The 55,955-nt window shown below is 71.8% G+C and carries 53 protein-coding genes and 1 pseudogene; 33 read left to right on the top strand and 21 right to left on the bottom strand.

Annotated features, from left to right (window positions below; all coding sequences use genetic code 11):
• The first annotated feature begins 35 nt into the window (after positions 1 to 35).
• Both M8H82_RS32190 and M8H82_RS32185 read left to right on the top strand, forming a co-directional pair.
• Positions 36 to 2,246 (top strand): glycoside hydrolase family 6 protein, encoded by a 2,211-nt coding sequence (locus M8H82_RS32190; protein WP_250078636.1) that lies wholly within the window; start codon positions 36 to 38, stop codon positions 2,244 to 2,246.
• Between the two features lie 100 nt (positions 2,247 to 2,346).
• Entirely contained in the window at positions 2,347 to 3,435 is a 1,089-nt protein-coding gene (locus tag M8H82_RS32185; protein ID WP_250078635.1) for a lytic polysaccharide monooxygenase, read from the top strand.
• 63 nt (positions 3,436 to 3,498) lie between these two features.
• Here M8H82_RS32185 and M8H82_RS32180 read toward each other — a convergent pair whose 3' ends face one another.
• Positions 3,499 to 4,206, bottom strand: a complete 708-nt coding sequence (locus M8H82_RS32180; protein WP_250078634.1) for a hypothetical protein — start codon at positions 4,204 to 4,206, stop codon at positions 3,499 to 3,501.
• Between the two features lie 158 nt (positions 4,207 to 4,364).
• Here M8H82_RS32180 and gcl point away from each other — a divergent pair, with 158 nt between their 5' ends.
• Positions 4,365 to 6,149: a glyoxylate carboligase gene (gene gcl / locus M8H82_RS32175; protein ID WP_250078633.1), complete on the top strand. Its 1,785-nt coding sequence runs from the start codon at positions 4,365 to 4,367 to the stop codon at positions 6,147 to 6,149.
• 341 nt (positions 6,150 to 6,490) lie between these two features.
• Here the strand turns inward: gcl and M8H82_RS32170 are convergent, their stop codons facing one another.
• The 4 genes from M8H82_RS32170 to M8H82_RS32155 all read right to left on the bottom strand — a co-directional run bounded on the left by M8H82_RS32170 (position 6,491) and on the right by M8H82_RS32155 (position 10,432).
• On the bottom strand, positions 6,491 to 6,745 hold the full coding sequence (locus M8H82_RS32170; protein WP_250078632.1) for a hypothetical protein: 255 nt from the start codon (positions 6,743 to 6,745) through the stop codon (positions 6,491 to 6,493).
• A 295-nt stretch (positions 6,746 to 7,040) separates the two neighbouring features.
• On the bottom strand, positions 7,041 to 8,498 hold the full coding sequence (locus tag M8H82_RS32165) for a catalase (protein ID WP_250078631.1): 1,458 nt from the start codon (positions 8,496 to 8,498) through the stop codon (positions 7,041 to 7,043).
• Between the two features lie 192 nt (positions 8,499 to 8,690).
• Entirely contained in the window at positions 8,691 to 9,584 is an 894-nt protein-coding gene (locus tag M8H82_RS32160; protein ID WP_250078630.1) for a 2-hydroxy-3-oxopropionate reductase, read from the bottom strand.
• Between the two features lie 26 nt (positions 9,585 to 9,610).
• Positions 9,611 to 10,432 (bottom strand): TIM barrel protein, encoded by an 822-nt coding sequence (locus tag M8H82_RS32155; protein ID WP_250078629.1) that lies wholly within the window; start codon positions 10,430 to 10,432, stop codon positions 9,611 to 9,613.
• A 137-nt stretch (positions 10,433 to 10,569) separates the two neighbouring features.
• On the opposite strand from M8H82_RS32155, the gene M8H82_RS32150 reads away from it, so the two are divergent.
• The 7 genes from M8H82_RS32150 (at position 10,570) to M8H82_RS32120 (ending at position 16,252) form a co-directional block, all read left to right on the top strand.
• Positions 10,570 to 10,821, top strand: a complete 252-nt coding sequence (locus tag M8H82_RS32150; RefSeq protein WP_250078628.1) for a thiamine-binding protein — start codon at positions 10,570 to 10,572, stop codon at positions 10,819 to 10,821.
• A 44-nt stretch (positions 10,822 to 10,865) separates the two neighbouring features.
• Positions 10,866 to 11,177, top strand: a complete 312-nt coding sequence (locus M8H82_RS32145) for a helix-turn-helix domain-containing protein (protein WP_250078648.1) — start codon at positions 10,866 to 10,868, stop codon at positions 11,175 to 11,177.
• A gap of 110 nt (positions 11,178 to 11,287) precedes the next feature.
• Positions 11,288 to 11,797 (top strand): 2-oxo-4-hydroxy-4-carboxy-5-ureidoimidazoline decarboxylase, encoded by a 510-nt coding sequence (gene uraD, locus M8H82_RS32140; RefSeq protein WP_250078627.1) that lies wholly within the window; start codon positions 11,288 to 11,290, stop codon positions 11,795 to 11,797.
• 4 nt (positions 11,798 to 11,801) lie between these two features.
• On the top strand, positions 11,802 to 12,215 hold the full coding sequence (gene uraH, locus M8H82_RS32135) for a hydroxyisourate hydrolase (RefSeq protein ID WP_250078626.1): 414 nt from the start codon (positions 11,802 to 11,804) through the stop codon (positions 12,213 to 12,215).
• A gap of 4 nt (positions 12,216 to 12,219) precedes the next feature.
• Positions 12,220 to 13,143 carry a factor-independent urate hydroxylase gene (pucL, locus tag M8H82_RS32130; protein ID WP_250078625.1) on the top strand — a complete coding sequence of 308 codons (924 nt, stop codon included), beginning with the start codon at positions 12,220 to 12,222 and terminating at the stop codon, positions 13,141 to 13,143.
• Positions 13,144 to 13,248: 105 nt separating this feature from the next.
• Entirely contained in the window at positions 13,249 to 14,628 is a 1,380-nt protein-coding gene (locus M8H82_RS32125; RefSeq protein ID WP_250078624.1) for an 8-oxoguanine deaminase, read from the top strand.
• A gap of 235 nt (positions 14,629 to 14,863) precedes the next feature.
• On the top strand, positions 14,864 to 16,252 hold the full coding sequence (locus M8H82_RS32120) for a nucleobase:cation symporter-2 family protein (protein WP_250078623.1): 1,389 nt from the start codon (positions 14,864 to 14,866) through the stop codon (positions 16,250 to 16,252).
• A gap of 126 nt (positions 16,253 to 16,378) precedes the next feature.
• Here M8H82_RS32120 and M8H82_RS32115 read toward each other — a convergent pair whose 3' ends face one another.
• Positions 16,379 to 17,803, bottom strand: coding sequence for an MFS transporter (locus M8H82_RS32115; protein ID WP_250078622.1), 1,425 nt, complete (start codon positions 17,801 to 17,803; stop codon positions 16,379 to 16,381).
• A 101-nt stretch (positions 17,804 to 17,904) separates the two neighbouring features.
• On the opposite strand from M8H82_RS32115, the gene M8H82_RS32110 reads away from it, so the two are divergent.
• Positions 17,905 to 18,306 carry a helix-turn-helix domain-containing protein gene (locus M8H82_RS32110; protein ID WP_250078621.1) on the top strand — a complete coding sequence of 134 codons (402 nt, stop codon included), beginning with the start codon at positions 17,905 to 17,907 and terminating at the stop codon, positions 18,304 to 18,306.
• Positions 18,307 to 18,367: 61 nt separating this feature from the next.
• Here the strand turns inward: M8H82_RS32110 and M8H82_RS32105 are convergent, their stop codons facing one another.
• From M8H82_RS32105 to M8H82_RS32090, 4 genes are read right to left on the bottom strand one after another with little or no spacing between them, the layout of a single operon-like run.
• The gene (locus M8H82_RS32105) at positions 18,368 to 18,790 is read right to left on the bottom strand and encodes an acyl-CoA thioesterase (RefSeq protein ID WP_250078620.1); all 423 of its coding nucleotides are present in this window, start codon (positions 18,788 to 18,790) and stop codon (positions 18,368 to 18,370) included.
• A gap of 52 nt (positions 18,791 to 18,842) precedes the next feature.
• Positions 18,843 to 19,481, bottom strand: a complete 639-nt coding sequence (locus M8H82_RS32100) for a hypothetical protein (protein ID WP_250078619.1) — start codon at positions 19,479 to 19,481, stop codon at positions 18,843 to 18,845.
• Between the two features lie 40 nt (positions 19,482 to 19,521).
• Entirely contained in the window at positions 19,522 to 20,121 is a 600-nt protein-coding gene (locus tag M8H82_RS32095) for a histidine phosphatase family protein (RefSeq protein WP_250078618.1), read from the bottom strand.
• A 10-nt stretch (positions 20,122 to 20,131) separates the two neighbouring features.
• Positions 20,132 to 21,340 carry a pyridoxal phosphate-dependent aminotransferase gene (locus M8H82_RS32090; protein ID WP_250078617.1) on the bottom strand — a complete coding sequence of 403 codons (1,209 nt, stop codon included), beginning with the start codon at positions 21,338 to 21,340 and terminating at the stop codon, positions 20,132 to 20,134.
• An 85-nt stretch (positions 21,341 to 21,425) separates the two neighbouring features.
• On the opposite strand from M8H82_RS32090, the gene M8H82_RS32085 reads away from it, so the two are divergent.
• A complete protein-coding gene (locus M8H82_RS32085; protein WP_250078616.1) occupies positions 21,426 to 22,052 on the top strand; it encodes a helix-turn-helix domain-containing protein in 627 nt (208 codons plus the stop codon).
• Positions 22,053 to 22,096: 44 nt separating this feature from the next.
• Here M8H82_RS32085 and M8H82_RS32080 read toward each other — a convergent pair whose 3' ends face one another.
• From M8H82_RS32080 to M8H82_RS32070, 3 genes are read right to left on the bottom strand one after another with little or no spacing between them, the layout of a single operon-like run.
• Positions 22,097 to 22,846 carry a hypothetical protein gene (locus M8H82_RS32080; RefSeq protein WP_250078615.1) on the bottom strand — a complete coding sequence of 250 codons (750 nt, stop codon included), beginning with the start codon at positions 22,844 to 22,846 and terminating at the stop codon, positions 22,097 to 22,099.
• The gene (locus M8H82_RS32075) at positions 22,846 to 24,105 is read right to left on the bottom strand and encodes a VWA domain-containing protein (protein ID WP_250078614.1); all 1,260 of its coding nucleotides are present in this window, start codon (positions 24,103 to 24,105) and stop codon (positions 22,846 to 22,848) included. Before M8H82_RS32075 ends, M8H82_RS32080 begins: the two co-directional genes overlap by 1 nt.
• A gap of 45 nt (positions 24,106 to 24,150) precedes the next feature.
• The gene (locus M8H82_RS32070; protein ID WP_250078613.1) at positions 24,151 to 25,647 is read right to left on the bottom strand and encodes an IucA/IucC family siderophore biosynthesis protein; all 1,497 of its coding nucleotides are present in this window, start codon (positions 25,645 to 25,647) and stop codon (positions 24,151 to 24,153) included.
• A 110-nt stretch (positions 25,648 to 25,757) separates the two neighbouring features.
• On the opposite strand from M8H82_RS32070, the gene M8H82_RS32065 reads away from it, so the two are divergent.
• Positions 25,758 to 27,215, top strand: coding sequence for an IucA/IucC family siderophore biosynthesis protein (locus M8H82_RS32065; protein WP_250078647.1), 1,458 nt, complete (start codon positions 25,758 to 25,760; stop codon positions 27,213 to 27,215).
• A gap of 71 nt (positions 27,216 to 27,286) precedes the next feature.
• On the opposite strand, the gene M8H82_RS32060 is transcribed toward M8H82_RS32065, so the two are convergent.
• Positions 27,287 to 27,889, bottom strand: a complete 603-nt coding sequence (locus M8H82_RS32060) for a TetR/AcrR family transcriptional regulator (RefSeq protein ID WP_250078612.1) — start codon at positions 27,887 to 27,889, stop codon at positions 27,287 to 27,289.
• A gap of 190 nt (positions 27,890 to 28,079) precedes the next feature.
• Here M8H82_RS32060 and M8H82_RS32055 point away from each other — a divergent pair, with 190 nt between their 5' ends.
• The 4 genes from M8H82_RS32055 to M8H82_RS32040 are packed head-to-tail and all read left to right on the top strand — an operon-like array spanning position 28,080 to position 32,456.
• Positions 28,080 to 29,513, top strand: coding sequence for a cytosine permease (locus M8H82_RS32055; RefSeq protein WP_250078611.1), 1,434 nt, complete (start codon positions 28,080 to 28,082; stop codon positions 29,511 to 29,513).
• A 40-nt stretch (positions 29,514 to 29,553) separates the two neighbouring features.
• The gene (locus tag M8H82_RS32050; protein WP_250078610.1) at positions 29,554 to 31,263 is read left to right on the top strand and encodes an amidohydrolase; all 1,710 of its coding nucleotides are present in this window, start codon (positions 29,554 to 29,556) and stop codon (positions 31,261 to 31,263) included.
• Between the two features lie 9 nt (positions 31,264 to 31,272).
• Positions 31,273 to 32,178, top strand: a complete 906-nt coding sequence (locus M8H82_RS32045) for a HipA family kinase (protein ID WP_250078609.1) — start codon at positions 31,273 to 31,275, stop codon at positions 32,176 to 32,178.
• Complete coding sequence (locus M8H82_RS32040; protein ID WP_250078608.1) at positions 32,175 to 32,456, top strand: SelT/SelW/SelH family protein; 282 nt, start codon at positions 32,175 to 32,177, stop codon at positions 32,454 to 32,456. Before M8H82_RS32045 ends, M8H82_RS32040 begins: the two co-directional genes overlap by 4 nt.
• 1 nt (position 32,457) lies before the next feature.
• Here M8H82_RS32040 and aceB read toward each other — a convergent pair whose 3' ends face one another.
• Both aceB and M8H82_RS32030 read right to left on the bottom strand, forming a co-directional pair.
• Positions 32,458 to 34,080, bottom strand: a complete 1,623-nt coding sequence (gene aceB, locus M8H82_RS32035) for a malate synthase A (protein ID WP_250078607.1) — start codon at positions 34,078 to 34,080, stop codon at positions 32,458 to 32,460.
• Between the two features lie 184 nt (positions 34,081 to 34,264).
• The gene (locus tag M8H82_RS32030) at positions 34,265 to 34,864 is read right to left on the bottom strand and encodes an NTP transferase domain-containing protein (RefSeq protein ID WP_250078606.1); all 600 of its coding nucleotides are present in this window, start codon (positions 34,862 to 34,864) and stop codon (positions 34,265 to 34,267) included.
• A 189-nt stretch (positions 34,865 to 35,053) separates the two neighbouring features.
• Here M8H82_RS32030 and M8H82_RS32025 point away from each other — a divergent pair, with 189 nt between their 5' ends.
• Positions 35,054 to 35,365, top strand: a complete 312-nt coding sequence (locus tag M8H82_RS32025) for a DUF5955 family protein (protein ID WP_250078605.1) — start codon at positions 35,054 to 35,056, stop codon at positions 35,363 to 35,365.
• Here M8H82_RS32025 and M8H82_RS32020 read toward each other — a convergent pair.
• Positions 35,362 to 36,036: a DUF6304 family protein gene (locus M8H82_RS32020; protein ID WP_250078604.1), complete on the bottom strand. Its 675-nt coding sequence runs from the start codon at positions 36,034 to 36,036 to the stop codon at positions 35,362 to 35,364. The two genes, M8H82_RS32025 and M8H82_RS32020, sit on opposite strands and share 4 nt — an antisense overlap.
• Entirely contained in the window at positions 36,033 to 36,827 is a 795-nt protein-coding gene (locus M8H82_RS32015) for an IclR family transcriptional regulator (protein WP_250078603.1), read from the bottom strand. The genes M8H82_RS32020 and M8H82_RS32015 overlap by 4 nt, the downstream gene beginning before the upstream one ends.
• A 273-nt stretch (positions 36,828 to 37,100) precedes the next feature.
• Between M8H82_RS32015 and allB the strand changes: the two genes are divergently transcribed.
• Positions 37,101 to 38,438, top strand: coding sequence for an allantoinase AllB (gene allB / locus M8H82_RS32010; RefSeq protein WP_250078602.1), 1,338 nt, complete (start codon positions 37,101 to 37,103; stop codon positions 38,436 to 38,438).
• A 38-nt stretch (positions 38,439 to 38,476) separates the two neighbouring features.
• Positions 38,477 to 39,592 (top strand): allantoicase, encoded by a 1,116-nt coding sequence (gene alc / locus M8H82_RS32005; RefSeq protein WP_250078601.1) that lies wholly within the window; start codon positions 38,477 to 38,479, stop codon positions 39,590 to 39,592.
• Between the two features lie 72 nt (positions 39,593 to 39,664).
• On the opposite strand, the gene M8H82_RS32000 is transcribed toward alc, so the two are convergent.
• Positions 39,665 to 40,411, bottom strand: coding sequence for an SDR family oxidoreductase (locus tag M8H82_RS32000; protein WP_250078600.1), 747 nt, complete (start codon positions 40,409 to 40,411; stop codon positions 39,665 to 39,667).
• Positions 40,412 to 40,564: 153 nt separating this feature from the next.
• On the opposite strand from M8H82_RS32000, the gene M8H82_RS31995 reads away from it, so the two are divergent.
• Both M8H82_RS31995 and M8H82_RS31990 read left to right on the top strand, forming a co-directional pair.
• Positions 40,565 to 41,191 (top strand): dihydrofolate reductase family protein, encoded by a 627-nt coding sequence (locus tag M8H82_RS31995; RefSeq protein ID WP_250078599.1) that lies wholly within the window; start codon positions 40,565 to 40,567, stop codon positions 41,189 to 41,191.
• 98 nt (positions 41,192 to 41,289) lie between these two features.
• Entirely contained in the window at positions 41,290 to 41,676 is a 387-nt protein-coding gene (locus M8H82_RS31990; RefSeq protein ID WP_250078598.1) for a ribonuclease domain-containing protein, read from the top strand.
• A 42-nt stretch (positions 41,677 to 41,718) separates the two neighbouring features.
• Here M8H82_RS31990 and M8H82_RS31985 read toward each other — a convergent pair whose 3' ends face one another.
• A complete protein-coding gene (locus M8H82_RS31985) occupies positions 41,719 to 41,919 on the bottom strand; it encodes a hypothetical protein (protein WP_250078597.1) in 201 nt (66 codons plus the stop codon).
• Between the two features lie 191 nt (positions 41,920 to 42,110).
• On the opposite strand from M8H82_RS31985, the gene M8H82_RS31980 reads away from it, so the two are divergent.
• The 3 genes from M8H82_RS31980 (at position 42,111) to M8H82_RS31970 (ending at position 45,401) form a co-directional block, all read left to right on the top strand.
• The gene (locus M8H82_RS31980) at positions 42,111 to 43,346 is read left to right on the top strand and encodes a sensor histidine kinase (RefSeq protein WP_250078646.1); all 1,236 of its coding nucleotides are present in this window, start codon (positions 42,111 to 42,113) and stop codon (positions 43,344 to 43,346) included.
• 125 nt (positions 43,347 to 43,471) lie between these two features.
• Complete coding sequence (locus tag M8H82_RS31975) at positions 43,472 to 44,146, top strand: response regulator transcription factor (protein ID WP_250078596.1); 675 nt, start codon at positions 43,472 to 43,474, stop codon at positions 44,144 to 44,146.
• Between the two features lie 76 nt (positions 44,147 to 44,222).
• On the top strand, positions 44,223 to 45,401 hold the full coding sequence (locus tag M8H82_RS31970) for a cytochrome P450 (protein WP_250078595.1): 1,179 nt from the start codon (positions 44,223 to 44,225) through the stop codon (positions 45,399 to 45,401).
• Positions 45,402 to 45,425: 24 nt separating this feature from the next.
• Here the strand turns inward: M8H82_RS31970 and M8H82_RS31965 are convergent, their stop codons facing one another.
• Positions 45,426 to 46,445: a Gfo/Idh/MocA family oxidoreductase gene (locus M8H82_RS31965; RefSeq protein ID WP_250078594.1), complete on the bottom strand. Its 1,020-nt coding sequence runs from the start codon at positions 46,443 to 46,445 to the stop codon at positions 45,426 to 45,428.
• Between the two features lie 129 nt (positions 46,446 to 46,574).
• Between M8H82_RS31965 and M8H82_RS31960 the strand changes: the two genes are divergently transcribed.
• The 8 genes and pseudogenes from M8H82_RS31960 to M8H82_RS31925 form a co-directional block, all read left to right on the top strand.
• Positions 46,575 to 47,312 (top strand): GntR family transcriptional regulator, encoded by a 738-nt coding sequence (locus tag M8H82_RS31960; RefSeq protein ID WP_250078645.1) that lies wholly within the window; start codon positions 46,575 to 46,577, stop codon positions 47,310 to 47,312.
• 168 nt (positions 47,313 to 47,480) lie between these two features.
• A complete protein-coding gene (locus M8H82_RS31955) occupies positions 47,481 to 48,485 on the top strand; it encodes a sugar ABC transporter substrate-binding protein (RefSeq protein ID WP_250078593.1) in 1,005 nt (334 codons plus the stop codon).
• The gene (locus M8H82_RS31950; protein ID WP_250078592.1) at positions 48,482 to 49,513 is read left to right on the top strand and encodes an ABC transporter permease; all 1,032 of its coding nucleotides are present in this window, start codon (positions 48,482 to 48,484) and stop codon (positions 49,511 to 49,513) included. The genes M8H82_RS31955 and M8H82_RS31950 overlap by 4 nt, the downstream gene beginning before the upstream one ends.
• Positions 49,510 to 50,280 (top strand): ATP-binding cassette domain-containing protein, encoded by a 771-nt coding sequence (locus M8H82_RS31945; protein WP_250078591.1) that lies wholly within the window; start codon positions 49,510 to 49,512, stop codon positions 50,278 to 50,280. Before M8H82_RS31950 ends, M8H82_RS31945 begins: the two co-directional genes overlap by 4 nt.
• 116 nt (positions 50,281 to 50,396) lie before the next feature.
• A complete protein-coding gene (locus tag M8H82_RS31940; protein WP_250078590.1) occupies positions 50,397 to 51,545 on the top strand; it encodes an ROK family glucokinase in 1,149 nt (382 codons plus the stop codon).
• Entirely contained in the window at positions 51,542 to 52,135 is a 594-nt protein-coding gene (locus M8H82_RS31935) for a sugar kinase (RefSeq protein ID WP_250078589.1), read from the top strand. The genes M8H82_RS31940 and M8H82_RS31935 overlap by 4 nt, the downstream gene beginning before the upstream one ends.
• A 102-nt stretch (positions 52,136 to 52,237) precedes the next feature.
• Complete coding sequence (locus M8H82_RS31930) at positions 52,238 to 55,072, top strand: DEAD/DEAH box helicase (RefSeq protein WP_250078588.1); 2,835 nt, start codon at positions 52,238 to 52,240, stop codon at positions 55,070 to 55,072.
• Positions 55,069 to 55,955 (top strand): annotated as a pseudogene (locus M8H82_RS31925) (hypothetical protein); the annotation flags it as partial. The gene M8H82_RS31930 and the pseudogene M8H82_RS31925, both read left to right, overlap by 4 nt.

The following is a 55,955-nucleotide window of genomic DNA, read 5'->3' as shown; positions in this document are numbered from 1 at the left end:
CCGGCACACCCGCACGTACCACCGAGGAGGGCACGATGACCAATCCGACCAGAGCCGACGGCGCCTCGCTGCCGCGCAAGCGCCGACGACGGTCGGCAGCCCTGGCCACCGCCCTGGCCACCCTGATGCTCGGGGTGGCCGGCCAGATCGCGGGACAGCCCGCGGCAGCGGCGGAAGCACACGTCGACAACCCCTTCGCCGGGGCCACCTTCTACATCAACCCCGACTACGCCGAGCACGTCGACTCGTCCATCGCCCAGACGTCCGACGCCACGCTCAAGGCGAAGATGGAGAAGGTCAAGACCTATCCGACCGCCGTCTGGCTGGACCGGATAGCGGCCATCCACGGCGGTGCCGCCAACGCCGGACGCAAGAGCCTCGCCGACCATCTCGACCTGGCGCTCGCCCAGAAGAAGCCCGGACAGCCGATCACCGCCACCATCGTGGTGTACGACCTGCCCGGACGGGACTGCGCCGCCCTCGCCTCCAACGGTGAACTCCCGGCCACCCAGGCGGGTCTGGACCGGTACAAGACCGAGTACATCGACGTCATCGCCAACGTCTTCAAGAACCCCAAGTACCAGGACATCCGCATCACCACGGTCATCGAGCCCGACAGCCTGCCCAACCTGGTCACCAACGGCTCCGACCCCGAGTGCGCCCAGCTCAAGAGCAGCGGCCTGTACGTCAAGGGCATCCAGTACGCCCTGGACAAGCTGCACGCGATACCGAACGTGTACACGTACCTGGACTACGCGCACTCCGGCTGGCTCGGCTGGGACAACAACCTCACCCAGACCGTGCAGCAGTACACCGAGGTGGCCAGGGGCACCGCGGCCGGTCTGAGCAGCGTCGACGGCCTGATCACCAACGTCGCCAACTACACGCCGCTGGAGGAGCCCTTCCTGACCAACCCCGACAAGACGGTCGGCGGCAACATGGTCAAGTCGAGCAAGTACTACGAGTGGAACCCGAACTTCGACGAGGTGGACTTCACCAAGAACGTGCACCGGGCGCTGGTCGCGGCGGGCTGGCCCGCCTCCACCGGCATGGTGATCGACACCTCCCGCAACGGCTGGGGCGGCGCCGCACGGCCCACCGCGGAGAGCACCAGCACCACGCTCGACACCTACGTCACCGAGTCCAAGGCCGACCGCCGCACCCACCGCGGCCTGTGGTGCAACGTGAGCGGAGCCGGCATCGGGCAGCCGCCGCAGGCCGCGCCCGCGGGATACCCCGACTCGCACCTCGACGCCTACCTGTGGGTCAAGCCGCCCGGGGAGTCGGACGGCGCCAGCAAGGACATCCCCAACGACGAGGGCAAGCGCCAGGACCCGATGTGCAACCCCGACTACACGGCGCCCAACGCCGGTAACAACAAGACGGGGGCGCTGCCCGACGCGCCACTGGCCGGGCACTGGTTCCACAACCAGTTCTCCATGCTGGTGCGCAACGCCTACCCTGCCATCCCGACGGGCGACACCGGTCCGGGTGACACCACCGCCCCGACCGCCCCGACCGGACTGCGGGCCACCGCCAAGACCGCGAGCAGCGTCTCCCTGGCCTGGACCGCGGCCACCGACGACGTGGGCGTGACCGGGTACGACGTGTACCGCAACGGCACCCGGGTCGGCTCGCCGGCCTCCGGCACCACGTACACGGACACCGGACTGAGCGCCGCCACGGCCTACAGCTACACCGTGCGCGCCCGTGACGCGGCCGGGAACGCCTCACCCGCCTCCGCGGCGCTGAGCGTCACCACCGAGACGGGCGGCGGCGGCCCCGACCCGACGGGCGGCCTCAAGGTCGCCTACAAGAACAACGACTCCTCGGCCACCGACAACGCCATCCGCCCCGGGCTGCGGATCCACAACACCGGCACCGCCGCTCTCGACCTGACCGGGGTGACCGCCCGCTACTACTTCACCCGGGACGGCGGCTCGTCCACCGTGAACGCCTATTGCGACTACGCCGCGGTCGGCTGCTCCAACCTCAAGCTCAGGGTCGTTCCGCTGAGCACCCCGGTCGCGGGCGCGGACGCCTACCTGGAGGTCGGCTTCACGGCCGGCTCGCTGGCCGCGGGCCGGGACACCGGTGACCTGCAGCTGCGCATGGCCAAGTCCGACTGGTCCGCGTTCAACGAGGTCGGCGACCACAGCCGCACCACCGCCACGTCCTACACCGACGCCCCGGCGATCCCCGGCTACCTCGGTACCACCCTGGCCTGGGGCGCACCGCCCGCCTGATCCGCTTACCTCCCCACACTCCCTCGCCCGCCCGGAGCGACCTATTCCCCGGGCGGGCGGGGGCTCCACAGCGGACAGCGAAGGAACGACAGGAGGCACCATGGATCGACGCAGAAACCGGCTCCTCTCCTGGGCGGCGGTGCTCGCCACCCTGCTGAGCGGCCTCGGTCTTGCCCTGCTCAGCCACGGCAGCGCGCAGGCCCACGGGGTGGCGATGATGCCCGGCTCGCGGACGTACCTGTGCTACCAGGACGCCAAGACCGGCTCCGGCGCCCTGGACCCGACGAACCCGGCGTGCAAGGCAGCGCTGGCCGAGAGCGGATCGACGGCGCTGTACAACTGGTTCGCCGTGCTCGACTCCAACGCGGGCGGGCGCGGCCCCGGTTACGTACCGGACGGCAAGCTGTGCAGCGCCGGTGACCGCTCCCCGTACAACTTCACCGGCTACAACGCCGCCCGCGCCGACTGGCCCCGCACGCATCTGACCTCCGGGAAGAGCATGCAGGTCCGGTACAGCAACTGGGCGGCGCACCCGGGTGACTTCCGGGTGTACCTGTCCAAGCCCGGCTACTCGCCCAGCTCCCCGCTGGGCTGGGGCGATCTGGAGCTCATCCAGACCGTCACCAACCCCGCCCAGTCGGGTTCGGTGGGCAGCGATTCCGGTCACTACCTCTGGAACCTGAACCTGCCCGCGGGCCGCTCGGGCGACGCGGTGCTGTTCATCCAGTGGGTGCGCTCGGACAGCCAGGAGAACTTCTTCTCCTGTTCCGACGTCGTCTTCGACGGCGGGAACGGCGAGGTGACCGGCATCCGCGGCTCGGGCGGCACCCCGACGCCCACGCCGACTCCCACTCCCACTCCCACCCCGACCGACCCGCACACCGGCTGCATGGCCGTCTACTCGGTGACGAACGCCTGGAACGGCGGCTTCCAGGGCTCCGTCCAGGTGATGAACCACAACACGGCACCGATGAACGGCTGGGCGGTGCGCTGGCAGCTCGGCACCGGCACCCGGCTCAGCCAGGTCTGGAACGGCACGCTCGGTACAGGGTCCGACGGCACGGTCACGGTCAGAAACGTCGACCACAACCGCACCGTCGGGCCGGACGGCAGTGTGAGCTTCGGCTTCACCGCCACCTCCACCGGCAACAACCATCCGGTCGGCTCGATCGGCTGCGTCACCCCGTAACAGGTTCCGCCGAGGCGCCGGCCCCCGCACCGCGGGGAGCCGGCGTTCTCGTGTGCGCGCGGGTCAGCGGGCGGGGGAGCCCAGCGCGTCGGCGTGGTCGTTGACCGGCTGCGGGGTGCCCGCGAGGTCCAGGACGAACAGGGGGACGCCGAGCGAGTCGGCGCGGACGCGGCCCTCGTCGGCGTACCCGGCGAGGGAGAAGTAGACGCAGCGCACCGACTCGGTCATGGCGGTCAGCCACAGGCACTCCACGTCCCGCACGGAGGCCGGGCGCACGGTGGGGTCCACCTGGGCGAGCAGGCCCTGGGCGGCGAGTCCGATGCCGGCGGGGGGCCGCTGGTCGGCGCGGCGGATGTCCCGGTAGCCGAGCCAGCGCAGGTAGAGGGCGGCGGCCGTGACGGCGTCCCGGGCGGTGCGGATCGGCACCGGCGCGAAGGGGGCCCGGCGCCGGGGCTCCCGTGCGGTGCGGGCGCCGGGGGCGGCGGGGGAGGCCGCGGAGCGTGTCCCGGTCACCGGGATCCGCAGGACCGTCCCGCACGGGCAGCCCAGCTCGGGATGGGGCCACTGGCCGCTCCGGTCGCAGGAGGCGCACCTGACGGTCACCCACTCCTCGGCCCAGGCCCGGTGCCGGACGGCGGCCGGGGCCCCGCACGGATCCAGCGGCGGGGCCACCGGGGCGCCACAGGCGCACGGATAGGACACGGCCGCGTACTGGTGCTCACGACTGCAGGCCGGGCAGCGCACCGCGACGCTCTGGGGCATGGCACCCATGGTGCTCCAGCGCGCCCCCGCTTGTCCGTCTCTTGACGGGCTTCGTCCCCCCACTTACATTGCTTCCAGATAGTAGAAAATACTTTCCGCAATACGGAAGAGCTCAACCGCGGGGCGCGACGGGGATGCGAATCCGACAGCCGAAGCAGGAGTACTCGATGGCTCGAATGACCGCTGCCCGAGCGGCAGTTGAGATCCTCAAGCGCGAGGGCGTCAGCAACGCGTTCGGTGTGCCGGGCGCGGCGATCAACCCGTTCTACGCGGCGCTCAAGGCGTCCGGCGGTATCCAGCACACCCTCGCCCGGCATGTCGAGGGTGCCTCGCACATGGCCGAGGGCTACACCCGCACCCACGCGGGCAACATCGGGGTGTGCATCGGCACGTCCGGACCGGCCGGCACCGACATGATCACCGGCCTGTACTCCGCGATCGGTGACTCCATCCCGATCCTGTGCATCACGGGCCAGGCGCCGACCGCCGTGATCCACAAAGAGGACTTCCAGGCCGTCGACATCGCCTCGATCGCCAAGCCGGTGACGAAGATGGCGGTGACCGTCCTGGAGGCCGCGCAGGTCCCCGGCGTCTTCCAGCAGGCCTTCCACCTGATGCGCTCCGGCCGTCCCGGCCCGGTCCTGATCGACCTGCCGATCGACGTCCAGCTCACCGAGATCGAGTTCGACCCTGACACCTACGAGCCGCTCCCGGTCTACAAGCCGGCCGCGAGCCGCGCCCAGATCGAGAAGGCGCTCGGGATGCTGAACGCCGCCGAGCGGCCGCTGATCGTCGCGGGCGGCGGTGTCATCAACGCCGACGCCGCCGACCTGCTGGTGGAGTTCGCCGAGCTGACCGGCACCCCGGTCGTCCCGACCCTGATGGGCTGGGGCCTGCTGCCCGACGACCACGAGCTGAACGCCGGCATGGTGGGCCTGCAGACCTCGCACCGCTACGGCAACGCGACCTTCCTGGAGTCCGACTTCGTCCTCGGCATCGGCAACCGCTGGGCCAACCGCCACACCGGCAAGCTGGACGTCTACACCGCCGGCCGCACCTTCGTGCACGTCGACGTCGAGCCCACCCAGATCGGCAAGATCTTCGCCCCGGACTACGGCATCGCCTCCGACGCGAAGGCGGCGCTGCGGCTGTTCGTCGAGGTGGCACGGGAGCTGAAGGCGGCCGGCAAGCTGCCCGACCGCTCGGCGTGGGCGGCCTCCGCGCAGGAGCGGAAGGCGACGCTGCAGCGCCGTACCCACTTCGACGACATCCCGATCAAGCCGCAGCGCGTCTACGAGGAGATGAACAAGGCCTTCGGCCCGGAGACCCGGTACGTCTCCACCATCGGCCTCTCCCAGATCGCCGGCGCCCAGATGCTGCACGTCTTCCGGCCGCGCCACTGGATCAACTGCGGCCAGGCCGGCCCCCTCGGCTGGACGATCCCGGCCGCGCTGGGTGTCGCCAAGGCCGACCCCGAGGCGTCCGTGGTCGCGCTCTCCGGCGACTACGACTTCCAGTTCATGATCGAGGAGCTGGCGGTCGGGGCGCAGCACCGGATCCCGTACGTCCATGTCCTGGTGAACAACTCCTACCTCGGCCTGATCCGCCAGGCGCAGCGGGCCTTCGACATCGACTTCCAGGTCAAGCTGGAGTTCGAGAACATCAACTCGCCCGAGCTGGGCGTCTACGGCGTCGACCACGTCAAGGTCGCCGAGGGCCTCGGCTGCAAGGCGATCCGGGTGACCGACCCGGCGGAGCTCGGCGCGGCCTTCGAGCAGGCCAAGAAGCTCGCCGCCGAGTTCCGGGTGCCGGTCGTCGTGGAGGCCATCCTGGAGCGCGTCACCAACATCTCGATGTCGACCACCAACGACATCAGCAACGTCGTGGAGTTCGAGGAGATCGCGACCGAGCCGGGTCACGCGCCGACCGCGCTCAGGACGCTGAAGGTCTGATCCACCGACCGGCTCCGCCAGGGGCAGCCACCCGCCAGGGGGCTGCCCCTTCGTCGTTCCCGGCTTCGTCGCCCGGTGTTGTTGCTCCCCGTGCCGTCGTTCTCGGCCTGAGGCCCGCCGCACACCCCCGTACCGGCGGGCCTCAGGTCGCCCCCGTGACTGCGGGCCGCCCGGACACCCCTGACCGGTGTGTGGCCCGCCGGAGCCCGCCACCCCCGTGCCGGCGGGCCCCGTGTTCCGAGAATGTGCCCGTACCCGGGGGCGGTTGAAGCCTCCGGGCACGGGTTCAGAGGTTGATTTGAGGGTTGCGTAGCCGGACTACGGACGGCGGCGTAGGCGATTCACGCCTCCTGCGTCCCGTGTGTCCCGTGATGCTCCGGGAGACCCGGCCACGCGTCGGGGCCGCCGCCCTGCCACTCGACGAGGTCGCTCTCCGCGACGTCGGTGACGTACAGGTCGGCCAGCCGCAGGAACTCGGCCACGTCGTCGACGTGCGAGGCGATGCCCAGGGTCTCGTCCCCCGCGGTGACCCGCCGGGAGCCGTCCAGGGCGGGGGAGTGGACCACGATGTGCGGGTGCTGCGCCGGTTGTGCCATGTCTCCAGCCTGCTGCGCGAGGGGCCGTTCCGCACCCCGGGAACGCCGAGAGCGCCGGATACGGGACCGTCCGTATCCGGCGCTGCTCGGCCGGTGGGGCAATGAGGGTTTTTCGGGACCGCGGCGGTCGCGACGGAGCCTGAAACGCCCTTCCCTCAGGTCGAGAAGAGGTTCCGGTCCTTCACCACCGCACTGGCTCGCACACCGCCGCGGTCCTCACCCTGACCCGCGCCCGCAGCCGATCGACCACCCCTCATCCGGGTCTCTCGGCAGGCGAACGCCGTCAGGGAGCCTTTTAGTCCTCGCGCAGGGCGCGGACCGCCTCCTCCACGCGCTTGCCGTACTCCGGGTCGGCGGCGTGGAAGTGGGCCAGGTTCTTCTCGATCACGTCGTCGCGGGAGACCTGGGAGAGTCCACCGGCGATGTTCGCGACCAGCCGGGACTTCTCCTCGGCGGACATCAGCCGGTACAGCTCGCCGGCCTGGAAGAAGTCGTCGTCCTTGGTGTGCTGCGGGGCCTCGTGCGTGCCGGTGTAGCCGGACACCGGGAGCGGGGCGGACAGCGGGCGGCCGGTCTCGGCCGGGCCGTCGTAGGAGTTCGGCTCGTAGTTCTTGGCGTACCGGCCCTGGGAGTTGGACGCCATGAGACCGTCGCGGCCGTAGTTGTGCGCGCTCGTCGCCCGGGGGGCGTTCACCGCGAGCTGGGTGTGGTTGACCCCCAGGCGGTAGCGGTGCGCGTCGGCGTAGGCGAACAGGCGGCCCTGGAGCATCTTGTCCGGCGACGGGCCGATGCCCGGGACGAAGTTGTTCGGGGAGAACGCGGCCTGCTCGACCTCGGCGAAGACGTTGTCGGGGTTGCGGTCCAGGACCAGCCGGCCCACGCGCTGCAGCGGGTAGTCGGCGTGCGGCCAGACCTTCGTCAGGTCGAACGGGTTGAAGCGGTACTCCGCCGCCTCGGCGGCCGGCATCAGCTGCACGTACAGCGTCCAGGACGGGTTGACGCCCCGCTCGATGGCCTGGAGCAGGTCCGTCTGGTGCGAGTTGGGGTCCTTGCCCGCGGTCTCGGCGGCCTGCTCGGACGACAGGCAGCGGATGCCCTGGTTCGTCTTGAAGTGGTACTTGACGAAGAAGGCCTCGCCCTCGGCGTTCGTCCACTGGTAGGTGTGCGAGCCGTAGCCGTTCATGTGGCGGTATGACGCCGGGATGCCGCGGTCGCCCATCAGCCAGGTCACCTGGTGCGTCGCCTCGGGGGAGTGCGCCCAGAAGTCCCAGACGTTGTCCGGCTCCTGCCGGCCGGTGAACGGGTCGCGCTTCTGCGAGTGGATGAAGTCGGGGAACTTGATCGGGTCCTTGATGAAGAACACCGGGGTGTTGTTCCCGACCAGGTCGTAATTGCCCTCTTCGGTGTAGAACTTGACCGCGAAACCCCGGGGGTCGCGGACCGCGTCCGCCCCGCCGAGGCTGTCCGCCACGGTCGAGAAGCGCAGGAAGACCTCGGTGCGCCTGCCGACGGCGTTCAGGAAGTCGGCGTGGGTGAAGCCGGTGACGTCGTCGGTCACCTCGAAGTAGCCGTAGGCGCCGCTGCCGCGGGCGTGCACCACGCGCTCCGGGATGCGCTCACGGTTGAACCGGGCGAGCTTCTCCAGGAGGTGCTGGTCCTGCAGGAGCAGCGGACCGCCGACGCCGGCGGAGGCGGAGTTCTGGTTGTCGGCGACCGGGGCGCCGGACTCGGTGGTGAGCACGCGCTTCGACATCGTGGACCTTCCGTGCGGGAGTCAGCGGAAACCTGTTTCCGCTTCGTGGAGCCTAGGAGGGGGCAAACAAGGCGTCAACAGTTTGTTGAAGATGCTCAACGGTTTGTTGAAGTGGATTCCGGGCGGCGCCGCCGCTTGGGCGCGACAGGACAGGTGTCAGCGGCGGCGCCGCCCGGAGTTCTCGGCAGGTCCTCAGACCTGGGCGCCGGAGAGGCGCTCGACCGCGCGCAGCAGCGCGGAGTGGTCCAGGCCGCCGTCGCCCTGCGCACGCAGGGAGGCGACGAGCTGGGCGACCACGGCACCGACGGGCAGGGCCGCGCCGACGTTGCGGGCGGCGTCGGTGACGATGCCCATGTCCTTGTGGTGCAGGTCGATCCGGAAGCCCGGCTTGAAGTCGCGCTGGAGGAAGTTGTCCTTCTTGCGCGTCAGCACGGTGGAGCCGGCCAGGCCGCCGTTGAGGACGTCCAGCGCCGCCTTCAGGTCCACGCCCGACTTCTCCAGGAAGACCACGGCCTCGGCGCACGCCTGGATGTTCACGGCGACGATCAGCTGGTTGGCGGCCTTCACCGTCTGGCCCGAGCCGTGCGGACCGCACAGCACGATGGTCTTGCCGAGGGCCTCCAGTACCGGCTTGGCCTCGTCGAAGTCGGCACGCTCACCGCCGACCATGATCGACAGTACGGCCTCGATGGCGCCGGCCTCGCCGCCGGACACCGGGGCGTCCAGGACGCGGATGCCCTTGTCCTTCGCGGCCTTGGCCAGGTCGACGGAGGTCTGCGGGGTGATCGAGGACATGTCGATCAGCAGGGCGCCGGAGCGGGCGTTCTCCAGGATGCCGTCGGGGCCGTAGGAGATGGCCTCGACCTGGGGGGAGGCGGGGACCATCGTGATGATCACGTCCGCGTCCCTGACGGCCTCGGCGATCGAACCGGCGGCCGTGCCGCCGGCCTTGGCCAGCCGGTCCAGCTTGTCCTGCTCCAGCGTGAACCCGGTGACGTCGTAGCCCGCCTTGATCAGGTTCTCGGACATGGGCGAGCCCATGATGCCGAGGCCGATCCAGGCGATCTTGGGGAGTGCGTTGCTCATGAGGGTGTGCCTTTCGGTCAGAGGGGTCAGCGGGGCAGCCAGTCGAAGGCCTCGGCGCTCGGGCGGTCGCCCGGCTTGTACTCGAGGCCGACCCAGCCGTCGTAACCCGCCTTCTGCAGCTGGTCGAGGAGGTCTTCGAGGGGGAGCGAACCGGTGCCCGGGGCGCCGCGGCCGGGGTTGTCGGCGATCTGCACGTGGCCGGTCCGCGCGGCGTACTGCTCGATCACCGCCGGCAGGTCCTCGCCGTTCATGGACAGGTGGTAGAGGTCCATGAGGAACTTGGCGTTGCCGAGGCCCGTCGCGGCGTTGACCTTGTCGACGACGCCGATCGCGGCCGGGGCCGACACCAGCGGGTAGCGGGGCGACTCGGGCCGGTTCAGCGCCTCGATCAGCAGGATCGCGCCGATCCGGTCGGCGGCCCGGGCCGCGAGGACCAGGTTCTCCAGCGCCAGCGCGTCCTGCTCGGCCGGGTCCACGCCCTCGACGCGGTTGCCGTACAGCGCGTTGAGCGCCGTGCAGCCGAGGGAGGCGGCGAAGTCGGCGGCCACGTCGATGTTGGCGCGGAACCGCTCCGACTCCTCGCCGGGCACCGACAGGGCGCCGCGGTCCGGGCCGGGGAGCTGTCCGGCGTAGAAGTTCAGGCCCGTGAGCCGCACGCCCGCGTCCTCGATCGCCTTCTTCAGGGCGTCGAGCTCGGACTGCTCGGGGGTGGGGGAGTCGATCCAGGGCCACCACAGCTCGACCGCGGTGAAGCCGGCCGCGGCGGCGGCCGCGGGGCGCTCCAGGAGCGGGAGTTCCGTGAAGAGGATCGACAGGTTGACGTTGAAGCGCTGCTCTGCGAATCCCATGGGGTCCGGCGCTCCCTTCCGTTGTCGAGATTCCGTATTACGGAAGTTCTTTTCTGCTTACTGGAAGATTGCCGTCGGGTGTTCGAGCTTGTCAAGGGGGCTCGGCGGAAAGCGGCGGCGCGCGTTAGGTTGAGCGCGTGCGACTGAGAGTGGAATTCACGACCGAGCCCTTCGACCTCGACGAAGCCCCCGCTCACGCGGTCGTGGCCCGCGAGGTCATCGAGGCGGCCGAGCTGGACGCGGTGGACGTCGGCCCGTTCGGCAACACCGCCGAGGGCAGCGCCGACGCCGTCCTCACCGCCGTGGACGCGCTGCTGCGCAAGAGCCTGGAGTCCGGCGCCACCCGGGTGTCGCTCCAGGTCAACGTGGTCGAGGAGGGGGAGCGGTGAACGTCGAGCCCTTCATCACGGCCGTGAAACCGCTGGTCGACGCCATGGGCGGCGAGATGCTGCCACCGGACGAGGCCGGCCCCGAGGACGTGGTGCTCGCCTGGGAGGGCGTCGACGTCGTCGCCGTACGCCTGCCCCAGCTCGCGGACTCGCTGGACCACATCCTGGCCGCCATGGAGCGCAAGCAGGGCAAGCCCCTTGCCGACCTGGACCGCAAGGCCAAGCAGGAGGTCGTGCGGATACTCGAGGCGCGCGGCGCCTTCTCCGTACGGCACGGCGTGGAGACCGTGGCCGGCGCCCTGGGCGTCAGCCGCTTCACCGTCTACAACTACCTGAACCGCGAGAAAGGGGCCTGACGGGGGGCTCCGGGTTTCGTTACCCGGAATTTTCAACAAAGTGTTGACGTGGTGTCGCGCAGGGCGTTAGCTATCGGCAGCCCGTTCAGCACAAGGCCACGGAGGCTCCCGTGACGTCCACATCCACGCCGGGCCTGGTCCGGTTCAACGCCCTGGAGGAGCACGCGGCCCTCGCCGCGCTCCACGAGGCGTGCGCCTCCCGGGCGTGGGCCGAGCGGCTTCTCGCCGCCCGCCCGTACGCCACCGTGGAGGACCTGTACTCCGCCAGTGACGCCGCCATGGCCGAGCTGACCACCGCCGACCTGGAAGAGGCGATGGCCGGCCACCCGCCGATCGGCCGCCCCAAGCCCGGCGACCCGACGTCCGCCCGCGAACAGCGCGGCATGGCCGGCGCCGGGGAGGAACTCAAGGCCGAGATGCTCGAACTGAACCTGGCCTACCAGGAGAAGTTCGGCCATGTCTTCCTCATCTGCGCCACCGGCCGGACCGGCGAGCAGATGCGCGACGCGGTCAAGGAGCGGATCGGCAACGCCCCCGAGCAGGAGCGCGAGATCGTCCGCACCGAGCTGGGGAAGATCAACCGCATCCGACTGGCCCGACTCGTCGAAGAGGAAGCCTGACACCATGAGCACCAGCACCACCGCTTCCGTGTCCACGCACATCCTGGACACCAGCGCCGGCCGCCCCGCCGAGGGCGTCGCCGTCGAGCTCTCGGCCCGCGGCGGCCGGTCCGCCCAGTACGGGCACGGAGGCGACTGGCGGACGCTCGGCGGCTCCGCGACCGACGCGGACGGCCGGTGCAAGGACCTCCCCGCCCTGCCGGAGGGGACCACCCACGTACGGCTCGGCTTCGCCGTGGAGCCGTACTTCGAGAAGAAGCAAGCCGATGCGCAGCAGGACGCCCCCGCGAATCGGGACAGCGGTGCCGCCGTGTTCTTCCCGGAGGTGGCGATCACGTTCGCCGTCGTGCCGGGCGAGCACTACCACGTACCGCTGCTGCTCAACCCGTTCGGCTACTCCGTTTACCGAGGGAGCTAGCTAAATGCCCACCATCCTGGGACAGAACCAGTACGGCAAGGCCGAGAACCGAGTCGTCAAGATCACGCGGGACGGCGCCACCCATCACATCAAGGACCTCAACGTATCCGTGGCGCTGAGCGGCGACATGGACGAGGTCCACTACTCCGGCTCCAACGCCCATGTCCTGCCGACCGACACCACCAAGAACACGGTGTACGCGTTCGCCAAGGAGTACGGCATCGAGTCGGCCGAGCAGTTCGGCATCCACCTCGCCCGGCACTTCGTCACCTCGCAGGAGCCGATCGAGATCGCGCGGATCCGCATCGAGGAGTACGCCTGGGAGCGGATCGCGACCTCCGACGCCAACTCCCGGTTCATCGGCGCCGACGAGGTCAAGCACTCCTTCGTCCGCCAGGGCCAGGAGACCCGCGTCACCCAGATCACCTACGACGGCTCGTCGTGGGAGGTCGTCTCGGGCCTGAAGGACCTGACCGTGATGAACTCGACCAACTCCGAGTTCTGGGGCTACGTCAAGGACAAGTACACGACCCTCCAGGAGGCCTACGACCGGATCCTCGCGACCCAGGTCTCCGGCCGCTGGCGGTTCAACTGGACCGACGACGAGCAGAAGATGCCGAACTGGGAGAAGTCCTACGAGCAGGTGAAGAAGCACATGCTCCAGGCCTTCGCCGAGACGTACTCGCTCTCGCTCCAGCAGACGCTGTACCAGATGGGCTCGCGCATCATCAACAACCGCAGCGAGATCGACGAGGTGCGCTTCTCGCTCCCGAACAAGCATCACTTCCTGGTGGACCTGGAGCCGTTCGGGCTGAAGAACGACAACGAGGTCTACTACGCCGCTGACCGCCCCTACGGCCTGATCGAGGCCACCATCCTGCGGGACGGCTGCGAGGCGAGGATCCCGGTGGACCTCACCAACCTCTAGCAACACCATCTCGGCACCCGCGGCCGGGACTTGTGCACCCGGCCGCGGCACTCAAATCTCCCGGGTCCTGCCGTGCCCTCTCCACAACAGCGCAAAGGACGAACCATGGCAGCCAACCAGCGCATCGTCATCGAGAACTGTGCGATCGCGACGGTCGACGCGAACGACACCGAGTACGCCTCGGGTCACGTCGTCCTCAACGGCAACCGCATCGAGGCGCTGGGCGCGGGCAGGGCCCCCGACGGCCTGGAGAACGTGGTCCGGCGCATCGACGCCACCGGCCACCTCGTGACCCCCGGCCTGGTCAACACCCACCACCACTTCTACCAGTGGATCACCCGGGGCCTGGCCACCGACCACAACCTCTTCAACTGGCTGGTCGCCCTCTACCCGACCTGGGCGCGCATCGACGAGCAGATGACGTACTCGGCCGCGCAGGGCTCGCTGGCCATGATGGCCCGCGGCGGTGTCACCACCGCGATGGACCACCACTACGTCTTCCCGCAGGGCTCCGGCGACCTGTCCGGCTCGATCATCCGCGCCGCCCGCGAGATGGGGGTCCGCTTCACCCTCGCCCGCGGCTCGATGGACCGCAGCGAGAAGGACGGCGGCCTGCCCCCGGACTTCGCCGTCGAGACCCTGGACGGCGCGCTCGCCGCGACCGAGGCCACCGTCAAGGAGCACCACGACGCCTCCTTCGACGCGATGACCCAGGTGGCCGTCGCGCCCTGCTCCCCCTTCTCCGTCTCCACCGACCTGCTCCGCCGGGGCGCCGAACTGGCCCGCAGCCTGGGCGTACGGCTGCACACCCACGGCTCGGAGACGGTCGAGGAGGAGAAGTTCTGCCACGAGCTGTTCGGCATGGGCCCCACCGACTACTTCGAGTCCACCGGCTGGCTCGGCGAGGACGTGTGGATGGCGCACTGCGTCCACATGAACGACTCCGACATCGCCGCCTTCGCCCGGACGAAGACGGGTGTCGCCCACTGCCCCTCGTCCAACGCCCGTCTCGCGGCCGGCATCGCCCGGGTCCCCGACATGCTGGCCGCCGGTGTCCCGGTCGGCCTCGGCGTCGACGGCACGGCCTCCAACGAGTCCGGCGAACTGCACACCGAGCTGCGCAACGCCCTGCTCATCAACCGCCTCGGCGCCCACCGCGAGGCCGCCCTGAACGCCCGTCAGGCGCTGCGCCTCGGCACGCACGGCGGCGCCCAGGTCCTCGGCCGCGCGGCCGAGATCGGCTCGCTGGAGCCGGGCAAGCTGGCCGACCTGGTGCTGTGGAAGCTCGACACGCTGGCCCACGCCTCGATCGCCGACCCGGTCACCGCGCTGGTCTTCGGCGCCGCGGCCCCGGTGACCGCCTCCTTCGTCAACGGCGAGCAGATCGTGGCGGACAACCGGCTGCTCACGGTCGACGAGGACACCATCGCCCGCTCCACCCGGGCGCAGGCGCAGCGCCTGGCGCGGATCGCCGCCCAGGGCTGACCGGTCCCAGATCTCCGGTCGAGGGGGACGGCCCTCGACCGGTGGCCGTGGACCCGAGCGGGGTCCATGGCGGCCGTCTCCGGGGCGCGCACCAACGTGTGCGCCCCGGAACGGCCTCCCGTCCCGTCTGTGCCGCTCAACTCTTTGCCGCTCAACGGTCCCGCACGACCGCGCACCACCTCCTTGAAACCCACGTCAGAGCCGACGTGCTGTTAACCGACCGGAGGAGCCGCCCGTGTCCGCCCACCCCGTCGACGAGAAACTCCCCGCCCTCAAAATGGCGACCACCGGCCTTCAGCACGTGGCCGCCATGTACGCGGGCGTCGTCGCCCCGCCCCTGATCGTCGGTGCGGCCGTCGGTCTCAGCGCCACCGAACTGACCTTCCTCACCGGTGCCTGCCTCTTCACGGCCGGCCTCGCGACCTTCCTCCAGACGCTCGGCATCTGGAACATCGGCGCCCGTCTGCCCTTCGTCAACGGCGTCACCTTCGCCGGTGTCGCCCCCATGACCGCGATCGTCGCGGCCACCGACGACAAGTCCGACGCGCTGCCGATCATCTTCGGGGCGGTGATCGTCGCGGGACTGCTGGGCTTCATAGCGGCCCCGTTCTTCAGCAAGATGGTCCGCTTCTTCCCCCCGGTGGTCACCGGCACGGTGATCACTCTGATAGGCGTCTCGCTCCTGCCGGTCGCCTTCGGCTGGGCGCAGGGACCCGACCCCGCGGCGGACGACTTCGGTTCGAGCACGAACCTGACACTGGCGGCCGTGACGCTGCTCCTGGTGCTGCTGCTGCGCCGCTTCACGCGGGGCTTCGTCAAGCAGATCGCGGTGCTGCTGGGCCTGGTCGGCGGCACGTTGATCGCCATCCCGTTCGGCGTCACGGACTTCGGCCCGGTGGCGGACGCGAGCGTGATCGGGTTCCCGTCGCCCTTCCACTTCGGGGCGCCGCAGTTCCAGGTCGCCGCGATCATCTCGATGTGCGTGGTGATGGTGGTCTCGATGACCGAGTCCACCGCGGACATGCTGGCGCTGGGCGAGATCGTGGACCGCCCGGCCGACGAGAAGACGATCGCCGCGGGCCTGCGCGCCGACACCCTCGGCTCGGCGATCAGCCCGCTGTTCAACGGCTTCATGTGCAGCGCCTTCGCGCAGAACATCGGCCTGGTCGCGATGACGAAGATCCGCAGCCGGTACGTGGTGGCCGCGGGCGGCGGTTTCCTGGTCCTGATGGGCCTGTGCCCGATGGCCGCCTCGCTGATCGCGGTCGTCCCGCGGCCGGTGCTGGGCGGGGCGGGCGTGGTGCTGTTCGGGTCGGTCGCGGCGAGCGGTATCCAGACCCTGGTCCGCGCCGGTCTGGAGAAGGACAACAACGTCCTGATCGTGGCCGTCTCGCTGGCGGTCGGCATCATCCCGATCTCCGCGCCGGAGTTCTACCACGCCTTCCCGGAGACCGCCCGGATCGTCCTGGACTCGGGCATCTCCACGGGCTGTGTGGTGGCGGTCCTGCTGAACCTGGTCTTCAACCACCTGGGCAGGAACCAGGACGCGGAGGACGTCACCCACCCGATGGAATCAGGAGAAGAACTCGCGGGCCCGCCCCGAACGGCCCCGGCGACCCCCTGACTCGAGGGCGGCCCACCGCCGTCGAACTCCTACGCCGATGGGGCGCACCCCGTGTTCAAGGGGTGCGTCCCATCGGCGCGCGCTCAGGAAAGCGGCGGGGGCCGGGCACCGTCCCCGCCGCAGTCGTCAGTCCCGGCTCCGCAGTGCCGCCGCCGCCAGTCCCAGGGACGTCGCCGCGATCAGCGCCGCCACCCGGAACGCCAGCTGGTAGCCCTCCGCCGTGGCCGCCGTCAGGGTCGTGCCGGTGTGCAGCAGGTCCTCCGTGCGGCTTGCCGCCAGGACGGTCAGTGCCGCCAGGCCCAGGGAACCGCCCACCACCTGCGTGGTGTTGAACAGTCCCGACGCCGCCCCCGCGTCCTCCGCGCGCGCCCCCGACATCGCGAGACCGGTCAGCGCGGGCATCGCGGCGGCGAAGCCGACGGAGAGCAGCAGCAGGGGCGGCAGGACGTCCGGCAGGTAGGAGCCCTGCGCCGGTGCCCGGCCCAGCAGGACCATGCCGACGGTGATCAGCGCGAGTCCCGCCAGCAGTACCCGGTACGCCCCGAACCGGCCGATCGTCCGCGCCGACAGGCTCAGCATCAGCACCCCGATCACCACCGGCGCCGGCAGGAAGGCCAGCCCGGTCAGCAACTCGCCGTAGCCGAGCACGCGTTGCAGATACAGGGCGCCGATGAACTGGAAGCCGTACATCGTCGCGATCAGCAGGATCTGCACGGCGTTCGCACCGCTCAGCAGGCGTGAGCCGAACAGCCGCAGGTGCAGCAGCGGGCGGGTGGTGCGGGTCTGCCGGACGGTGAACGCCACGAACAGGGCGGCGGCCACCGCGGCCAGCGACAGCGTGGCGGCCAGGTCCCGCTCACCGGTCCCGACGATGACGTACACCGTCAGCATCAGCGCCGACGTCACCAGCGCCGCCCCCGGATAGTCCGCGCCCTTGCCCAGCCCGGCCCCCGGCTCCCGGTCCAGCACCCGTACCGCGGCCACCCACGCCACCACCCCGATCGGCAGGTTGATCAGGAAGATCCAGTGCCAGCCCAGCGCCTCGGTCAGCGCCCCGCCGAGGAACGTGCCGAGCGCCCCGCCCGCCGCGCCCACCGCACTGAACACGGCGATGGCCCGCGCCTGTTCACGCGGCTCGGGGAACAGCGACACCAGCATGCCGAGGACCACGGCGGTCGTCATCGCCCCGCCCACCCCCTGCACCGCACGCGCCGCGACCAGCATGCCCGGCGAGGTCGCCACCCCGCACAGCACCGACGCCACCGTGAACAACGCGAGCCCCGCCGTGAACATCCGCTTGCGCCCCACGAGGTCCCCGAGCCGCCCGGCCAGCAGCAACAGCCCCCCGAACGGGATCAGATAGGCGTTGACCACCCACGCCAGCCCCGACGCCGTGAAGCCGAGGTCGCTCTGGATCGCCGGCATCGCCACCGTCACGATGTTGCCGTCCAGGATGGTCATCAGTGTCCCCGCGCAGAGGATCACCAGGGACGCCCAACGGGAGTAGGTGCGTTGCGCGGCCCGTGTCCGGGACTCGATGATGGCCGTCATGACGGCATCGCCTCCGTGTTCTGCCAGGATTCCAAAGGTGCACGACTTGTAACGGGCAACATCGTGCGAAACCATGAAGGCCGGCGTAAGGAGGCAGTTCGATGTCCCAGAGGAACACCGGTGTTACCGCGCAGGTCGTGAACGCGCACGCCTGCCCGGTGCGCGAAGTTCTTGACAGGGTCGCCGGGAAATGGAGCGTGCAGATCCTGGTGGCCGCCGCCCACGGCCCCATCCGCTTCACGGAGTTGGAGCGCAGCATCGAGGGCATCAGCCGCCGCATGCTGACCCTCACCCTGCGCAATCTGGAGCGCGACGGCCTCGTCACCCGCACCGTGCACCCGACGGTCCCGCCGAAGGTCGAGTACGAACTGACGGCGCAGGCACGTGAGTTGCACGAGACCCTGCAACGCCTGACCGACTGGGCCGAGCGCAACCGGGTCCACATCGCCGAGTCCCGGGCGGCCTACGACGCCGAACGCGAGCCGGAGCTCGTCGACGGGTAGACCGCCCGCGCCCTTCACGGCGTCGCGACGTGACGGTGACGCTGCCCGGGGACGCGGAGGCTCAGAGCCCGAACATGCCCGGGTCGGTGGCCAGCTCCTTGAAGTAGCTCTGCGGATCGGCCACCAGCCGGCGCTCCGCCAGGTTCAGCAGCCCGCCGACCGCGGTGAGCTCGGCCGCCACGGTGCCGTCCGCCTTGGTGATGGTCTGCTCCATGCGGAAGGTCTTGCCGCCGCCCCACAGGAAGGCGCACGACACATCGACCTCGTCGCCCGCCAGCAGCTCGCGCCGGTAGCGGATGGTCGTCTCCAGGGCGACCGGCCCGATGCCGTGGGAGATCAGCCCCGTCTGGCTGATCCCGGCCGCCTGCAGCAGCGACCAGCGGGCGTGCTCCGCGTAGTTGAGGTACACGCTCTGGTTGAGGTGGCCCTGTACGTCGGTCTCGTAGCCCCGGACGGTGATCCGGACGGAGAACGGCTGGCTCACGAACTTCCTCTTCTCGTCGTCGATGCCCTGTGCGGCACTCGTGGCATCCTCCTCACGTCCGGCGCGGCGACGCCAGCAGATAGCGCGCGCGGGTCCGGGGATCCGTGTGCTCGCTCACCTGCCAGCCTCCCTCCTCCAGGGTCGCCGCGCAGGCGCGCAGCCCTTCGGCGTCGGGCCGGTGCACGGCCACCGCCTCCGGCTGCGGGGTGGCGCGCACCCGGTAGCCGCCGGTGCCGTCCGGTCCGGCGGGCGGGTGCCCGGCGGCCTCCAGCGCCAGCGCGGCGGCCTGCACGAGATGCGTACGCTCCCAGCCGCACGGCCGGTCGGTGGCGCCGTCCGGATTGGTCATCCGGCGCAGCTCCACCAGCCCTTCCCAGGCACCGCGCACCTCGCGCAGCCGGGCCGGACCGGCGGCGGGCGGTTCCTCCTCGCCGCCGATGCGCGCCGCGAACACCCCGGGCTCGGCGGCGGGCGGCCGGACGGCCGGCGCGGCGGGGGCGTCCGGCGTCTCCCGTATCCGGTGTCCCGCCGGGGTCAGGAAGTGGTCGTGCGGCGGCCGGGGGTGCCGGAAGGCGAGGCCGTGCTTGACCAGAGCCGCGAGCTGGGTCTCCGTGCCACTGCGCAGCCGCCCGGTGACCGGGTCGGCGGCGTCGATCACACGCCGCTGCGCGGCGGTCGGCGGTCCTGTCACGGCGTGCTCCCTTCCAGCGGTTCTCCCACCGCTTCGAAGGCTACGACCCGGGTCTGACATTCCACCCGGCGATCACCGGCCGCCCGTGCTCGGTGCCCAGCCGGCACACCGTCCCGGTGGCCAGCTGGAACAGCGCGCCGTCCGCCGGCGGCAGCCCGAGCCGCCGGGCCGTGAGCACCCGCAGGAAGTGCCCGTGCGCCACCAGGACGACGACGCCCTCGGTGTTGGCGAGCGCGGCGTCGACCTTGGACAGCATCCGGTCGGCGCGTTCCCCGACCTGCGCGGGGCTCTCCCCGGGATGCTCCGGCGGGCCCGGCGCGACCCCGTCGGTGAACAGGAACCAGCCGGGCCGCTCCCGCTGGATCTCGACGGTCGTGATGCCCTCGTAGCCGCCGTAGTCCCACTCCCGCAGGTCGGGATCGATCCGGGGCGAGGTCAGACCGATCAGCTCGGCCGTCTCCCGGGCCCGTTGCAGCGGGCTGACGAACGCGGCACCGATGCGGTGCGAGCGGATCAGCGGCACCAGCCGCCGCGCCTCCTCGCGCCCGTGCTCGGTCAACGGCACGTCCGTCAGCCCGGTGTGCCGCCCCGAACGGGACCAGAAGGTCTCACCGTGCCGCACCAGCAGAAGATCACCCATGGCTTCCAGACTACTGGCGGTACCCGCTGAGGAACCGGCCGATGCGGCCGATCGCCGCCTCCAGGTCCTCCGCGTGCGGGAGGGTGAGGATGCGGAAGTGGTCGGGCGTCGGCCAGTTGAAGCCGGTGCCCTGGACGACCTGGATCTTCTCGCGCAGGAGCAGGTCCAGGACGAACTGCTCGTCGTCGTGGATCTTGTGGACCTTGGGGTCCAGGCGGGCGAAGGCGTACAGCGAGCCCTTCGGCTTGACGCAGGAGACCCCGGGGATCTCGTTCAGCTTCTCCCAGGCCACGTTGCGCTGTTCGTACAGCCGCCCGCCCGGCGCGGTCAGCTCGTGGATGGACTGGCGGCCGCCGAGCGCGGCCTGGATGGCGTACTGCGCGGGCGCGTTGGCGCACAGCCGCATGGAGGCCAGCATGGTCAGGCCCTCCAGGTAGTTCCTGGCGTGCTGCTTGGGGCCGGTGACGACCAGCCAGCCCGAGCGGAAACCCGCCACCCGATACGTCTTCGACAGGCCGCAGAAGGTCAGCACGACCAGGTCGGGGGCGAGCGCGGCGGCCGAGTGGTGGACCGCGTCGTCGTAGACGATCTGGTCGTAGATCTCGTCCGCGAAGACCATCAGACCGTGCCGGCGGGCGAGATCGAGGATGCCCTCGAGGATCTCCTTCGGGTACACGGCGCCGGTGGGGTTGTTCGGGTTGATGATCACGACGGCCTTGGTGCGGTCGGTGATCTTCGCCGCCATGTCGTCCAGGTCGGGGTACCACTCGGCCTGTTCGTCGCAGCGGTAGTGGACCGCCTTGCCGCCCGCGAGGGTGGTGACGGCCGTCCAGAGGGGGAAGTCCGGTGCCGGGATCAGGATTTCGTCGCCGTCCTCCACCAGCGCGGTCACGGCCATCGAGATCAGCTCGGAGATGCCGTTGCCGAGGAAGACGTCGTCCACGTCGACCTCCAGGCCCCGGGTCTGGTAGCGACCGGCGACGGCCCGGCGGGCGGACAGGACGCCCCGGGAGTCGGTGTAGCCGTGCGCCTGCGGGAGCATGCGGATCATGTCCTGGAGGATCTCCTCCGGCGCCTCGAAGCCGAAGAGCGCGGGGTTGCCGGTGTTCAGGCGCAGCACGCTGTGGCCCGCCTTCTCCAGCGCGTCCGCGTGCTCGATCACCGGGCCGCGGATCTCGTAACAGACCTCGCTGAGCTTGTTCGACTGCCGGAACTCCATGCGCGCGCCCCTCCGGTATCTGGTGTTACTTGGTTTTACCAAGTCCGCGCTTGGAAAGTCCAATGACATGTCTAGACTGCGTCCCATGTCGCCACGCCGAAGCTACGACCAGTACTGCTCCGCCGCCCGTGCCCTCGATGCCGTCGGCGACCGCTGGACCCTGCTGATCGTCCGCGAACTGCTGGCCGGGCCGCGCCGCTACACCGACCTGCACGCGGATCTGCCGGGCGTGAGCACCGACGTGCTCGCCTCACGGCTGAAGGACATGGAACGGGACGGGCTGACCACCCGGCGCCGGCTGCCCCCGCCCGGCGCGGCCTACGTCTACGAACTCACCCCGCGCGGACGGCAGTTGCTGCCGGTCCTCCAGGCCCTCGGGGCGTGGGGCCGGGCCGAGCTCGGCGAGCGCCGGCCGACCGACGCGGTACGCGCCCACTGGTTCGCCCTGCCGCTGCTGAGCGTCCTGCCGGACGAAGGGCTCGTCGAAGTGCGGTTGGAGGAAGGGCAGTTCCATCTGAACGCCGGCGCCGAGGAGGGTCCCGTCTACGGTGAGGGCCCCGCACCGGCCGAGCCCGACGCGCGTCTGGAGCTGGACACCGGCACCTGTACGGCCGTGGCCCGGGGGGAGTTGAGCGTCCCGGACGCGGTACGGGACGGGCGGATCACCGTGACCGGTGACGGGACCCTCGCCAAGGCGCTGCGGGAGGCATAGCGAAGGGCCCGCCGCACCGGAGTGCGACGGGCCCCGCCCGAGGGTCAGGCCCCCGGCGGCCGTCCCGGGCCGCGCGTCAGCGCATACCCGCCGACACCGGCCAGCGCGGCCAGCACACCGCCCGCCGCCGTCCACAGCCAGCGGTCGGACCACCAGCCGGACGCCCAGCCGTCCTCCGGATCGATGCTGGACAGCACCGCCGAAGTCTCCTTCTGCGCACCGGACTTCATCGCGATCCCCGGCACCAGCGGCTCCGCCAGCGAGCCGTCCACCGCCGCCGCGCCGCCGATGTCCTTGGAGTCGACCCGGATGGAGGCGTTCACCGGCAGCCCCAGGTCGGCCGTCGCGAGGTTCACCACGGTCAGCCGGACGTAATACGTGCCCGGCAGCGGGTCGTTCGCCCACGGCTCCGACCAGGCGCGGACCGTGCGCAGGACGCAGGTCAGCTCCACGGACGCGGCGTCCGCGGCGGCGGTGCGCGTCTGGGCGCCGTACTGGCAGGCCTGTCGGCGCCGCAGTCCGTCGTAGACGTCGATCTGCCAGGTCTCGGCGGCGTGCGTCTCGGGGAGCTGCACCGTCGCCCTGACGGTGGGGCGCTGTCCCGCGTCCGCCGGGAACGACCAGTACAGGTAGTCACCCGCGGAACCGCCGGCGGTGGCCTCCTGGCCCTGCTCGATCTCCGCCGCCGTACGGAAGGACGTACCCGCCCCGGCCGGTGCCTCGGCCGCCGGGGCGGGGGCCGCCGCGAGGCCCAGCATCAGCAGGGCCGCGCTCAAGGGGCGTATGAGCTTCATCAGTTGGTCCTCCAGACCGTGACCCGCCAGCGCGACACCCAGCCCCAGATCAGCCCCGCCAGGAAGCCGGTCAGGATCAGCGCGCCGAGCAGCCACCAGCCCCGCCCGAGCCCGAAGGAGGCCACATCGTCCGACTCCGAGGGACCGTCCACGACGTCGACGGTCAGCTCCAGCGGCAGACCGGGCGTGGTCTTGACGCCGGAGGCCGCCGAGAACGAGTGCGTGACCTGGAGGCACACGCCCTCGGCGGACGCCTCGTCGCTCTCCGCCTTCGGATAGCGCAGGCCGGCCGAGATCACGTCCGTACGGCCGTTGCCCGCGGCCTCGCCGCGCACGATCTCCCGGCCCGGCACGGTCACCGCCCGCAGCAGCAGCCCATAGGAGGGGTTCACCGCCCGGTCCGCGCCCACGCTCACCGAGGCGCGCAGTTCCTGCCCCGGCTCGACGTCGACCCGGTACCAGCGCTGCTGCCCGAACTCCGCGCGGTCGGTGTACAGGCCCGACTTGAGGGTGGGTGCCTGCGCGCACTGCTCGGCGCCCTCGGCCGCCACCGGCGTCACCACGGGGTCGGCTGCCCGGTCCACCAACTGGTTGACCTTGTCGGTGAGTTCGTCGGTGTGCTCGACCGAGGTGTAGGTGCCGCCGGTCGCCTCCGCGATACAGCTCAGCTGCTGCCGCATCTTGGTGTTGGGGACCAGGCCGAGCGTGTCGATGGTCAGCCCGATGCCCTTGGCGGCGATCTCCCGCGCCACCTCGCACGGGTCCAGCGGGGCGCAGGTGTCCTCGCCGTCGCTGATCAGCACGATGCGCTTGGAGCCGGTGCCGCCGTCGAGGTCGTCGGCCGCCTTCAGCAGCGCCGGGCCGATCGGGGTCCACCCGGTGGGCGTGAGGGTCGCCACCGCCGTCTTGGCCTCGGTGCGGTCCAGCGGGCCGACCGGGTAGAGCTGCGCGGTGTCCTTGCAGCCCGTCTTCCGGTCGTCGCCCGGGTAGTCGGCGCCCAGTGTCCGGATGCCCAGCTGGACTTCCTCGGGCGTGGCGTCGAGCACCTCGTTGAACGCCTGCTTCGCGGCGGCCATCCGGGACTGGCCGTCGATGTCCCGCGCCCGCATGGAACCGCTGACGTCGAGCACGAGGTTCACCTTCGGCGCGTCCTCGCCCGTGGGTTCGCCGGCCGCTGCCCCGGCCGGGAACGCTGTCCCGGCCGTCAGCGCGGCGAGCAGGGCACAGGCCCCCGCCGCCAGCCGTGTTCTTGTGATCATCGGCGGATCCTAATGATCAGGGGCGTCCCGCTCCAAAACGGCCGCTCACGCCAGGGGGTTGGGCAGCCGCGCCCACTGGTCCCCGGGCGTCCGCGGCGACAGCCGCATCAGGGTCAGCGCCTTCGCGGGCAGCGGCTCCTCGCGCAGCACCGCCAGATCGGGCGTGCGCGGCAGATCCCGTACGGCCGTCTCCAGCGCCGCCCCGAGGGCCGCCGCCGAACCCGCCGTACCGGCGAGCGCGCCCGCCACCAGCGAGCCGAACAGTTTGCGGCGCAGGGTGGTTTCGTCGTCCGTCACGATCCGGCCGGTCAGCTCCGGCACCGGGATGCCGTGCCGGGCCAGCCGGGCCGGGCTGACCCGGATGTCGGCGAGGTCGCGGTAGACCAGGCGCAGCGGGGTGCCGTCGGCGCCCAGCACGACGAGCAGGTTCTGGCCGTGCGCCTCCAGCGCCACGCCCAGCTCCAGCAGCCGCAGCCCGACGGTGAGGGCGAGCCGGGCGAAGGAGGCGAGCCAGCCGGGGCGGGCGGGCAGGTCGGTGGTGGCGAGCGCGGCCACCGGCACCACGCGCTCGCCCGGACCGGCGTACCGCTGCGGCGATTCCCGCAGCACGGCCGCGAGATCGGGGGAGTCCGCGGTGGCCGCCCCCAGGGTGCGGGTGATGTGCAGCAGCCCGTCGGTGCGCGCGGCCAGCGACTCCGCGAACGCCGACAGGGTCGCTGCCAGGGCGATGGAGTACACCGAGATGTCCCGCACCGACGAGGTCAGCCGGGCGCTCAGCGCCGTCTTGACATGCGGTCCGCCGGGCAGCGCGAGGGTGCGCAGGGACATCAGCGGACGCGCGCCGGGGACCGAGCGCTCGCAGGGGCGCTTGAGCACGTGCGTCATCTGCCACGGATGCACCGGCAGCAACAGCCGGTCACCGTCGCGCAGTTCGTCCGGCCAGGCGCCGGTCAGCAGCGCCTCGGCCGCCGGTACCGGCCACAGCCCCAGCTCCACCAGCGGCCGGTGCTCGGGCCCGTACGCGAGCTGCTCGGCGACCGAGAACCCGGGCCGGGAACGGCAGGTGGGGTGGTACGGGTGCCCGTCCACGACCCGCTGCTCCCACTCCCAGTCACTGTCCGGCCAGGGCATCGGGCCATCCGGCTGCCCGGCCCGCGACAGCGCCAACGAGGCCACGCTGTGCCCGAGTTCGGCCACGAAGGCGGTGTCCCGCGCCACGCCCAGATCGGCCACCAGCCCCGCCGGATCGCGGTACTCGGTCCCGTCGAGCCGTACGGCGGTGACATAAGCGGCGGTGGCGTACGGGTCCGCGTGCGGCCCGTGCAGCCGGCGGCCGTCGCCCAGGCGCAGGGTGAGGCCCGCCGGCCCGTTCTCGCGGGCGGTGATCCACGGCAGCGGCTCATGGGCGAGCGCCCGCCACAGCCGGGTCAGCACGGCCGCCCGGGCGCCGGGCAGCCGGTCCGTGTACCGGGAGGCCAGGCCGGGGCGGACATCGGCCAACTCTGCCGCTACCTCGGCCTCGGCGGTGGGGGGACGGTGCACGGTCGGGCTCCTCGGGTACGAGTAGGACGTCAGGTCGGGCGACGACGACAGCGATACTGATCTTCTCCGCCCGAACGGACCGTAGAGAACGAGTGAACCGCGTGCACCTCATGCCCCCGCCCGCCGACGCAGCGCCCCACGCGGACGCCCTCGCGGCGGCCCCCCTGCTCAACTGCCTGCTGCGGGAGGTGGCACGACCGGCCGGACCCCAGGTGTACCGGCTGCCCAGCGGCCGTCTGCTGCGGGTGCGCGGCGAGCGCCGCCCGGCCGACCCCGAGGTCCGCGCGGACGGCCGCTGGCGCCGCGTCGGCCACCCCGAACTGGTGAAACTCGTCGCGGAGGAACTGCGTCGGCACACCGGCCTGGACAACCCCGAACTGCCCGGCGAGATGGTCGACAGCCGCGACGCGGTCGCCGCGCTGCTCATCGCGCGGGAGGGGGCGGCCCCGCCCGCCGACCCGTACTTGCGCTCGGAGCAGTCCCTGGTCACCGGACATCCGCACCATCCGGCCCCGAAGGCGCGCGGCGGCGGACCGGTGGCGGGCTGGCTGCCGTACGCGCCCGAGGCGTACGCCCGGTTTCCGCTGGTGCTGCTCGGGGTGCGTGAGGACCGGGTCGTCGAGGAGGGCGACACCACCGCCCTGGACGCCCTCGGCGCGGCGCCCCCCGGCTACCGGCTGCTGCCCGCCCACCCCTGGCAGCTCGACCTGGTCGACCTCGGCCGGGCCTTCACCGACGGCCTGCTGATCCGGCTCGGCACGACCGGCTTCCCGGCCTGGCCGACGGCCGCGATCCGCACGGTGTACGCCCCCGAGCGCGATCTCTTCCTGAAGTTCAGCCTCGATGTCCGCATCACCAACGACATCCGCCGGCTATGGCGCCACGACCTGCGCAGACTCCGCAGGACCGACGCGGCCGTGGTGCGGGCGTTCGCGACCGGCCCCGGCGCCTGGCTCAGCGACCGCGGCTACCGCACCGCCGACTTCGCCTTCGAGGAGCTCGCCGTCCTCGTCCGCGACGGATTCCGCCCCCACCTGCGCCCCGGGGCGACCCCGCTCCTCGCGGCCGGCCTCGTGGAGGGCTTCCCGGGCAGCCCGCTCGACACCGCGCGGGACCCGGCGGCCTGGTGGGACGCCTACCTGGCCGCGGTCGTACCGCCCGCCCTGCGGGCCTTCGCCGACCACGGCGTCGTCCTGGAGGCGCACCTGCAGAACACGCTGGTAGCCGTCGACGCCGAGGGCACCCCGGTGCAGGCGCTGTACCGGGACGCCGAGGGCGTGAAGCTGCCGGCCGACGCGGACCGGGCTGCCGGGTGGGAACGGCTGGTGTACTGCCTGGTGGTCAACCACCTGTGGGAGGTCGCCGCGGCCCTCGCCGAGCGCCACCCGGGCCTCGCCCCCTGGCCCGCCGTACGCCGGGCCCTCGCCGCCCACGACCTCCCCGAGATCCCCGCCCTGCTCACCGCGCCCACCCTGCCCGGCAAGACCAACCTGCTGCTGCGCTGGACCGGCGCCGACGGCGCCGACGCCCGCTACCACCCCCTGCCCAACCCGTTGCTTGCTGCGTGACGTGACTGGCGTGCGATACGTGGAGTGCGCAATCGCCCCTGTCGGTAGTGCGCAGTGTGGGCCGAAGGCCGTCAGCCGACCGTGGGAACGAGGGCAGCGACGGCGGAGTGCGCCAGGGACACCGCCTGTGCACGCTCCGCCCCCGACTGGCTGAGCACGACGCGCGTGCTGAGGCCGTCCAGCAGGGCAAGGAGCTGAACGGCACGACCGGGGACGTCGTCGACGGCGAACACGCCCCGGGCCACTCCTGCGGCGATCAGCGCCTCCAGGTCGTGCTGCCAGCCGTGGTCCAACATCTGCTGCGCCGCGCGCAGTTCGACGTTCGTGCCGGAGCGCGCCCACAGCTCGATCCAGAGCATCCACCGTGGATCGCGGGGGCCGGTCGGGAGGTACATCTCCACGAAGAGTTCGAGGCGGCGGGCGGGCTTCAGCCTGCGGGCGAGCAGCGCGGCCCGCTCCTCGGTGAGTGTCGCCTCGCTGTAGCGCAGGGCCTCGACGAGCAGCAGGTCCTTGGAGCGGAAGTAGTACAGCAGGTGGCCGCCGCTGGTCCCGAGCCGCTTGGCGAGGGAAGCCATCGTCAGTGAGGCGAGGCCCTCCTCGGCGATGACGGCCGTGGCCTCTTCGAGCGTGCGCGTGCGCAGGTCTCCGCCCGATCGCCTCTGCCCTGCCGCCATCCGTTCGGCTCCCTGTGTCCGCGACCGGCACCGCCGTCGGCCGGGCCGGTGCGGGACCGAGCATAGTCCTGCCGACGCCACCGACTTCGCCTCACCTCTTGACGCGGACGGCACCTGCCTCCATCTTGAATGGCGTTCAATCCTTTTGAACGGCGTTCAAGCCGTTCCTGCGGCAGTGAGGGGCGGCGCCATGGCGGCACAACGCACCACGACGGATGCGGACCCGACGGATCCCCCGGCGGCCGGGGCGGCTCGCGACGAGGTGTTCCAGCTCGAGAAGCACGGCATCGACCCCGTACTGGAGTCCGAACGGCACGGCGGAGCACGGGACCTGTTCTGGCTGTGGTTCGGGTCGAACCTGACGTTCACCTACGTGATCAACGGCGCGCTCGCCGTCTCGTTCGGCCTTTCCTTCTGGCAAGCGGTGCTGGTGGTCGTGCTGGGCGGACTGACGTTCTTCGTGGTCAGCGCGGCGGGCATGAGCGGGGTGCGGACGGGCACGGCCACGCTGGTGATCTCCCGCGCCGCCTTCGGCATCCGCGGGAACTGGCCGGCCGGGCTGCTGAACTGGGTCGTCAGCATCGGGTACACGATCCTGAACACGGTGGTCGGCGTGCTGGCCCTGCAGGCCGTGTGCGCGGAGCTGGGGTGGCAGGGCGCGTCCGCGAAGGCCGCTGCTCTCGCTGTCACGCTGGCCCTCACCTTCGCCGTCGCGCTGTGGGGCCACGCGACCGTGCACTGGGCCGAGCGCTGGATGGCATCCGTGCTCACCGTCGGATTCGCGGCGATGCTGCTGTTCCTGCTGCCGGGCACCGACACGGGCGCGGCACCCGTTCCGGCCGACGCGGCGGCCTGGTCCCTCGCGTTCGTCGTGGTACTCGCCGGGCCGATCAGCTACGTGCCCATGCCCGCCGACTACACGCGCTACCTGCCGGTGACGACGACGCTGCGCTCCCTCACCTGGAACGGTGCGCTCGGCGGCTTCGCCGCGTCGGTGGCGCTCGGAGTCGCGGGAGCGGCGGCCGCGACCCAGGCCGACCTCACGGACGCGGTGGCCGGGACACAGGGACTGCTGCCGGGCTGGTTCCAGCCGCTGTTCCTCGCCCTGGTGCTCGGCGGCTCCGTCACCAACTCGATCATCACCCTCTACTCGTCGAGCCTCAACCTGCAGGTCCTCGGCATCCCGTGGTCGCGAGCGAAGGCCATCTCGATCAGCGCGGCCGTGACGGCGATCGGATCCGCGGCCGCGCTGTTCCTCGTCGACTTCACCGAGTCCCTGCTCTCCTTCCTGTCGCTGCTCGTCGTCGTGTTCGCCCCGTGGGCCGGTGTTTTCCTCACCGACATGATGCTGCGCCGCTGCCGCTACGACGCCGACGCCCTGCACACCGGGCGCGCGAGCCGCTACTGGTACCGCTACGGGTTCAGCCCCGCCGGAATGACCGCCCTGGTCACCGGAACGGTCTTCGCGGCCCTCACCTGCGACAGCGCCCTGTGGCGAGGGCCCTTGGTGAGCCCGCTCGGCGGCACGGACCTCAGCGCGCTCGGCGCCGTCGTCGCGGCAGTCGTCTACGCGGTCATCGGCCGAACGGGCGCGCGCCCGTACTCACCCTCCTCCTCCACCTGATCCCCGCACGCCCCGCACGTCCCGCACGAAGAGGAACGACATGCTCCCGGCACCCCTGACCCCGCACTCGCCCGCTCCGGCGGACCTTGTCCTGCGCGGTGCACGCATCCACACCGTCGATGCGACGCTTCCGGCCGCCGAGGCGCTCGCAGTCCGCGACGGACGGATCGTGTGGCTCGGCGACGACGCGGACGCCGACCGGTGGACCGGCCCCGGCACCCGGGTCGTCCAGGCGGGCGGGCGGCTCGTCCTGCCCGGCTTCATCGACGCCCACAACCACGTCCGGCTCGGCTCGGACGACGCCTGCGTCCAGCTCGCGGGCGCGAGAAGCCTGTCGGAGATCCACGCGCGGATCGCCGCCTGGCGCGCACGCCACCCGGACGCGGCGTGGATCGAGGCGGAGGCGTTCGACTACTCCGCGCTGCCCGACGGCCGGATGCCGACCGCCGCCGACCTCGATCCCGTCACCGGTGACGTCCCGGCCATGGTGCTCAGCTACGACGTGCACACGGCCTGGCTCAACTCGAAGGCGCTCGACCGGCTCGGCGTGCGCGCCGACCGCACGGACCTCCCCTTCGGAAAGGCCCGGACCGACCCGGCGACGGGCGCTCCCACCGGCTTCGTCCAGGACTTCGCCGTGCGCGGCCTGTCGCGGGACGGACACCGCGCCCTGCGCGAGCTCGGTGTGCCCTGGGCCTCGCCCGAGCGGCAGTACGGGCGGCTGGTGAAGTCGCTCGACGACGCGATCCGCTTCGGCATCACCACCGTCGTGGAGCCGCAGAACTCCTTGGACGACCTCCCCCTGTTCGAACGGGCCAGGGCGGAGGGGCGGCTGCGCTCGCGACTGGTGGCGGCCCTGTTCCACCCGCGCGGTACGTCGGACGCCGACCTCGACGACTTCGCCGCCGCGGCCCGCGCGCACGACGGCGACCGGATACGGGTCGGCCCGCTCAAGCTCTACATCGACGACGTGGTGGAGCCGCGCACGGCGGCTCTGCTGGAGCCCTACGCGACAGGATGCAGGGGGCACCGGGGCGAGACGTTCTACCCGGTGGAGGAGTTCGCCGACCTGCTGGTCAAGCTGGACGCCCGCGGCTTCCAGTGCTTCGTGCACGCCACCGGCGACCGGGGCATCCGGACCGTCCTGGACGCCGTCGAACGAGCCCGCTCGGTGAACGGCGCGCGCGACGCCCGCCACCAGATCGTCCACGTCGAGTGCCTGGACCCGGCCGACGTGCCGCGCTTCGCCGAGCTCGGCGTCGTTGCCTGCATGCAGCCGCGGCACTGCGCACCGGAGATCGCCGGGCCGGGCCAGGACTGGGCGGAGAACGTCGGCGAGGGGCGCTGGCACAAGGCATGGCCGATGCGCTCGCTGGCGACGGCCGGGGCGACGCTCGCCTTCTCCAGCGACTGGAACGTCGCCGAGATGGACCCCATGATCGGCATCTACACGGCCGTCACCCGCCGTCCCCTCGCCGGCGGTGAGGCGTGGATGCCCGAGGAGACGGTGGACGTGGCCACCGCCGTGCACGCCTACACGATGGGATCGGCGTACGCCAACTTCCTGGAGGACGAGCGTGGTTCCCTGACCGTCGGCAAGGCGGCGGACTTCGTCGTCCTCTCCCGTGACATCCTGCGGATCGCCCCCGAGGACATCCCCGGAACCGTCGCCGACATCGTCGTGGTGGCCGGGGAGGTGGCGCACGAGTCCGGGTCCGGAGATGTCACCGGGCCCTTCACCCCCGTATAACCTGGCGGAGTGCTTCCTGAAGTCACCGCGACCCGGTACGTCACCCCCCTGCGGTCCGGCGGCTCCGTGCCCGGCGTCGTCGAGGCCGATGACCTGGGCACCTACGTCGTGAAGTTCACCGGCTCCGCGCAGGGCCGCAAGGCGCTGGTCGCCGAGGTGATCGTGGGGGAGCTGGCCCGGGCGCTGGGGCTGCGCTTCCCCGAGCTGGTCCTCGTCCACTTCGACCCGGCGATCGCGGACGGGGAGCCGCACCAGGAGGTGCGGGAGCTCCACAGCGCCAGCGCGGGGATCAACCTCGGGATGGACTTCCTGCCGGGCGCGAAGGACTTCACGCCGGAGTTCGCCCGGCACTTCGCGGTCGATCCGCTGGAGGCGGGCCGGATCGTCTGGCTGGACGCCCTGACCGTCAACGTCGACCGTACGGTGCACAGCTCCAACCTGATGGTCTGGCCCACCCTCGGCACCGTGCCCCCGCGGCTGTGGCTGATCGACCACGGTGCCGCGCTGGTCTTCCACCACCGCTGGGACGCCTCCGACCCGGCGAAGGCGTACGACTTCCGCCACCACGCCCTCGGCCACTACGCCCCCGACGTCCGCGCCGCCGACGCCGAGCTCGCGCCCCGGGTCACCGAGGAACTGCTGCGGTCGGTCACGGCCGAGGTACCGGACGCCTGGCTCACCGACCACGCCTCCCCGGACGAGGCGCGGGACGCCTACGTCCGGTACCTGCACGCGCGCGTGCGGGCCTCCGCGTCGTGGCTGCCCACGGACTTCCCCACCCGGGAGGAACTCGCCGCCGAGGAGGCCCAGCGGGCGGCGAGGACACAGCAAGGACGCCCCGCGTGGCTCAAGCAGGTCCCCGACCTGCACGGCAAGCCCGCGGCCGAACAGGATTGGTCGGTGCACCTCGGATGAGTGGCCGTGTGGAGATCGAGTACTGCACCCAGTGCCGCTGGCTGCCGCGCGCGGCATGGCTGGCGCAGGAACTGCTCACCACCTTCGAGGCGGAGCTGTCCGAACTGGCGCTGAAGCCCGGCACGGGCGGGGTGTTCGTGATCCGGGTCGACGACGAGGTGGTCTGGGACCGCCGCGAGCAGGGCTTCCCGGAGCCCACCGCCGTCAAGCAGGCCGTACGCGACCGAGTGGCCCCGGGAAAGTCCCTGGGCCACTCGGACAACGCCTCGCCGCAGTAGCTCAGCCGGTGAGCTGCTCGTACGCCGGCAGCGTCAGGAAGTCCGCGTAGTCGGCGTCGAGGGAGACCTGGAGCAGCAGGTCGTGTGCCTGCTGCCAGTGCCCGGCGGCGAAGGCCTCCTCGCCGATCTCCTGGCGGATGTTCGACAGTTCCTCGGCGGCGACCTTGCGGGCCAGCTCCGGCGTGGCCTTCTCGCCGTTCTCGAACTCGACGCCCGCGTTGATCCACTGCCAGATCTGGGAGCGGGAGATCTCGGCGGTGGCCGCGTCCTCCATGAGGTTGAAGATGGCGACCGCGCCGAGCCCGCGCAGCCAGGCCTCGATGTAACGGATGCCCACCTGGACGGCGTTGACGAGGCCGTTGTACGTCGGCCTGGCGTCCAGGGAGTCGACGGCGATCAGGTCGGCCGCCTCGACGTGGACGTCCTCGCGCAGGCGGTCCTTCTGGTTCGGCCGGTCGCCGAGGACCGCGTCGAAGGAGGCCATGGCGATCGGCACCAGGTCGGGGTGGGCGACCCAGGAGCCGTCGAAACCGTCGTTCGCCTCGCGGTCCTTGTCCGCCTTCACCTTCTCGAAGGCGACCTTGTTGACCTCCTCGTCCCGGCGGGACGGGATGAAGGCCGCCATGCCGCCGATCGCGTGCGCGCCGCGCTTGTGGCAGGTGCGGACGAGGAGTTCGGTGTACGCCCGCATGAACGGGGCCGTCATCGTGACCGCGTTGCGGTCCGGCAGGACGAACCTGGCGCCGCCGTCACGGAAGTTCTTGACGATGGAGAACAGGTAGTCCCAGCGGCCCGCGTTGAGCCCGGAGGCGTGGTCGCGCAGTTCGTAGAGGATCTCCTCCATCTCGTACGCGGCCGTGATCGTCTCGATCAGGACGGTCGCCCGGACGGTGCCCTGCGGGATGCCGACGTAGTCCTGCGCGAAGACGAACACGTCGTTCCAGAGGCGGGCCTCCAAGTGCGACTCGGTCTTCGGGAGGTAGAAGTACGGGCCCTTGCCGAGATCCAGCAGGCGCTGGGCGTTGTGGAAGAAGTACAGGCCGAAGTCGACGAAGGCGCCGGGCACCTGCTGCCCGTCGATCTGCAGGTGGCGTTCGTTCAGGTGCCAGCCACGCGGTCGCATGACGACGGTGGCGAGCTCCGCCTCGGGCTTCAGGGCGTACGACTTGCCCGACCGCGGGTCGGTGAAGTCGATGCTGCGGGTGTAGGCGTCGATCAGATTGAGCTGGCCGAGGACCACGTTCTCCCAGGTCGGGGCCGAGGCGTCCTCGAAGTCGGCGAGCCAGACCCGGGCGCCCGAGTTCAGGGCGTTGATGGTCATCTTGCGGTCGGTGGGGCCGGTGATCTCCACGCGCCGGTCGTTCAGCGCGGCGGGGGCCGGGGCCACCTTCCAGGAGTCGTCCGCGCGCACGGCGGCGGTCTCCGGGAGGAAGTCCAGAGTGGAGGTGCGGGCGATCTCGGCGCGGCGCTCGGCACGGCGGGCGAGGAGTTCGTCACGCCGGGGCGTGAACCGGCGGTGCAGCTCGGCCACGAAGGCGAGGGCCGCGTCGGTGAGGACCTCCTCCTGCCGGGGCAGGGGCTCGGCGTCGACGATGGCCAGCGGGGACGGCGCTGGTGCGGACATGAGCTGTCACTTCCTTCAGCGGTGGCACCGGGTGCCAAGCGGCACGCCTGGGTCGACGAGCGCCCATTGTGCGGTCGAGCGCTTCTGAACAGTGGATAGTAGTTTCCTCATCGTGGAACTTCAATGGTTTGTTGATATCGAGATTCTCTGAGTCGACAGAAGGTGTCGCTCAGTGCCATCCCGCTCACTCAAGGTGGACCAGGTCGGCCTCGGTGTCGATGTCGTACGGCTCGGCCACGTCCCCGCACTCCACCAGGCGCACCGCGTCCGCGTGCTCCTTGAGGTAACCGCGCGCCCCCTGGTCCCCGGTCGCGGCCCGGACGATCCCCGCCCAGTGCGCGGCGCCGAACAGCACCGGATGCCCGCGTACGCCCGCGTAGGCGGCCGAGACCAGCGACGACTCCCCGTCGTAGGCGGCCAGCACCCGGGCCGCCGCCGGGCTGCCGATGCCGGGCTGATCGACGAGTGAGACCAGTGCGGCCCGTGCACCCGTTCCGGTGAGGGAGGCGAGACCCGCCCGCAACGAGGTGCCCATGCCCCGCTCCCATTCGGGGTTGTCCACCAGCACGCAGTCCCCGAGTTCCGCGTCCTCCCGTACGGCGTCGGCACCGGCCCCGAGGACCACATGGATCCGGGTGCAGCCGGCCGCCCGCAGCACGGCGACCGCGTGTTCGACGAGCGGACGGCCGCGGTGCCGGAGCAGGGCCTTGGGCCGCCCGCCGAGCCGGCGTCCCCCGCCCGCGGCGAGGACCAGACCGGCGACCTGCTGTTCGTTCTGCTTCATTCCTCCTGCATACCTGACGGCACGAGGACGGCACGGTTTCCCGGGGCTGAATTTCGGTCCGCGCGGTGGCGCACGGCGCACCGGTGGCGTTTACTGGCCCGCGTCCCACGGCCCCCGGCCGACACACCGGGGGCTGCTCGGCGGGACCAGGACGTGGACGCGCACAACGGCGTGCGCGGGGGGAGAACTGTGTTGCGGAGCGTGGGGCAGAGGCCGGTGACCGGCAGCGACGAGGATCCGAGAGTGGCGGAACTGAGGACCGCGGTGTCCCGGCTGCGCCGCGAACTGGCCGCGCTCCCGGCCGAGTTCCCGGACCGGGGGATCGCCGAGGACGAACTCGCCGCACTGGCCGCGATGACGGCCGGCGGAGCGCCCGAAATCCCGCGGCTGCAAAGGTCGTTACTGCTGATCGCCGGGGCCATCGGATCGGTCAGCGCGCTGTCGCGCGGGCTGACGGACGTACGGAACGCGGTGGACCTCTTCGGCCGGCGGCAGTGCTAGTCCCAGCCGCGGAAGGGGAACGGCCCCCGGTAGCCGCGGTCCGACGTGCGGTGCTCGAACTGCTCGCACAGCCAGGTCTCCTGGACGAACTCGGTGTGCCGCGGCCAGATCGTCAGGATGCCGTCCGGGCCCTTCTTGCCGTCGCACCGCCGGTAGACGTCCTTGGCGCCCCGGAAGCAGGCCAGCCCGGTCATCATGCCGTGGCCCACCGGGTGGTAGTCGGACCAGGCGCAGGAGATGCACGCCTTGAGGCGGGCGCCCCCGGGCAGCGCGGCCCCGATCTCGTGCAGCGCGTCCTCGAAGTCGGGGTGCGTGGCACGGTACTCGCGCCCGTCCAGGCGCAGGGCGACGGTCAGGTCCTCCGTCTCCACCGGATACCCGAGCCGCACCGCGCAGTGCACGGTCGCGATCCGTTCGCCCCGCCCCTCGACCTCCACGGGCACGGTCAGGCCCCACTCCAGCAGACAGGCCCACAGGTCCCCGTCCCGGAAGGTGACCATCGGCTCGGGCAGCTCCCCGCCCTGCGCGCCGAGCGAGTCCATGGTCTTGCCCTCGAAGCGGACGCCCCTGATCGTCGTACGGATCAGCTCGCGGCCGTCCGACTCGAAGACGATGTCCTGCGCGCCGTGCCGGTCGGTGTACCGGCCCGGCCGGCGCAGTAAGCCGCTCACGCCGGAGCCTGCGTGGCCAGCGCCTCGGAGAGCTCCTGGGCGATCTCCTGCAGCACGGGCACGATCCGGTCGGTGGCGGCCTCGGTGACGCGCCCCGCCGGGCCGGAGATGGAGATCGCGGCGGCGGTGGGGGAGTCGGGCACGGACACCGCGAGGCACCGCACCCCGATCTCCTGCTCGTTGTCGTCGACCGCGTACCCGAGGCGGCGTACGTCCGCCAGCGCCGCGAGGAAGCCGTCCGCGGTGGTGATCGTCTTCTCCGTGGCGGCCGGCATGCCGGTACGGGAGAGAAGGGCGCGCACCTCGGCGTCCGGGGTGTTCGCCAGCAGGGCCTTGCCGACGCCCGTGGAGTGCGGCAGCACGCGCCGGCCGACCTCGGTGAACATCCGCATCGAGTGCTTGGACGGCACCTGGGCGACGTAGACGATCTCGTCCCCGTCGAGCAGCGCCATGTTGGCGGTCTCGCCGGTCTCCTCGACCAGCCGGGCGAGGTACGGGCGGGCCCAGGTGCCGAGCAGCCGGGCGGCGGACTCGCCGAGGCGGATCAGGCGCGGGCCGAGGGCGTACCGCCGGTTGGGCTGCTGACGGACGTAACCGCAGGCCACCAGGGTGCGCATCAGCCGGTGGATGGTGGGCAGGGGCAGTCCGCTGCTCGCGGACAGCTCGCTCAGGCCCACCTCGCCGCCGGCGTCCGCCATCCGCTCCAGCAGGTCGAAGGCGCGCTCGAGTGACTGCACGCCACCGGTGGCGGACTTGGCGGAGTCGGTGGTGCTGGCGCTGGACGTCGGCACGGCACGTTCCTTTCGAGGCTGGCGGGAAGGGCAGAAGCCTACCCGGCAGGCGGTTGACTCCCCGCTTGTGCGTAGCTACGTTCTGCTTACCGGAATTCTAATTCCGCTTTGTGGAAACATCCAGAGTGGCGGCGCAAGAGACGCTGGACAGCAGTGTGCCCTTGACGGCGCGGGAACGGGAGTGAAGACTCCTTCAACAGAACGTTGAATTCCGTAGCGTGGAAGTCCATCCACCGCCCGGAAGCGAAACGGCGGCAGAGAGAGGGGTCCCGGGTGTCCGACGTAGAACTGGTGCTGCGCTCGACGCGCGTCATCACCCCGGAGGGGACGCGGGCCGCCTCGGTCGCCGTGTCCGCCGGGAAGATCACGGCCGTCCTGCCCTACGACGCTCCCCTCGGGGGCGCCCGGGTGGAGGATCTCGGCGACGACGTCCTGCTGCCGGGCCTGGTCGACACCCACGTGCACGTCAACGACCCCGGCCGTACCGAGTGGGAGGGCTTCTGGACCGCCACCCGCGCGGCGGCGGCCGGCGGCATCACCACCCTCGTCGACATGCCGCTCAACTCCCTCCCGCCGACCACGACGGTCGAGAACCTGCGGGTGAAGCAGCGGGTCGCCGCCGACAAGGCGCACATCGACGTCGGGTTCTGGGGCGGCGCGCTGCCCGACAACGTCAAGGACCTGCGCCCGCTGCACGAGGCGGGGGTGTTCGGCTTCAAGGCGTTCCTCTCCCCGTCCGGCGTGGACGAGTTCCCGCACCTGGACCAGGAGCAGCTCGCCCAGTCGCTGGCCGAGATCGCGTCCTTCGGCGGCCTGCTGATCGTGCACGCGGAGGACCCGCACCACCTCGAGGCGGCACCGCAGCAGGGCGGCCCCAGGTACGCCGACTTCCTGGCCTCGCGCCCGCGCGACGCGGAGGACACGGCGATCGCCCAGCTGATCGCGCAGGCGCGGCGGCTGGACGCGCGGGTGCACGTCCTTCATCTGTCGTCCTCGGACGCGCTCCCGCTGATCGCCGAGGCGAAGGCGGCAGGAGTACGGCTGACGGTGGAGACCTGTCCGCACTACCTGACCCTGACGGCCGAGGAAGTCCCCGACGGCGCCAGCGAGTTCAAGTGCTGCCCGCCGATCCGCGAGTCCGCCAACCAGGACCTGCTCTGGCAGGCGCTGGCGGACGGCACGATCGACTGCGTGGTGACCGACCACTCGCCGTCGACCGCCGACCTGAAGACGGACGACTTCGCCACGGCCTGGGGCGGCATCTCCGGCCTCCAGCTGAGCCTCGCGGCCGTGTGGACGGAGGCCCGCAGGCGCGGGCACGGCCTGGAGGACGTGGTGCGCTGGATGTCCTCCCGCACGGCGGAACTCGTGGGCCTCGACGGCCGCAAGGGCGCCATCGAGGCGGGCTGTGACGCCGACTTCGCGGTCCTCGCGCCGGACGAGACGTTCACCGTGGACCCGGCGGCCCTCCAGCACCGCAACCGGGTGACGGCCTACGCGGGCAAGACCCTGTACGGAGTGGTGAAGTCGACCTGGCTGCGCGGCGAACGCGTCCTGCTGGACGGCGAGTTCACGGAACCGAGGGGACGCCTGCTGGCCCGCACCCCCTGACCACCCGGCCCAGCCCCGACACCCGAAAGGCACATGAAGTGACGGCGATTGAGAGTTTCACCGGCGACGCGAACCCGTACGGAGGCGGTGACCCGTACGCGGACTACCGCACCGCGGACTTCCCCTTCACCCAGTACGCCAACCTCGCCGACCGGCAGCTCGGGGCCGGTGTCATCGCCGCCAACGACGAGTTCTTCGCGCAGCGGGAGAACCTCCTGCTGCCCGAGCGGGCCGAGTTCGACCCCGAGCACTTCGGGCACAAGGGCAAGATCATGGACGGCTGGGAGACCCGGCGCCGGCGGGGCGTGTCGGCGCAGCACCCGTGGCCGGCCGAGCAGGACCACGACTGGGCGCTGGTGCGCCTCGGGGCGCCGGGCGTGATCCGCGGCATCGTGGTGGACACGGCGCACTTCCGCGGCAACTACCCGCAGGCGGTGTCGATCGAGGGCACGTCGGTCGCGGGCTCCCCCTCGCCGGAGGAACTGCTCGGCGACGACGTGAAGTGGACGACGCTGGTGCCGCGGACCGCGGTGGGGGGCCACGCGGCGAACGGCTTCGCCGTCTCCGCCGAACAGCGCTTCACCCACCTGCGGGTGAACCAGCACCCCGACGGCGGCATCGCGCGCCTGCGGGTGTACGGCGAGGTGGTCCCCGATCCGGCGTGGCTGTCGGCGCTGGGCGCCTTCGACGTGGTCGCGCTGGAGAACGGCGGCCAGGTCGAGGACGCGTCGAACCTCTTCTACTCCCCGGCCACGAACACGATCCAGCCGGGCCGGTCCCGGAAGATGGACGACGGCTGGGAGACGCGGCGGCGACGGGACCAGGGCAACGACTGGATCCGCTACCGGCTGGTGGCCCAGTCCCGGATCCGGGCGATCGAGATCGACACGGCGTACCTCAAGGGCAACAGCGCCGGGTGGGCGTCGGTGTCGGTGCGGGACGGCGAGTCCGGCGACTGGCAGGAGGTCCTGCCCCGCACCCGCCTCCAGCCCGACACGAACCACCGCTTCCTCCTCGCCACCCCCGCGGTGGGCACCCACGCGCGCGTGGACATCTACCCGGACGGCGGAATCTCCCGCCTGCGCCTGTTCGGTTCCCTGACGGACGAGGGGACGGCAGGCCTGACGGCCCGCCACCAGGAGCTGGGCGGCTGAGCTGCCCGACCTGCCGGGTGGTGCTGCACCTGCGAAACAGTGGGCGGCGGGGTGGGAGCCCCGCCGCCCCGGTCATGCCGCGTAACCGCCGTCCACCGAGAACTCCGCGCCGGTCACGTACGGCGCCCCCGCCAGATGCACCACCGTGGACGCCACCTCCGCCCCCGTGCCGAAGCGGCCCAGCGCCGTGGCGGTCGCCTGGTCGAGCGCGTACGGACCGTCCGCCGGGTTCATGTCCGTGTCGATCGGACCAGGATGAACGATGTTCGCCGTGATGCCCCGGGCCCCCAGCTCCCTGGCCAGCGCCTTCGTCAGTCCGATCAGCGCCGACTTGCTCATCGCGTAGAGGGCCGCCCCGGGGCCGGGCACCCGCTGCGTCACGCACGAGCCGATCGTGATGATCCGCCCGCCCTCCGGCAGCAGCGCGGCAGCCGCCTGCGACGCCAGGAACACCGCCCGCACGTTCACCGCCAGCACCCGGTCCACGTCCTGCGGCGACAGGGACACCAGCGGCCCGAGCACCCCCACCCCGGCGTTGTTCACCAGCACATCCAGTCCGCCCAGCTCCGATGCCGCACGCGTCACGGCCTCCGCCGCCTCCCCGGCGTCCGAGGAGTCCGCGCGCAGCGCCACCCCGCGCCGGCCGAGCGCCTCCACGGCCCGTACGACGTCCGAGGCCGCCTCCTTGCCGTTCACATAGGTCACGGCCACGTCCGCGCCCGCCCGGGCCAGAGCCACCGCCGTCGCCGCGCCGATGCCCCGGCTGCCGCCGGTCACCAGGGCCACCTTGCCGTCAAGAGTTCCGTTGTCAGAAGTCATGGGTCCATCCCAGCGGCCGGCCCGCTCCGACGCTGGCGGCGTACGGACATGGAGATCACCGGCGGCCCTCGACGACCGGACCGATGAGTTGCGGGGTCCCGCGGGGTCTGCCCTCATGACAAGCAGATCCCGCACCAGGAAGCAGGTACCGCCATGGGCAAGCTCGTCTCCACGCTCTTCGTCACCCTCGACGGCGTGTACCAGGCCCCCGGCGGCCCCCAGGAGGACACCCGCGACGGCTTCGCACAGGGCGGCTGGTGCTTCCCGTACGCCGACGACGACTTCGGACGGTTCATCAGCGACGTCTTCGACCGCGCCGGCGCCTTCCTCCTCGGCCGCCGTACGTACGACATCTTCAGCGGGTACTGGCCCAAGGTGACCGACCCGGAGGACCCGGTCGCCTCGCGGCTGAACAGCCTGCCGAAGTACGTCGCCTCCGCCACCCTCACCGATCCGGACTGGGACGGCACCACCGTGATCGGCGGCGACCTCGCCCAGGAGGTCACCGCTCTGAAGGAGCGCACCGACGGCGAGCTGCAGATCCACGGCAGCGGCGCCCTCGTCCACTCCCTGCTCGGCCTCGGCGTCCTCGACACCCTGCACCTGCTGACCTTCCCGGTCGTCCTGGGCGCGGGCCGCCGCCTCTTCCGGGAGAACACCACCCCGACCGCCTTCCGCGACACCGGCGGCAGCGTCACCTCCACGGGCGTCTCGATCCAGACGTACGACGTGGCCGGGAAGCCCGAGTACGGCGAGTTCGAACTCCCCGAGAACGCCTGACGCGGTGTGTCAACTCCCGGCAGGATTCGCGGACTTGACGTGAAAGTCCACCGGGGTGTCATTGACGAGCCACGCTCTACGCGCGTCATCATGGGCCCATGAGATTCCCCCCACGGATCACTCGCCTCGGCGCCGCGGCCGCCGTCCTGTCCGCCCTCCTGGTCGGCGGCACCGTCACCGCCACTCCGGCAGCCGCCGCGGTCGGCGACATCTGCTACGGCGACCTGCCTTCCCAGGCGCACGACACGCTCGACCTGATCGAGCAGGGCGGCCCCTTCCCGTACACCCAGGACGGCACCGTCTTCCAGAACCGCGAAGGCAACCTCCCCGGGCAGTCCACCGGGTACTACCACGAGTACACGGTCATCACGCCCGGCGCGTCCACGCGCGGGGCGCGCCGGATCGTCACCGGCGAGGAGTACCAGGAGGACTACTACACGGCCGACCACTACGCCTCGTTCGACCTGATCGACTACCGCTGCTGAGACCCCCGGAGCAGCGGGAGCAGCCGGAGGTCCGGCCCGCGGTCAGCCGGGCCCCCGGTTCTCGGCGGCGGCGAACAGCGCGAACCCCAGCACCAGCAGCGTGATGCTCGCGTAGATCTCGTAGCCGTCGAGCAGGCCGACCCGCTGCACCAGGCCCCAGTCCCAGTCGGTGAACTGGTGCACCAGGCCGGCGATGCCCTGGACCAGGGCGAGGAATCCGAGAAGTTCCAGGAACTGCTTCATGGCAAGACCCTCGCCCCGCGGACCCCCCACGGACATCGGCCGCGGGGCGAGACCGGCCCGGCCGAAAGTGTCCGCGCCGCGCGGCCCGGCGCGCCGAAAGTCTGACGTGCCGCGACTTTGGTCGACGATCCCGCCGAGGCGGGGGTGCCGGGGTGTGTGGCTGCGTAGATTTGCCGACCGTGAGTGGTGACATGCCGGGGCCCGAGTCGGGGCCCTTCGTCGAGCAGCGCTGGCTGCTGCCCTCGGCCGTGGTGAAGGAGCTCGACCCCGACGACGAGCGGGCGGGGCGGCGCCACCGGCGCACCGCCCGGGACTGGGTGGTCGACTTCTCCTGCTTCCTCGTGGCCATCGCCATTGGCCTGGTGGGCGCCGACGCCCTGGAACAGGAGAAGCTCCCGGAGGCCGTCGCCGCCCTCGACCAGGTGCTGGGCGCGCTCGCCTGCGCGGCGGTCTGGCTGCGCCGCCGCTGGCCCCTCGGGCTCGCCGTGGCGATGGTCCCGGTCGCCTTCCTGTCGGCCACCGCGGGCGGCGCGGGCGTGGTGGCGATGTTCACCCTCGCCGTGCACCGCCCCTTCCGGTACGTGGCCTGGGTGAGCGGGGCCGCGGTGGTGGTGACGCCGGTGTTCTACTGGTACCGGCCCGACCCGGAGATCCCGTACGGCTGGATGCTGTTCCTCAGTGCCGTGCTGACCGGCGCCGTCGTCGGCTGGGGCATGTTCGTGCGCTCCAAGCGCCAGCTCATGCTCAGCCTGCGGGACCGCGCCCGCCGCGCCGAGACCGAGGCGCGCCTGCGTGCCGAACAGGCGCAGCGGCTGGCCCGCGAGTCCATCGCCCGGGAGATGCACGACGTCCTCGCCCACCGGCTGACCCTGCTGAGCGTGCACGCGGGCGCGCTGGAGTTCCGGCCGGACGCGCCCCGGGAGGAGATCGTGCGGGCCGCCGGGGTCATCCGGGAGAGCGCCCACGAGGCGCTCCAGGACCTGCGGGAGATCATCGGCGTCCTGCGGGCGGGGGAGCGCGACGACACCAGCCGGCCGCAGCCCACCCTCGGCGCGCTGGAGGCGCTGGTGACCGAGTGCCGCGAGGCCGGGATGAAGGTCGCCCTCGATCTCCGCGTCACCGATCCCGCCGCCGTCCCGGCCTCCGTGGGCCGCACCGCCTACCGCATCGCCCAGGAGGGCCTGACCAACGCCCGCAAGCACGCCCCCGGCACCGAGGTCACGGTCACGGTCACCGGCGGCCCGGGCGAGGGGCTCGACGTGTGCCTGCGCAATCCGGCGCCGGACGGCGACGTACCGCCCGTGCCGGGCTCCGGGCAGGGGCTGATCGGGCTGACGGAGCGGGCGACCCTGACCGGGGGCCGGCTGGCCCACGGTCCGACGGCGGACGGCGGCTTCGAGGTACGGGCCTGGCTGCCCTGGGGGTGACGGCCCGGCCCGGAGCCGTTCGCGCGCCGACCCGCCCGGTGGGGTGCCCTTGCCGGACCGGATCCCGCCCGGCAACGGTCGTCATCCCCGCAGGAGTTCGCCCCGCATCATGATTACGTAAGCCCATGACTGCGATCAGACTCCTCCTCGTCGACGACGACCCGCTGGTGCGGGCCGGCCTGTCCCTGATGATGGGCGGCGCGGACGACATCGAGATCGTCGGCGAGGCCTCCGACGGCGCCGAGGTCGGGGACCTCGTCGAGCGCACCCGCCCGGACGTCGTCCTGATGGACATCCGGATGCCCTCGGTGGACGGCCTCACCGCGACGGAGCGGCTGCGCGGCCGCCCCGACGCCCCGCAGGTGGTCCTGCTCACCACCTTCCACGCCGACGAGCACGTCCTGCGTGCCCTGCGCGCGGGCGCCGCCGGATTCGTCCTGAAGGACACCCCGCCCGCGGAGATCGTCGAGGCGGTACGGCGGGTCGCCGCGGGTGATCCGGTCCTCTCGCCCACCGTGACACGGCAGTTGATGGCGCACGCCGCGGGCGCCGCCGCCGAGACCCGCCGGGCACGCGCGCGTGCCCGGATCGCCGCCCTGAACGACCGCGAGTGCGAGGTCGCCGTCGCGGTGGGCCGCGGTCTGTCCAACGCGCAGATCGCCGCGGCCCTGTTCATGAGCGTCGCGACGGTGAAGACCCATGTCTCCCGCATCCTGACCAAGCTCGACCTCAACAACCGTGTGCAGATTGCGCTGCTGGCCCACGACGCGGGGCTCCTCGACGAGGACACCGGGGCGTAATCGCAGGGGGACGGGCACTGGCGCCGGGCGCCGGGCGTTGACAGGGTGACGAGGTGCCGTCCGAGGGGGAGTGGTGATGAGCGAGTTCATCGATCTGGGCGAGCTGGGCGCGGAGTTCCGGCGCAATCCGCATCCGGTCTACGCGCGCTTACGCGCCAAGGGGCCCGTGCACCGGGTCCGCCCGCCCGCATGGGAGTCGGAGACCTGGCTGGTCGTCGGCCACGAGGAGGCGCGGACGGCGCTGGCCGACCCCCGGCTGGCCAAGGACGGCGCCAAGATCGGCACACCGGCGCTGGACGAGGAACTGGTCGGCAAGACCCTGCTGAGCACCGACCCGCCCCAGCACACCCGGCTGCGGGGGCTGCTCTCCCGCTCCTTCACCATGCGACGCGTGGAGGAACTGCTCCCGCGGATCCAGCAGATCACCGACGACCTGCTCGACACCATGCTGCCGCTCGGCCGTGCCGACCTGGTGGAGTCCTTCGCGCTCCCGCTTCCGCTCACCGTCATCTGCGAACTGCTCGGCGCACCCGAGATGTCCCGCGCCGAGTTCCGCAGGATGGCCACGGAGTCGATCGCACCCAGCAGCCCGGCCGCCGCGCACGACGCGTTCGCCGGCCTCGGCGCCTACTTCACCGAGCTCATCGCCGACAAGCGGGCCGCGGGCCCGACCGATGACCTGCTCAGCGACCTCGTCCACAGCAGCGCCGAGGACGGCGCGCCGATCTCCCCGGACGAACTGCGCGGCATGGCCTTCATCCTGCTGATCGCGGGCTACGAGAGCACGGTCAACCTGATCAGCAGCGGCGTCCACGCCCTGCTCACCCACCCCGGCCAACTCGCCGCGCTGCGGGCCGACATGACCCTGATCGACAGCGCGGTCGAGGAGATGCTGCGCTACGAGGGCCCGATCGAGAACGCGACGTTCCGGTACGCCTCGGAGCCCTTGGAGATAGGCGGCGTCCGGATAGCGAAGCACGAGCCGGTGATGATCTGCCTCGCCGCGGCGGACCGCGACGCGGACCGTTATCCCGACCCCGAACGCTTCGACATCCGCCGCGACAGCCGCGGCCATCTCGCCTTCGGGCACGGCATCCACTTCTGCCTGGGCGCCCCACTGGCCCGCGTGGAGGCGCGCACGGCGATCCGCGCACTGCTGGAGCGCGCCCCCGGCCTGGCTCTCGACGGCCCGCCCGGCGACTGGCTGCCGGGCACGCTGATCCGCGGCATGCGGAGCCTGCCGGTGCGGTGGTAGTCACGCCGAGGGACCGTCCACGGATCACACCGCCGGCGCGCTCCCGCCCGGCAGCTCCGCCGGCCGCACCGGCCGGTGCTCGCGCCTGGACAGCTCGCACGCCTCGGCGATCCGCAGCGCCTGCAGGGCCTCGCGGCCGTCGCAGGGGTTGGCCCGCTCGCCCCGGACCACCTCGACGAACGCCGCCAGTTCGGCCTCGTAGGCGGGTCCGAAGCGTTCCAGGAAGCCGGGCCAGGGCTTGTCGGCGGCCGGTGGTCCGCTCGGTTCGGTGGACGCGATGGGGGTGCGGTCGTCCAGGCCGACGACGACCGTGTCCCGCTCCCCGGCCAACTCCATGCGCACGTCGTAGCCCGCGCCGTTCATCCGGGTCGCCGTGGCCGTCGCGAGCGTGCCGTCGTCCAGCGTGAGCACCACCGCCGCGGTGTCGACGTCGCCCGCCTCACGGAACATCGCGGGACCGGCGTCGGACCCGGCGGCGTACACCTCGGCCACCTCGCGCCCGGTCACCCAGCGCAGCGCGTCGAAGTCATGGATCAGCGTGTCCCGGTACAGCCCGCCGGACCCCGGCAGATACGCGGCGGGCGGCGGCGCCTGGTCGCTGGTGAGCGCCCGTACGGTGTGCAGCCGTCCGAGCCGGCCGGCGCGCACCGCTTCCCGGGCGCCCAGATAGCCCGCGTCGAAGCGCCGCTGGAAGCCCATCTGCAGGATCGTTCCGGCGGTCTCCACCTCGGCGATCGCCTGGAGCGTGCCGGGCAGGTCCAGCGCGATGGGCTTCTCGCAGAACACCGGGAGCCCCGAGCGCGCCGCCCGTCCGATCAGCTCGGCGTGGGCCGGGGTGGCCGTCGTGATGACCACCGCGTCCACGCCCCACCGGAAGATCTCCTCCACTCCCGGCGCCGCGGTCTCGCCCAGCCGCAGGGCCAGCTCCGCCGCCCGCGCCGGATCGGCGTCCGTGAGGATCAAGGATCCGACCTCCCGGTGCCGGCTGAGGGTGTTCGCGTGAATCGTCCCGATTCGGCCGGTACCGATGACTCCGATGCGCATGGGACCAAAGTGCGGTCGCACCGCCCACCCTGTCAATGTGTATGTCCGGACAATCGAACTACACGACTTCCCGTCAACCGGCCATGGAGCTACGCTCGCCCCGTGCCGAAACCAGATGTCAACCCGACCGTGCCGCTCGACCTCCATGTGGACCGGAGCAGCCCGGTGCCGTTGTACTTCCAGCTGTCCCAGCAGCTGGAAGCGGCCATCGAGCACGGAGCGCTCACCCCCGGCAGCCTGCTGGGCAACGAGATCGAACTCGCCGCACGCCTCGGCCTGTCCCGGCCCACCGTCCGCCAGGCCATCCAGTCGCTCGTCGACAAGGGCCTGCTGGTCCGCCGCCGCGGAGTCGGCACCCAGGTCGTGCACAGCCAGGTCAAGCGCCCCCTGGAGCTCAGCAGCCTGTTCGACGACCTGGAGGCCGCCGGCCAGCGCCCGGCCACGAAAGTGCTGGTCAACACCGTCGTCCCGGCTTCCGCCGAAGTGGCCGCCGCGCTCGGCGTCCCCGAGGGCGGCGACGTGCACCGGGTGGAGCGGCTGCGCCTCGCGCACGGCGAGCCGATGGCGTACCTCTGCAACCACCTGCCCGGCGGACTGCTCGACCTGGACACCCCGCAGCTGGAGGCCACCGGTCTGTACCGGCTGATGCGCAGCGCCGGGATCACCCTGCACAGCGCCCGCCAGTCCATCGGCGCCCGCTCCGCGACCCCCGCCGAGGCCGAGCGGCTCACCGAGGACGAGGGCGCCCCGCTGCTCACCATGCAGCGCACCACCTTCGACGACACCGGCCGTGCCGTCGAGTTCGGCGACCACATCTACCGCCCGAGCCGCTACGCCTTCGAGTTCCAGCTCCTCGTGCGGCCGTAGCGGCCTGCTTCCAGGTCCTCGGTTCGTCTCAATGTCCGGACAATGCGACCGACTCGCGGTCCCCGGCCACCAGGCGCATGATCCCTGTGTTTGATACTGGGGCGCTTGGGGCTGGTGATTCACCGGCCCCTTGCGTACGTCAGAACACAGCAAGAAGGGCACGGCCTCGTGGCACGGTTGAGGACCTGGGCAGGATTCGCGCTGGCGGGGGCACTGTGCGTGTCCCTCGCCGGATGCAGCAGCACCGGCGGCAAGCGCGCCGAGGACGCCCGCAAGGCCGCGGCGGCCCAGGGCAAGGCGGCGGTGAACACCCCCCGCTGGACCTTCGCGATGATCACCCACTCGGGCGATGGCGACACCTTCTGGGACATCGTCCAGAGCGGCGCCGAGCAGGCCGCCGTCAAGGACAACATCAACTTCCTGTACTCCCACGACGACGAGGGCCAGCAGCAGGCGCAGCTCGTCGACGCCGCCGTCGACAAGCAGGTCGACGGGATCATCGTCACCCTCGCCAAGCCCGACGCCATGAAGGCCGCCGTGGCCCGCGCCCGCAAGGCCGGCATCCCGGTGATCACGGTGAACTCCGGCTCGGAGCAGTCCAAGGCGTTCGGCGCGCTCACCCACATCGGCCAGGACGAGACCATCGCGGGCGAGGCCGTCGGCGAGGAGCTGAACGAGCGCGGCCGCAAGAAGGCCGTCTGCGTGCTGCACGAACAGGGCAACGTCGGTCACGAACAGCGCTGCGACGGCGTGAAGAAGACCTTCGACGGCACCGTCCAGGACCTGTACGTCAACGGCACCAGCATGCCGGACGTGCAGTCCGCCATCGAGGCCAAGCTCCAGGCCGACGGCTCCATCGACTCCGTCGTCACCCTCGGCGCCCCGTACGCCGACACCGCCGCCAAGGCCAAGCAGGGCGCCGGCAGCGACGCCGAGATCGTCACCTTCGACCTCAACGCCAAGGTGGCGGCCTCGCTCAAGGACGGCACCCTCGGCTTCGCGGTGGACCAGCAGCCGTACCTCCAGGGCTACGAGGCCGTCGACCTGCTGTGGCTGTACAAGTACAACGACGACGTCCTCGGCGGCGGCAAGCCCGTGCTCACCGGCCCGCAGATCATCACCCGGGACCAGGCCGCGGCGCTGGAGGAGTACACGAAGCGGGGCACCCGATGAGCGCCACGACGGTCGACGAACGGCTCGTCGAGACCTCACCGCTGCGCAAGCTCCTCGGCCGCCCCGAACTCGGCTCGGTCGTCGGCGCCCTCGCCGTCTTCCTCTTCTTCGCGGTCGCCGCCGACGGCTTCCTGCGCGCCTCCAGCCTCAGCACGGTCCTGTACGCGTCCTCCACCATCGGCATCATGGCGGTCCCCGTCGCCCTGCTGATGATCGGCGGCGAGTTCGACCTGTCGGCGGGCGTCATGGTGACGTCCTCGGCCCTGGTGTCGTCGATGTTCAGCTACCAGATGACGGCCAACACCTGGGTCGGTGTCGGTGTGTCCCTGCTGGTCACGCTGGCCATCGGCGCCTTCAACGGCATCATGCTCACCCGCACGAAACTGCCGAGCTTCATCATCACGCTCGGCACCTTCCTGATGCTGACCGGCATGAACCTCGGCTTCACCAAGCTGATCGACGGCACGGTCTCCACGAAGTCGATCGCCGACATGGAGGGCTTCGCCAGCGCGCGCGACGTCTTCGCCTCGACGCTGACCATCGGCGGCGTCGACGTCAAGGTGACCATCGTGTGGTGGTTCGGCCTGGTCGCCCTCGCCTCCTGGATCCTGCTGCGCACCCGCGCCGGCAACTGGATCTTCGCGGTCGGCGGCAACCAGGACGCGGCCCGGGCGGTCGGCGTCCCCGTCGCCAAGACCAAGATCGGCCTCTACATGGGCGTCGCCCTCGGTGCCTGGATCTCCGGCCAGCACCTGCTCTTCTCCTACGACGTCGTCCAGTCCGGCGAGGGCGTCGGCAACGAGCTGATCTACATCATCGCGGCCGTCATCGGCGGCTGCCTGATCACCGGCGGCTACGGCAGCGCGGTCGGCTCCGCGGTCGGCGCGTTCATCTTCGGCATGACCAGCAAGGGCATCGTCTACGCCGAGTGGAACCCCGACTGGTTCAAGTTCTTCCTCGGAGCGATGCTGCTCCTCGCGACCCTGCTCAACGCCTGGGTCCGCAAGCGCGCGGAGGCCACCAAGTGACACTCGTCGAGCTGGCGGACGTCAGCAAGCACTACGGCACCATCCGCGCCCTGCAAGGCGTCTCCCTGGAGGTCCACGCGGGCGAGATCACCTGCGTCCTGGGCGACAACGGCGCGGGCAAGTCCACCCTCATCAAGATCATCTCGGGGTTGCACCAGCACGACGGCGGCGCCCTGCGCATCGACGGCGAGGAGACGAAACTGTCCTCCCCGCGCGAGGCCCTGGACCGCGGCATCGCGACGGTCTACCAGGACCTGGCCGTCGTACCGCTGATGCCGGTGTGGCGGAACTTCTTCCTCGGCTCCGAGCCCCGCAAGGGCGTCGGCCCCTTCAAGCGCATGGACGTCGACCACATGCGCCGCACCACCCATGCGGAGCTGCGGAACATGGGCATCGACCTCCGCGACGTCGACCAGCCCATCGGCACCCTCTCCGGCGGCGAACGCCAGTGCGTGGCCATCGCGCGGGCGGTGCACTTCGGAGCGAAGGTCCTCGTCCTGGACGAACCGACCGCGGCGCTCGGCGTGAAGCAGTCGGGCGTGGTCCTGAAGCTCGTGGCGGCGGCGCGGGACGAGGGCCTGGGCGTTGTGTTCATCACACACAATCCGCACCACGCGTATATGGTCGGCGACCGCTTCGTGCTGCTGAAGAGGGGCACGATGGTGGGCAACCACAAGCGGCACGACATCACCCTGGACGAGCTGACCAGACAGATGGCAGGCGGCAACGAGCTCGATGATCTGCGCCGGGAACTGAAACGTGCCTAGAGGCGCGGGGAGCCGCACGACCAGCCGGATCCGGTCCGCGGACGGCGTACGGCAGAAACCACCCCATTGTTTCCCTCGACGGCACCCCTGCCCGCGGTGAGGCAGAATCGGGCCCGATGAGCACCTACGGCACCTTCAACGCCCCCATCGGCTCCCGCCGCGCCACAGCTCTGCGCACCGTCGGCACCAGGGAGCGCCGGTCACACCTGACCGCCCCCCGGGTCCCCACCGTGGGCATCGACATCGGCGGCACCAAGGTGATGGCCGGCGTCGTCGACGCCGACGGCAACATCCTGGAGAAGCTCCGCGCGGAGACCCCGGACAAGTCCAAGAGCCCCCAGGTCGTCGAGGACACCATCGTCGAACTGGTCCTGGACCTGTCCGACCGGCACGACGTGCACGCCGTCGGCATCGGCGCGGCCGGCTGGGTGGACGCCGACCGCAACCGCGTCCTGTTCGCCCCGCACCTGTCCTGGCGCAACGAACCGCTCAGGGACCGTCTCGCCGGGCGGCTCGCCGTGCCCGTACTCGTCGACAACGACGCCAACACCGCCGCCTGGGCGGAGTGGCGCTTCGGCGCGGGCCGCGGCGAGGACCACCTGGTGATGATCACGCTGGGCACCGGGATCGGCGGCGCCATCCTGGAGGACGGGCAGGTCAAGCGCGGCAAGTTCGGCGTGGCCGGCGAGTTCGGCCATATGCAGGTCGTGCCCGGCGGCCACCGCTGCCCGTGCGGCAACCGCGGCTGCTGGGAGCAGTACAGCTCCGGCAACGCACTGGTGCGCGAGGCACGCGAGCTGGCCGCGGCCGACTCCCCGGTGGCGTACGGGCTCATCGAGCGCGTCAAGGGCAGCGTCGCCGACATCACCGGCCCGGTCATCACCGAGCTGGCCCGGGACGGCGACGCCATGTGCATCGAGCTGTTCCAGGACATCGGCCAGTGGCTCGGCGTCGGCATCGCCAACCTGGCGGCGGCCCTCGACCCGTCCTGCTTCGTCATCGGCGGTGGTGTCTCGGCCGCCGACGACCTGCTCATCGTCCCCGCGCGGGAAGCGTTCAAGCGCCACCTGACCGGCCGCGGCTACCGCCCCGAGGCCCGCATCGCGCGCGCCCAGCTCGGCCCCGAGGCCGGCATGGTCGGTGCCGCCGACCTCGCCCGCCTGGTCGCCCGCCGCTTCCGGCGCGCCAATCGGCGCCGGGTGGAGCGCCATGAGCGCTACGAGCGGTACGTGTCGTCCCTCCGTGCGTCGCAGGGGCCCGTGTGACCCCTGAACTGCCCCACCAGGCCGAACCGGCGGACGAGCCGTCCCGGCCCGCCGAGGACCGGCGCCACGTGATCCGCCGCCGGGCGCTCACCCTGATCATCATCGTCCTGCTCATCGGCGTACCGGCCGGCTACCTGGTGATCTCCGCCAACCAGAGCCGGGACAGCGGCAAGGACAAGGAGGCCAAGTACGCGGCGAGGGGACTCACCGAGGGCTGGCCCTCCAAGCTCCAGCGCCGCCTCTACCAGGTGCCGGTCCCGCACCCCGCGAACCAGGTCGCGCACTACGAGACGAACAACTGGCGCACCAGCCGGCTCTACGTCCAGTTCCAGACCACGCACGCCGGTCTGGACGCCTTCCTGGCCGAGCTCGGGCTGCACCGCAACGACCTGAAGCGGCACGACATCACCATCGGGACCCGCGACCAGAAGGTGACGGGCTGGAAGTTCGCCGGCGAGGGCTCCCGCCCCGGCGACAACTTCGGGATCGTCCGCGAACAGAAGAACCCCGCCCCCACGCAGGACATCGTGGTGAACACCGGCAACCCGACCTTCCCCATGGTCTACGTCGTCTCCCGCACGGTCCCTTAGCCGTCCGGCCCGCCCGGACCGGTCGGCGGGGCCGATTGTCAGACCCCGCCCGTAGAGTCGAAGACGACTGATCCGACTCAAAGGCGGGAGGTGACAGGGCGTATGCAGGACACCGCGACAGCGGCCGACCGCACCGGCGATCTTCGTACGGCGGACTCGGTGCCCGTGCGCCTCGCCGCCGTCTTCCTGCCCGCGCCGCTTCCGCGCGAGGGCCGGATCGCCTTCTGGGACCCCGACGACGACCCCCTGCCCACGGGCCTCGAGCCCACCGAGCTGACCGTCGTCCGACGGCACGGCTCCGGCGCCCGCCGCAGGACCGCACCCGCCGTGGCCCTCCCGCTCGACGCCGCGCTGCCCCTCCTCCTCCGCGCCCGCCGCGACCCCGCGGCCCACCCCGCCACCGCGGCCTGGGGCGCCGCCGCCCAGCACGCCCTGCGGCTCACCGCGCGCGGCCGGCTGCTCCCGGGGCTCACCCCCACCGGCCACGACGCCTGGCGGGCCGGCCCCCTCGACCCGGACGACATCGCGCACCTGCGGGCCATCGCCGCCGCCCTGCCCCACGAAGGCCACGCGGTGCCGCTGCCCGGCCCGGGACCGCTCCGGCTGCCCGAGCCGGAAGCCCTGATGCGCTCCTTCCTCGACGCGGTCGCCGACACCCTGCCCCGCACCCCGGCCGCTCCCCACGCCTGCGGCAAGCCCTTCGCGGACCGCCGGCCGCAGCGCCTGCCCGACGCGCACGACTGGGCGGCCGAGGTCGCCGCCGGGATGGACGCGGGCGTGCGGATCTCGCTGCGCCTGGACCTGGCGGCCCACGAGCTGTTCGACAGCGAGGAGGGCGTGCGCAACGCGGGCGCGGCGATCGTCCAGGTGCACAGCCTCGCCGACCCCACCCTGGTCGCCGACGCGGCGGCGCTGTGGGCGGGCGAGGCGGACTCCGCCTTCGGTCCCCGCGCGCGGGTCGACGCGGCCCTCGCGGTGCGCCGCGCGGCCCGGGTCTGGCCGCCGCTGGACCGGCTCGCCGAGCAGGACGTGCCCGACGTCCTCGCCCTGACGGACGAGGAACTGGGCGATCTGCTGGGGGTCGCGGCGACCCGGCTCGCCGCGGCGGGCGTCGGGGTGCACTGGCCCCGGGACCTCGCCCAGGACCTCACCGCCACCGCGGTCGTACGGCCCGCTCCCGGCTCGGCGACCGACGGCACCGGCTTCTTCGAGAGCGAGGACCTGCTCCAGTTCCGCTGGCAGCTGGCGCTCGGCGGGGAGCCGCTCAGCGAGGCCGAGATGGACGCGCTCGCCGAGGCGCACCGCCCGGTCGTCCGGCTGCGCGACCACTGGGTGCTGGTGGACCCCGCCCTCGTCCGCAAGGCCCGCAAGCGCGAACTGGGCCTGCTCGACCCGGTCGACGCCCTGTCCGTCGCCCTCACCGGCACGGCGGAGGTCGACGGCGAGTCGGTGGAGGCGGTGCCGGTCGGCGCCCTCGCCGCCCTGCGCGACCGGCTCACGGCAGGCGTCCGCCCCGCCGCGCCGCCTCCGGGCCTGGCCGCCACCCTGCGCGACTACCAACTCCGCGGCCTGGCCTGGCTGGACCTCATGACCTCCCTCGGCCTCGGCGGCTGCCTCGCCGACGACATGGGCCTGGGCAAGACCGTCACCCTCATCGCGCTGCACCTGAAGCGGGCCCGCAGCGAACCGACCCTGGTGATCTGCCCGGCCTCCCTGCTCGGCAACTGGCAGCGCGAGATCACCCGCTTCGCACCCGGCGTCCCCGTGCGCCGCTTCCACGGCCCCGACCGCACCCTGGACGACCTGACCGGCGGCTTCGTCCTGACGACGTACGGCACCATGCGGTCCGCGGCGCCGGTCCTCGCCCAGCAGGCCTGGGGCATGGTCGTCGCGGACGAGGCACAGCACGTGAAGAACCCCTACTCGGCGACGGCCAAGGCCCTGCGCACCATTGCGACCCCGGCGCGGGTGGCGCTGACCGGCACACCGGTGGAGAACAACCTCTCCGAGCTGTGGGCGCTGCTGGACTGGACGACCCCCGGGCTCCTCGGCCCGCTGAAGTCGTTCCGGGCCCGGCACGCGCGGGCGGTGGAGAACGGCGAGGACCAGGAGGCGGTCGAGCGGCTGGCGCGACTCGTGCGGCCCTTCCTCCTGCGCCGCAAGAAGTCCGACCCCGGCATCGTTCCCGAGCTGCCGCCCAAGACCGAGACCGACCACCCGGTGCCGCTCACCCGCGAGCAGGCCGCGCTGTACGAGGCGGTGGTGCGGGAGTCGATGCTCGCCATCGAGACGGCGGAGGGGATGGCGCGCCGGGGCCTGGTGCTGAAGCTGCTGTCGGCGCTGAAGCAGATCTGCGACCACCCCGCGCTGTACCTGAAGGAACCCGCCGCGGGCGAGACCCTCGTGGCCCGCTCCGGCAAGCTGGCGCTGCTCGACGAACTCCTGGACACCCTGCTGTCGGAGGACGGCTCGGCGCTGGTCTTCACGCAGTACGTCGGGATGGCCCGGCTGATCACCTCCCACCTCGCCTCCCGCGCGGTCCCCGTGGACCTCCTCCACGGCGGCACACCGATTCCGGAGCGCGAGCGCATGGTGGACCGCTTCCAGGCGGGCGAGACCCCGGTCCTGGTGCTCTCCCTGAAGGCGGCCGGCACCGGCCTGAACCTCACCCGAGCCGGTCATGTCGTCCACTTCGACCGCTGGTGGAACCCGGCCGTGGAGGAACAGGCCACCGACCGCGCCTACCGCATCGGCCAGACCCAGCCCGTCCAGGTCCACCGCCTCATCACCGAGGGCACGATCGAGGACCGCATCGCGGCCATGCTGGAGTCCAAGCGGGCCCTCGCCGACGCGATCCTCGGCTCCGGCGAGTCCGCCCTCACCGAACTGACGGCCCGCGAACTCTCCGACCTGGTCTCCTTGCGGAGGACCCCATGACACCCCGCCCGTCCGAAGAGGCCCGCCGCGCGCTGAGGGCCGCGCGAGAGCGGGAGGAGAGGGACGGGGGTGCGCTCGGCGCGGCTGGTTCCTCCACGGAGCCGCCGGCAACGGCTGAGCGGACGTCGGGGGAGAGCAGGGGATCCGGGGGCGCGGACGACGCCGCCGACGGGGGGTCCGGTGACGCGGATCGTCCCGCCGGGGAGCCGTCGGAGGCGCGTGAGGTCCGGCCCGCCGACGCCGTACGCGCTGCACTGCGGCGCGCCGCCGCCGGGCCCGGCACGGACCCGGCGGGTGACACCGGGGTGGGCACGTCCGAACCGGCGCCCGGGACTGCCTCCGCCGACCCACCGGCAGCCCGCCCCGCGGATGTCGCGCGGGAAGCGCTACGTGCCGCGCGCCGGGATCGGCGCCGGACCGAGGCGGAGCCGGCGGCGACCCTGAGCCCGGGGCGCGCGCGTCACCCCCGCCCCGCGCACCCCACGCCGGGCGACGCACCGGCGGCCCGCGCCCGCGCCCTGCGAGAACTGCTCTCCGGCGCGTTCCGGCTGCCCGCCGATGTGGACTCACCGGAGGAGCAGCCCACCGAGACAGGCCCCGCCGGGCACGCCTTCCGGGCAGGGGACACCAAGGGCCCCACCGCGTTTGGCGGCAACGCGACGGCTCCCGACGCCCATGACCCCAGCGGGGGGAGTGCCGACGCCCAGGGCGCCGACTCAAAGGGCGCCGTGCCCACCGATGCCCGTGGCGCCGACCCGATGGATCCCGTCCCCCATGCCGACGCGCCCGGCGCCGACGGGATGCACGCCGATCGTCGTGGCGCCGACCGGGGGCCCGCCCAACCCCGTGGCGCTGGCCCGATGGATCCCGTCCCCCATGCCGA

The sequence above is a fragment of the Streptomyces sp. YS415 genome (assembly GCF_023544665.1).
Classification (GTDB): Bacteria; Actinomycetota; Actinomycetes; order Streptomycetales; family Streptomycetaceae; genus Streptomyces.
This window is presented reverse-complemented; position numbering and strand designations above follow the sequence as displayed.

Excerpts from the sequence above, each read along its gene's own strand:
- M8H82_RS32180 (WP_250078634.1), bottom strand. The coding sequence starts at position 4,206 with ATGGGTGCCATGCCCCAGAGCGTCGCGGTGCGCTGCCCGGCCTGCAGT.
- M8H82_RS32080 (WP_250078615.1), bottom strand. The coding sequence starts at position 22,846 with ATGAAGCTCATACGCCCCTTGAGCGCGGCCCTGCTGATGCTGGGCCTC.
- M8H82_RS32050 (WP_250078610.1), top strand. The coding sequence starts at position 29,554 with ATGCTCCCGGCACCCCTGACCCCGCACTCGCCCGCTCCGGCGGACCTT.
- M8H82_RS32160 (WP_250078630.1), bottom strand. The coding sequence starts at position 9,584 with ATGAGCAACGCACTCCCCAAGATCGCCTGGATCGGCCTCGGCATCATG.
- M8H82_RS32190 (WP_250078636.1), top strand. The coding sequence starts at position 36 with ATGACCAATCCGACCAGAGCCGACGGCGCCTCGCTGCCGCGCAAGCGC.
- M8H82_RS31980 (WP_250078646.1), top strand. The coding sequence starts at position 42,111 with ATGCCGGGGCCCGAGTCGGGGCCCTTCGTCGAGCAGCGCTGGCTGCTG.
- M8H82_RS32030 (WP_250078606.1), bottom strand. The coding sequence starts at position 34,864 with ATGAAGCAGAACGAACAGCAGGTCGCCGGTCTGGTCCTCGCCGCGGGC.
- M8H82_RS31950 (WP_250078592.1), top strand. The coding sequence starts at position 48,482 with ATGAGCGCCACGACGGTCGACGAACGGCTCGTCGAGACCTCACCGCTG.
- M8H82_RS32095 (WP_250078618.1), bottom strand. The coding sequence starts at position 20,121 with ATGGGTGATCTTCTGCTGGTGCGGCACGGTGAGACCTTCTGGTCCCGT.
- M8H82_RS32040 (WP_250078608.1), top strand. The coding sequence starts at position 32,175 with ATGAGTGGCCGTGTGGAGATCGAGTACTGCACCCAGTGCCGCTGGCTG.
- M8H82_RS31975 (WP_250078596.1), top strand. The coding sequence starts at position 43,472 with ATGACTGCGATCAGACTCCTCCTCGTCGACGACGACCCGCTGGTGCGG.
- M8H82_RS32145 (WP_250078648.1), top strand. The coding sequence starts at position 10,866 with ATGGGCGGCGAGATGCTGCCACCGGACGAGGCCGGCCCCGAGGACGTG.
- M8H82_RS32055 (WP_250078611.1), top strand. The coding sequence starts at position 28,080 with ATGGCGGCACAACGCACCACGACGGATGCGGACCCGACGGATCCCCCG.
- M8H82_RS32115 (WP_250078622.1), bottom strand. The coding sequence starts at position 17,803 with ATGACGGCCATCATCGAGTCCCGGACACGGGCCGCGCAACGCACCTAC.
- M8H82_RS32075 (WP_250078614.1), bottom strand. The coding sequence starts at position 24,105 with ATGATCACAAGAACACGGCTGGCGGCGGGGGCCTGTGCCCTGCTCGCC.
- M8H82_RS32155 (WP_250078629.1), bottom strand. The coding sequence starts at position 10,432 with ATGGGATTCGCAGAGCAGCGCTTCAACGTCAACCTGTCGATCCTCTTC.
- uraH (WP_250078626.1), top strand. The coding sequence starts at position 11,802 with ATGAGCACCAGCACCACCGCTTCCGTGTCCACGCACATCCTGGACACC.
- M8H82_RS31995 (WP_250078599.1), top strand. The coding sequence starts at position 40,565 with ATGGGCAAGCTCGTCTCCACGCTCTTCGTCACCCTCGACGGCGTGTAC.
- M8H82_RS32085 (WP_250078616.1), top strand. The coding sequence starts at position 21,426 with ATGTCGCCACGCCGAAGCTACGACCAGTACTGCTCCGCCGCCCGTGCC.
- M8H82_RS32065 (WP_250078647.1), top strand. The coding sequence starts at position 25,758 with ATGCCCCCGCCCGCCGACGCAGCGCCCCACGCGGACGCCCTCGCGGCG.
- M8H82_RS32060 (WP_250078612.1), bottom strand. The coding sequence starts at position 27,889 with ATGGCGGCAGGGCAGAGGCGATCGGGCGGAGACCTGCGCACGCGCACG.
- M8H82_RS32185 (WP_250078635.1), top strand. The coding sequence starts at position 2,347 with ATGGATCGACGCAGAAACCGGCTCCTCTCCTGGGCGGCGGTGCTCGCC.
- M8H82_RS31965 (WP_250078594.1), bottom strand. The coding sequence starts at position 46,445 with ATGCGCATCGGAGTCATCGGTACCGGCCGAATCGGGACGATTCACGCG.
- aceB (WP_250078607.1), bottom strand. The coding sequence starts at position 34,080 with ATGTCCGCACCAGCGCCGTCCCCGCTGGCCATCGTCGACGCCGAGCCC.
- M8H82_RS32125 (WP_250078624.1), top strand. The coding sequence starts at position 13,249 with ATGGCAGCCAACCAGCGCATCGTCATCGAGAACTGTGCGATCGCGACG.
- M8H82_RS31970 (WP_250078595.1), top strand. The coding sequence starts at position 44,223 with ATGAGCGAGTTCATCGATCTGGGCGAGCTGGGCGCGGAGTTCCGGCGC.
- M8H82_RS31990 (WP_250078598.1), top strand. The coding sequence starts at position 41,290 with ATGAGATTCCCCCCACGGATCACTCGCCTCGGCGCCGCGGCCGCCGTC.
- M8H82_RS32110 (WP_250078621.1), top strand. The coding sequence starts at position 17,905 with ATGTCCCAGAGGAACACCGGTGTTACCGCGCAGGTCGTGAACGCGCAC.
- M8H82_RS31985 (WP_250078597.1), bottom strand. The coding sequence starts at position 41,919 with ATGAAGCAGTTCCTGGAACTTCTCGGATTCCTCGCCCTGGTCCAGGGC.
- pucL (WP_250078625.1), top strand. The coding sequence starts at position 12,220 with ATGCCCACCATCCTGGGACAGAACCAGTACGGCAAGGCCGAGAACCGA.
- M8H82_RS32000 (WP_250078600.1), bottom strand. The coding sequence starts at position 40,411 with ATGACTTCTGACAACGGAACTCTTGACGGCAAGGTGGCCCTGGTGACC.
- M8H82_RS32165 (WP_250078631.1), bottom strand. The coding sequence starts at position 8,498 with ATGTCGAAGCGCGTGCTCACCACCGAGTCCGGCGCCCCGGTCGCCGAC.
- M8H82_RS31940 (WP_250078590.1), top strand. The coding sequence starts at position 50,397 with ATGAGCACCTACGGCACCTTCAACGCCCCCATCGGCTCCCGCCGCGCC.
- M8H82_RS31930 (WP_250078588.1), top strand. The coding sequence starts at position 52,238 with ATGCAGGACACCGCGACAGCGGCCGACCGCACCGGCGATCTTCGTACG.
- M8H82_RS32170 (WP_250078632.1), bottom strand. The coding sequence starts at position 6,745 with ATGGCACAACCGGCGCAGCACCCGCACATCGTGGTCCACTCCCCCGCC.
- M8H82_RS32090 (WP_250078617.1), bottom strand. The coding sequence starts at position 21,340 with ATGGAGTTCCGGCAGTCGAACAAGCTCAGCGAGGTCTGTTACGAGATC.
- gcl (WP_250078633.1), top strand. The coding sequence starts at position 4,365 with ATGGCTCGAATGACCGCTGCCCGAGCGGCAGTTGAGATCCTCAAGCGC.